53 protein-coding genes and 2 pseudogenes (2 of these 55 running past the window's edge) are annotated in these 56276 nt (G+C 68.5%); 34 read left to right on the top strand and 21 right to left on the bottom strand.

Features of this window, described 5'->3' with window-relative positions; all coding sequences use genetic code 11:
- Positions 1-532: the 5' portion of an MFS transporter gene (locus E3U26_RS13830; protein WP_072461826.1), read on the bottom strand. It extends 815 nt beyond the left edge of the window; the window shows 532 of its 1347 coding nt (coding positions 1-532); it begins with the start codon at positions 530-532; its stop codon lies off the left edge, out of view.
- 81 nt (positions 533-613) lie between these two features.
- The gene (locus E3U26_RS13825) at positions 614-1336 is read right to left on the bottom strand and encodes an isochorismatase family protein (protein ID WP_036750528.1); all 723 of its coding nucleotides are present in this window, start codon (positions 1334-1336) and stop codon (positions 614-616) included.
- A gap of 189 nt (positions 1337-1525) precedes the next feature.
- On the opposite strand from E3U26_RS13825, the gene E3U26_RS13820 reads away from it, so the two are divergent.
- Positions 1526-2422, top strand: a complete 897-nt coding sequence (locus E3U26_RS13820) for a LysR family transcriptional regulator (protein ID WP_036750525.1) — start codon at positions 1526-1528, stop codon at positions 2420-2422.
- 254 nt (positions 2423-2676) lie between these two features.
- On the opposite strand, the pseudogene E3U26_RS13815 reads toward E3U26_RS13820, so the two are convergent.
- From E3U26_RS13815 to E3U26_RS13780, 8 genes and pseudogenes are all read right to left on the bottom strand, one after another.
- Positions 2677-3273 (bottom strand): annotated as a pseudogene (locus E3U26_RS13815) (siderophore-interacting protein); the annotation flags it as partial.
- A 253-nt stretch (positions 3274-3526) separates the two neighbouring features.
- A complete protein-coding gene (locus E3U26_RS13810; RefSeq protein WP_036750518.1) occupies positions 3527-5227 on the bottom strand; it encodes an ABC transporter ATP-binding protein in 1701 nt (566 codons plus the stop codon).
- 20 nt (positions 5228-5247) lie between these two features.
- Entirely contained in the window at positions 5248-6015 is a 768-nt protein-coding gene (locus tag E3U26_RS13805) for an ABC transporter ATP-binding protein (RefSeq protein ID WP_499106208.1), read from the bottom strand.
- Positions 6012-7982 carry an iron ABC transporter permease gene (gene fhuB / locus E3U26_RS13800; protein ID WP_499106207.1) on the bottom strand — a complete coding sequence of 657 codons (1971 nt, stop codon included), beginning with the start codon at positions 7980-7982 and terminating at the stop codon, positions 6012-6014. Before fhuB ends, E3U26_RS13805 begins: the two co-directional genes overlap by 4 nt.
- Entirely contained in the window at positions 7979-8863 is an 885-nt protein-coding gene (locus tag E3U26_RS13795; protein ID WP_140848107.1) for an ABC transporter substrate-binding protein, read from the bottom strand. Before E3U26_RS13795 ends, fhuB begins: the two co-directional genes overlap by 4 nt.
- Entirely contained in the window at positions 8857-10998 is a 2142-nt protein-coding gene (locus E3U26_RS13790) for a TonB-dependent receptor (protein WP_499106206.1), read from the bottom strand. Before E3U26_RS13790 ends, E3U26_RS13795 begins: the two co-directional genes overlap by 7 nt.
- 84 nt (positions 10999-11082) lie before the next feature.
- Complete coding sequence (locus E3U26_RS13785) at positions 11083-11976, bottom strand: helix-turn-helix domain-containing protein (protein ID WP_072461820.1); 894 nt, start codon at positions 11974-11976, stop codon at positions 11083-11085.
- Between the two features lie 212 nt (positions 11977-12188).
- On the bottom strand, positions 12189-13337 hold the full coding sequence (locus E3U26_RS13780; RefSeq protein WP_499106205.1) for an RNA polymerase factor sigma-54: 1149 nt from the start codon (positions 13335-13337) through the stop codon (positions 12189-12191).
- A 135-nt stretch (positions 13338-13472) separates the two neighbouring features.
- Here E3U26_RS13780 and E3U26_RS13775 point away from each other — a divergent pair, with 135 nt between their 5' ends.
- From E3U26_RS13775 to E3U26_RS13740, 8 genes are all read left to right on the top strand, one after another.
- The gene (locus E3U26_RS13775) at positions 13473-14486 is read left to right on the top strand and encodes an ATP-NAD kinase family protein (RefSeq protein WP_072461819.1); all 1014 of its coding nucleotides are present in this window, start codon (positions 13473-13475) and stop codon (positions 14484-14486) included.
- 18 nt (positions 14487-14504) lie between these two features.
- The gene (locus E3U26_RS13770; RefSeq protein WP_499106204.1) at positions 14505-15485 is read left to right on the top strand and encodes a thiamine pyrophosphate-dependent dehydrogenase E1 component subunit alpha; all 981 of its coding nucleotides are present in this window, start codon (positions 14505-14507) and stop codon (positions 15483-15485) included.
- A gap of 14 nt (positions 15486-15499) precedes the next feature.
- Positions 15500-16507, top strand: a complete 1008-nt coding sequence (locus tag E3U26_RS13765; protein WP_114537387.1) for an alpha-ketoacid dehydrogenase subunit beta — start codon at positions 15500-15502, stop codon at positions 16505-16507.
- Position 16508: 1 nt separating this feature from the next.
- On the top strand, positions 16509-17612 hold the full coding sequence (locus tag E3U26_RS13760; RefSeq protein ID WP_499106203.1) for an acetoin dehydrogenase dihydrolipoyllysine-residue acetyltransferase subunit: 1104 nt from the start codon (positions 16509-16511) through the stop codon (positions 17610-17612).
- 51 nt (positions 17613-17663) lie between these two features.
- A complete protein-coding gene (locus tag E3U26_RS13755) occupies positions 17664-18452 on the top strand; it encodes an SDR family NAD(P)-dependent oxidoreductase (protein WP_072461817.1) in 789 nt (262 codons plus the stop codon).
- On the top strand, positions 18449-18778 hold the full coding sequence (locus E3U26_RS13750; RefSeq protein WP_243784231.1) for a carboxymuconolactone decarboxylase family protein: 330 nt from the start codon (positions 18449-18451) through the stop codon (positions 18776-18778). The genes E3U26_RS13755 and E3U26_RS13750 overlap by 4 nt, the downstream gene beginning before the upstream one ends.
- Before the next feature lie 9 nt (positions 18779-18787).
- Positions 18788-19861: a 2,3-butanediol dehydrogenase gene (locus E3U26_RS13745; protein ID WP_036750484.1), complete on the top strand. Its 1074-nt coding sequence runs from the start codon at positions 18788-18790 to the stop codon at positions 19859-19861.
- 78 nt (positions 19862-19939) lie between these two features.
- Entirely contained in the window at positions 19940-21796 is a 1857-nt protein-coding gene (locus E3U26_RS13740) for a sigma-54-dependent Fis family transcriptional regulator (protein WP_499106202.1), read from the top strand.
- 40 nt (positions 21797-21836) lie between these two features.
- Here E3U26_RS13740 and E3U26_RS13735 read toward each other — a convergent pair whose 3' ends face one another.
- A complete protein-coding gene (locus E3U26_RS13735; RefSeq protein WP_072461815.1) occupies positions 21837-22283 on the bottom strand; it encodes an SRPBCC family protein in 447 nt (148 codons plus the stop codon).
- A 62-nt stretch (positions 22284-22345) separates the two neighbouring features.
- Here E3U26_RS13735 and E3U26_RS13730 point away from each other — a divergent pair, with 62 nt between their 5' ends.
- Positions 22346-22705: an ArsR/SmtB family transcription factor gene (locus E3U26_RS13730; RefSeq protein ID WP_499106201.1), complete on the top strand. Its 360-nt coding sequence runs from the start codon at positions 22346-22348 to the stop codon at positions 22703-22705.
- Positions 22706-22715: 10 nt separating this feature from the next.
- Here the strand turns inward: E3U26_RS13730 and E3U26_RS13725 are convergent, their stop codons facing one another.
- Positions 22716-23900: a replication initiation protein gene (locus tag E3U26_RS13725; RefSeq protein WP_499106200.1), complete on the bottom strand. Its 1185-nt coding sequence runs from the start codon at positions 23898-23900 to the stop codon at positions 22716-22718.
- Between the two features lie 516 nt (positions 23901-24416).
- Between E3U26_RS13725 and E3U26_RS13720 the strand changes: the two genes are divergently transcribed.
- Together E3U26_RS13720 and E3U26_RS13715 are read left to right on the top strand one after the other, a co-directional pair.
- Complete coding sequence (locus E3U26_RS13720) at positions 24417-25826, top strand: AAA family ATPase (protein ID WP_036750470.1); 1410 nt, start codon at positions 24417-24419, stop codon at positions 25824-25826.
- Entirely contained in the window at positions 25819-26931 is a 1113-nt protein-coding gene (locus E3U26_RS13715; RefSeq protein ID WP_072461812.1) for a ParB/RepB/Spo0J family partition protein, read from the top strand. Before E3U26_RS13720 ends, E3U26_RS13715 begins: the two co-directional genes overlap by 8 nt.
- Positions 26932-27886: 955 nt before the next feature.
- Here E3U26_RS13715 and E3U26_RS13710 read toward each other — a convergent pair.
- Together E3U26_RS13710 and soxC are read right to left on the bottom strand one after the other, a co-directional pair.
- Entirely contained in the window at positions 27887-28552 is a 666-nt protein-coding gene (locus E3U26_RS13710; protein WP_499106199.1) for a c-type cytochrome, read from the bottom strand.
- The gene (gene soxC, locus E3U26_RS13705) at positions 28545-29792 is read right to left on the bottom strand and encodes a sulfite dehydrogenase (RefSeq protein ID WP_499106369.1); all 1248 of its coding nucleotides are present in this window, start codon (positions 29790-29792) and stop codon (positions 28545-28547) included. Before soxC ends, E3U26_RS13710 begins: the two co-directional genes overlap by 8 nt.
- A gap of 472 nt (positions 29793-30264) precedes the next feature.
- Between soxC and E3U26_RS13700 the strand changes: the two genes are divergently transcribed.
- The 4 genes from E3U26_RS13700 (at position 30265) to E3U26_RS13685 (ending at position 33997) form a co-directional block, all read left to right on the top strand.
- Positions 30265-31278 (top strand): hypothetical protein, encoded by a 1014-nt coding sequence (locus E3U26_RS13700; protein WP_499106198.1) that lies wholly within the window; start codon positions 30265-30267, stop codon positions 31276-31278.
- A 31-nt stretch (positions 31279-31309) separates the two neighbouring features.
- Complete coding sequence (locus E3U26_RS13695) at positions 31310-33295, top strand: MACPF domain-containing protein (RefSeq protein WP_499106197.1); 1986 nt, start codon at positions 31310-31312, stop codon at positions 33293-33295.
- A 57-nt stretch (positions 33296-33352) separates the two neighbouring features.
- Positions 33353-33676, top strand: a complete 324-nt coding sequence (locus E3U26_RS13690) for a hypothetical protein (protein WP_036750461.1) — start codon at positions 33353-33355, stop codon at positions 33674-33676.
- 96 nt (positions 33677-33772) lie between these two features.
- Positions 33773-33997 carry a hypothetical protein gene (locus tag E3U26_RS13685; protein WP_276241937.1) on the top strand — a complete coding sequence of 75 codons (225 nt, stop codon included), beginning with the start codon at positions 33773-33775 and terminating at the stop codon, positions 33995-33997.
- Positions 33998-34097: 100 nt separating this feature from the next.
- On the opposite strand, the gene E3U26_RS13680 is transcribed toward E3U26_RS13685, so the two are convergent.
- Complete coding sequence (locus tag E3U26_RS13680; RefSeq protein ID WP_243700284.1) at positions 34098-34793, bottom strand: GntR family transcriptional regulator; 696 nt, start codon at positions 34791-34793, stop codon at positions 34098-34100.
- A 272-nt stretch (positions 34794-35065) separates the two neighbouring features.
- On the opposite strand from E3U26_RS13680, the gene E3U26_RS13675 reads away from it, so the two are divergent.
- The 18 genes from E3U26_RS13675 to napH all read left to right on the top strand — a co-directional run bounded on the left by E3U26_RS13675 (position 35066) and on the right by napH (position 51146).
- Positions 35066-36454 carry an NAD(P)H-dependent oxidoreductase gene (locus E3U26_RS13675; protein WP_499106195.1) on the top strand — a complete coding sequence of 463 codons (1389 nt, stop codon included), beginning with the start codon at positions 35066-35068 and terminating at the stop codon, positions 36452-36454.
- Positions 36455-36489: 35 nt separating this feature from the next.
- Positions 36490-37503: a TRAP transporter substrate-binding protein gene (locus E3U26_RS13670; RefSeq protein WP_499106194.1), complete on the top strand. Its 1014-nt coding sequence runs from the start codon at positions 36490-36492 to the stop codon at positions 37501-37503.
- Between the two features lie 17 nt (positions 37504-37520).
- Positions 37521-38189, top strand: coding sequence for a cyclase family protein (locus E3U26_RS13665; RefSeq protein ID WP_036750452.1), 669 nt, complete (start codon positions 37521-37523; stop codon positions 38187-38189).
- Complete coding sequence (locus E3U26_RS13660; RefSeq protein ID WP_499106193.1) at positions 38189-38716, top strand: TRAP transporter small permease; 528 nt, start codon at positions 38189-38191, stop codon at positions 38714-38716. The genes E3U26_RS13665 and E3U26_RS13660 overlap by 1 nt, the downstream gene beginning before the upstream one ends.
- Positions 38713-39990: a TRAP transporter large permease subunit gene (locus tag E3U26_RS13655; RefSeq protein ID WP_036750449.1), complete on the top strand. Its 1278-nt coding sequence runs from the start codon at positions 38713-38715 to the stop codon at positions 39988-39990. Before E3U26_RS13660 ends, E3U26_RS13655 begins: the two co-directional genes overlap by 4 nt.
- 18 nt (positions 39991-40008) lie before the next feature.
- On the top strand, positions 40009-41265 hold the full coding sequence (otnK, locus tag E3U26_RS13650) for a four-carbon acid sugar kinase family protein (RefSeq protein WP_499106192.1): 1257 nt from the start codon (positions 40009-40011) through the stop codon (positions 41263-41265).
- Between the two features lie 26 nt (positions 41266-41291).
- Positions 41292-41903 (top strand): 3-oxo-tetronate 4-phosphate decarboxylase, encoded by a 612-nt coding sequence (gene otnC / locus E3U26_RS13645; RefSeq protein WP_499106191.1) that lies wholly within the window; start codon positions 41292-41294, stop codon positions 41901-41903.
- Between the two features lie 76 nt (positions 41904-41979).
- Positions 41980-42828, top strand: a complete 849-nt coding sequence (locus E3U26_RS13640; protein WP_083539068.1) for a LysR family transcriptional regulator — start codon at positions 41980-41982, stop codon at positions 42826-42828.
- A 252-nt stretch (positions 42829-43080) separates the two neighbouring features.
- Positions 43081-43905, top strand: coding sequence for a methylamine utilization protein MauF (gene mauF, locus E3U26_RS13635; protein ID WP_499106189.1), 825 nt, complete (start codon positions 43081-43083; stop codon positions 43903-43905).
- 75 nt (positions 43906-43980) lie between these two features.
- A complete protein-coding gene (gene mauB / locus E3U26_RS13630; RefSeq protein ID WP_036750437.1) occupies positions 43981-45261 on the top strand; it encodes a methylamine dehydrogenase (amicyanin) large subunit in 1281 nt (426 codons plus the stop codon).
- Between the two features lies 1 nt (position 45262).
- Positions 45263-45823, top strand: coding sequence for a DoxX family protein (locus E3U26_RS13625; RefSeq protein WP_499106367.1), 561 nt, complete (start codon positions 45263-45265; stop codon positions 45821-45823).
- 1 nt (position 45824) lies between these two features.
- Entirely contained in the window at positions 45825-46418 is a 594-nt protein-coding gene (gene mauD, locus E3U26_RS13620) for a thioredoxin domain-containing protein (protein ID WP_499106188.1), read from the top strand.
- A gap of 44 nt (positions 46419-46462) precedes the next feature.
- Positions 46463-47029, top strand: a complete 567-nt coding sequence (gene mauA, locus E3U26_RS13615; protein ID WP_036750427.1) for a methylamine dehydrogenase (amicyanin) small subunit — start codon at positions 46463-46465, stop codon at positions 47027-47029.
- A gap of 53 nt (positions 47030-47082) precedes the next feature.
- On the top strand, positions 47083-47481 hold the full coding sequence (locus tag E3U26_RS13610) for an amicyanin (protein ID WP_036750422.1): 399 nt from the start codon (positions 47083-47085) through the stop codon (positions 47479-47481).
- Positions 47482-47489: 8 nt separating this feature from the next.
- A complete protein-coding gene (gene mauJ / locus E3U26_RS13605; RefSeq protein WP_499106187.1) occupies positions 47490-48368 on the top strand; it encodes a methylamine utilization protein MauJ in 879 nt (292 codons plus the stop codon).
- 4 nt (positions 48369-48372) lie between these two features.
- Complete coding sequence (locus E3U26_RS13600; protein ID WP_276241930.1) at positions 48373-49581, top strand: cytochrome-c peroxidase; 1209 nt, start codon at positions 48373-48375, stop codon at positions 49579-49581.
- A gap of 30 nt (positions 49582-49611) precedes the next feature.
- On the top strand, positions 49612-50274 hold the full coding sequence (napG, locus tag E3U26_RS13595; RefSeq protein ID WP_036760456.1) for a ferredoxin-type protein NapG: 663 nt from the start codon (positions 49612-49614) through the stop codon (positions 50272-50274).
- The gene (napH, locus tag E3U26_RS13590) at positions 50271-51146 is read left to right on the top strand and encodes a quinol dehydrogenase ferredoxin subunit NapH (RefSeq protein ID WP_072461799.1); all 876 of its coding nucleotides are present in this window, start codon (positions 50271-50273) and stop codon (positions 51144-51146) included. The genes napG and napH overlap by 4 nt, the downstream gene beginning before the upstream one ends.
- Before the next feature lie 179 nt (positions 51147-51325).
- Here napH and E3U26_RS13585 read toward each other — a convergent pair.
- The 6 genes and pseudogenes from E3U26_RS13585 to rbbA form a co-directional block, all read right to left on the bottom strand.
- Positions 51326-51427 (bottom strand): annotated as a pseudogene (locus E3U26_RS13585) (aldehyde dehydrogenase family protein); the annotation flags it as partial.
- A gap of 85 nt (positions 51428-51512) precedes the next feature.
- Entirely contained in the window at positions 51513-52088 is a 576-nt protein-coding gene (locus E3U26_RS13580) for a biotin transporter BioY (protein WP_214274928.1), read from the bottom strand.
- Positions 52089-52091: 3 nt separating this feature from the next.
- Positions 52092-52709 carry an energy-coupling factor transporter transmembrane component T family protein gene (locus tag E3U26_RS13575; protein ID WP_072461797.1) on the bottom strand — a complete coding sequence of 206 codons (618 nt, stop codon included), beginning with the start codon at positions 52707-52709 and terminating at the stop codon, positions 52092-52094.
- A complete protein-coding gene (locus E3U26_RS13570) occupies positions 52684-53424 on the bottom strand; it encodes an energy-coupling factor ABC transporter ATP-binding protein (protein ID WP_499106186.1) in 741 nt (246 codons plus the stop codon). The genes E3U26_RS13575 and E3U26_RS13570 overlap by 26 nt, the downstream gene beginning before the upstream one ends.
- Positions 53425-53739: 315 nt before the next feature.
- Positions 53740-54852: an ABC transporter permease gene (locus tag E3U26_RS13565; RefSeq protein WP_072461795.1), complete on the bottom strand. Its 1113-nt coding sequence runs from the start codon at positions 54850-54852 to the stop codon at positions 53740-53742.
- Positions 54849-56276 carry the 3' portion of an ATP-binding cassette domain-containing protein gene (rbbA, locus tag E3U26_RS13560; protein ID WP_499106185.1) on the bottom strand. It continues 1302 nt past the right edge of the window, so only the last 1428 of its 2730 coding nucleotides appear in the window; its start codon lies beyond the right edge, outside the window; it ends in the stop codon at positions 54849-54851. Before rbbA ends, E3U26_RS13565 begins: the two co-directional genes overlap by 4 nt.

Below are 56276 nucleotides of genomic sequence, written 5' to 3'. Positions count from 1 at the left end.
TTGCCGTCAGCAGATAGGAACACATCGCCGCCAGCGCGAACGAGGCGAAGGTCGAGGCGGGCATGTAGCTGGAATAGCGCGACCGCTGATGCGCCGGCGCATGTTCGATGACATAGGTGACGGCCCCGGCATATTCGCCGCCGGCGGAAAACCCCTGCACGCAGCGGGCCACCGTCAGCAGGATCGGCGCCCAGATGCCGATCGCCTGATAGCTGGGCAGCAGGCCGATGGCGACGGTCGCGATCGACATCAGCAGCACCGTCAGGGCCAGGACGCGCTTGCGGCCCACCCGATCGCCCATCATGCCGAAATAGGCCCCGCCGATGGGGCGAAGCGCAAAGGAAATCGCGAAGATGGCGAAGGTCTGCAACAGCCCGACCAGGTCGTCGCCTTCGGGAAAGAAGGTCACGGCCAGGATCGGGGCCATGAAGCCGTAGATGGCGAAGTCAAACCATTCGATCACCGTGCCCGCGACCGCGGCGGTCGTCACCTTTCTCAGGGTGGCGGGATCGGATTCGGCAGTTTGTGTCATGCGAAGCTCCCTTTGGAATTCATGTGTGGTTCTTGGCGACCGGAATGAAAACGGCGCCCGTTTCCGGGCGCCGCGTGGGGATTATTCGGCGGCGATCTTTTGCGCCGCAAGCCCGTCGATATAGGCCACGCATTCGTCCACCGTGTGGACGTCGCCGAACTTCGCGTCGATGTCGAACAGGTTCCAGGCCACGGCGCCCGGCACGCGGTCGCCGATGCATTCCTTGACCGCGATGGTGCGGAAGCCGTCGGCGATGCCGTCGCAGATGGTCTGGCGCACGCAGGCGCAGGCGGTCACGCCGGTGACAAGGATGGTGTCCACGTTGTTGGCCCGCAGGATGCCCGCCAGTTCCGTGCCGTGGAAGGACGAGGCGCGCTTTTTCAGCAGCGTGTATTCGCCCTCGACCGGGGCGATGCGGCTGTCGATGGCCCAAAGCTCCGGCTTGGCCAGGTCGACGACATCGACCGGGATCTTGTTGTGCCACAGCCCCATGTCGGTGAAATCGGCATTGCGGTCGGTGATCTCATAGGCGGTGGTGACATGGACCACGGGCAGGCCGGCGGCGCGGAAGGCCTTCAGCAGCTTCTGCATGCCGGGGATGATCTCGCCGTCCATCTTCTCCTGGTCGCAGGTGAAGGGGTTGCCCGGACGGGTCCAGGCATTCGCCAGATCGACGCTGACCAGCGCCGGACGCTTGCCAAAGCCCACGCGGCGCTGGAAGCCGCGCTCCTGATACAGTTTCGTGGCCGTGTCGAACGCCTCTTGCAGCAGACGGTCCAGTTCCTTGGTGTCGACTTCGCTCATGATCGGTCTTTCCTTGTGCCATTGATGCAAGGCCGCCTTCGCGGGCCCTGGTTTACGAGCCGCCCCAGCCCCCGCAGGACTGGTGATCCGTCGCTCTGATGGCCATAATCCGGCCATGCTTGACGCAAGGGAAATGGCGTGTCAGCATTTATTCATGCGCCGTTTGCATCAATCTGGGAAGGTGGCCGCTTGCACGATCTCCAGGGCATCGAGAGTGTCCATTCCTTCATCACCCTGGCCGAGGAACTGAACTTCCGCCGCACGGCCGAGCGGCTGAACCTGGACCAGTCCGCGCTGAGCCGCCGGATCCAGAAGCTTGAATCGGTGCTGGGCTTTCGCCTGCTGGAGCGCACCACCCGAGAGGTCAGGCTGACCCAGGCCGGCCGCAGCTTCTATGAAGACAACGCCCATCTTCTGCAGCGCTACGAATCCTCGGTCCAGCTGGCCCGGCGCATCGCCGCGGGCAAGCTGGGCGCGCTGACCGTCGGCTACATGGCCTTTGCTGCGACCGAGCTGATGCCCCTGGCCGTCGCCGGGTTCCAGCGCCGCCATCCCCATATCGACCTGAGGATCCGCTATATCCGGACCCAGGGGCAAAAGATCGCCCTGGCCAATGACGAGATCGACCTGGGCTACATGATCGGGCCCTTCGATCATTCCGACTACCAGACGGTCCAGCTTTCCCTGGACCCGCTTTATGTGGTGACGCCCCGCGGCCATGCGCTGTTGCGGCTGCCGGCCGTCACCCCGGCCGACCTGGCCGGGCAAGAGATGATCCTGGGCGACACGCATGAATGGGACGAATATCGCTGGCGGCTGAACAACCTGTTCAGCGCCGAGGGCATCTCGCTGAACGTGACGCTGGAGGCGTCCAACACATTGGCCCTGATCGGCCTGGTCGCGGCCGGGCTGGGCGTGACGATCTATCCCGAAAGCCTGATCGGCTTTCTGGGCTCCAACGTCGAGGTGCGGCAGATCATGCACCCGCTTTTCCGCAACCGCACCGTGCTTGCCTGGAAACGCTCGAACCGCTCCAGGCAGGTGCGGGACTTCGTCGAGGTGGCGCAGGCCGCCGCCGCGCGATAGGCCGCGCCGGCCCGCCCCGCGGGGCCTTTCGCCGCGCCGGTCAGGCGGTGCGCGACCAATAGGCGCTGGTCGAGACGGTGGCGGGCAGGCGGCCGAAGGCCTCGCGCAGCGCCGCCCGGATGGCCAGCGCATCGGCCTTTTCGCCGCCGAACAGGATCTCGGCTTGCGGGGTCGGCGGCATAGGCCCGCGCGGCCGAGCGGGTCAGCGTGTCGCGCAGGCCGGGATCGCGGCGGTTGCGGACCAGCCAGACCAGCTCCACCCCCGCGGGCGCGGCGATGGGCTGGATGTCCTGCGCGTCCTCGATCTCGATCAGGGCAAGCCCGCGGCTGTCGGGCGCCGCCTGTTCCAGGATGCGGGCGATGACCGGCAGGGCGGTCTCGACGCCGCCCAGGCAAAGGTGCCGGCCCTGCGGCAGCCAGCCGCCGCCCGGCCCGGTCAGCCCCACCGCCGCGCCGGGCCGGACCTCCTGCGCCCAGGCGCAGGTCGGGCCGTTGCCGTGCAGGAAGACGTCGACGTCCAGCCAGCCGGCGCCGGGGTCGATGGCGCGGATGGTATAGACCGGCATGTGCAGATGCGCGCCGCCGGGCCAGCCGGTGCGCCCGTTCGCCAGCAGGCGGGGCCAGACCGGGTTCTCGGGATCCCTGGGCTGCAACAGCCGCAGATGCAGCCCGGTCTGGTTGAGATAGGCCAGGTCCTCGGCCTCGATGCGCAGGCGGATGAAGCGCGGCGCGATCCGCCGGGCGCTGCGCACGCGCCCCAGGCGGAAATTCGGCGGCAGGCGGCCCGCCAGGTCGCCCCCCGCCTCCCAGCGCAGGTTCGCCGACAGGCCCTCGCGCACCGTGTCCAGCATATGCGCCAGCGTGTCGCGCAGGTTCTGCAGGCCGGGTTCCAGCGCCGCCTCCAGCCGGACCGCGGCCTCGTTGCCGGCCCAGCGAAGCTCGATCCCGCCGGCCCCCAGGTCTGCCGTCAGCACATGGTCGGGGGTGACATGGACCTTGCAGAACTCGGACAGGGTGCGGGCGAAATCCTCGATCGCGTCCCAACGGACGCAAGACAGGCGACCCAGGGCGACGACATTGCGGGTCATGGCCTCCTCCTTCTTCTCAGCTGGCCAGCCGGGCGTAAAGCCCGCCCTGCGAGATCAGCCCGTGGTGGTCGCCTGCCTCGCGCAGCTGGCCGTCCTCCATCACCACGATGCGGTCGGCGTTGCGGATGGTGCCCAGCCGATGCGCGATGACCAGCGTGGTGCGCCCGGCCGACAGCGCCTCCAGCGCCGCCTGGATCTCGCGCTCGGTCTCGCGGTCCAGGGCCGAGGTCGCCTCGTCCAGGATCAGGATCGGCGGGTTCTTCAGGAAGGCGCGGGCGATGGCGACGCGCTGCTTCTGCCCGCCCGACAGCATGACGCCGCGTTCGCCGACCAGCGTGTCCAGCCCCTCGGGCAGGCCGGCGATCAGCGGGCCCAGCTGGGCCTTGGCGGCGGCGGCCATGATCTCGTCGTCGCTGGCGCCCAGCCGGCCATAGGCGATGTTCTCGCGCAGGGTGGTGCCGAACAGGAACACGTCCTGGCTGACGATGCCGATCTGGCCGCGCAGGCTGTCCAGCGTCATCGCGTCCAGGGGCAGCCCGTCGATGCTGATCCGCCCCCCGTCGGGTTCATAGAAACGCGGCACCAGCGCCAGCAGCGTCGTCTTGCCCGCGCCCGAGGGGCCGACGAAGGCCACCGTCTCGCCCGCCTTCACCTCCAGCGAGATGCCGCGCAGCACCGGGCGGGTGCTGTCATAGCCGAAGGAGACGTCTTCGAAGACGACGTTCCCCTTCAGCACGGGCGCGGGGATCGCATCCGGCGCGTCGGCGATCTCGGCCTCGGTCTCCAGCAGCTCCAGGTAGCGGCGAAAGCCGGCGATGCCGCGCGGATAGGTCTCGATCACCGCGGCGATCTTTTCCAGCGGGCGGAAGAAGACGCCGACCAGCAGCAGGAAGCCCACGAAACCGCCGGTCGTCAGGCTGCCCTGCAGCACGAAGCCCGCGCCCGCGACCATGACCACCACCTGCACGAAGCGCAGGCCCATGTAGTGGATGGCGCTGGACAGCGCCATGATCCGATAGGCGTCCAGCTTGGTCGCGCGATAGGCGCGGTTGTCCTTTTCGAACAGCCGCTCCTCATGCGCCTCGTTGGCAAAGGCCTGCACGACGCGGATGCCGCCGATCGCCTCTTCCAGCCGGACGTTGAAATTGCCGACGCGGGCATAGATCTGGCGCCAGGTGTTGGTCATCCGCGTGCCATAGACCACGACCAGCCAGACGGTCAGCGGCACGATCCCCGCCGTCACCAGCGCCAGCGTGGGATGCAGCATGACCATCAGCACCAGGGCGCCGACAAAGGTCATCACCGCGATGAACAGGTCTTCGGGGCCGTGATGGGCGACCTCGCCGATCTCTTCCAGGTCGCGGGTGACGCGGGCGACCAGCTTGCCGGTGCGGGCGCGGTCGTACCAGCGCCAGGACAGGCGCGTCAGGTGGCTGAATGCGCGGGCGCGCATCTCGGTCTCGATCTCGATCCCCAGCATGTGGCCCCAATAGATCACGATGCCCATCAACATGGTGTTGAAGGCATAGACGGCCAGCAGGCCGATGGCGGCGGCGATGGTCAGCGACCAGTCGCCCATCGGCAGCAGGTGGTCGATGAACAGCGTGATCGCCAGCGGGAAGGACAGCTCCAGAAGCCCCGAGACCACGGCCGAGCCGAAATCCAGCCAGAACAGCCGGCGGTGCGGTTTGTAATAGGCCAGAAACTTGCGCAGCATTCCGTCTTCCTTTCCGGGTCTCAGCGCGGCAGCGCAAAGGCATGGCCTTCATGCGCGGCGACATGCATCGGCAGGCCATAGATACTCAGCAGCGCCTCGGGTGTCATCAGGGCGCCGATGGGACCGTCCAGCAGCAGCCGGCCCGCCCCCAGCGCGACCACATGGTCGCAATAGCGCGCGGCCATGTTCAGGTCGTGCAGCACGACGATGGCCGAAAACCCCTCGTCGCGGCACATGCCATGGACCAGGTCCAGCACCTCGACCTGGTGGGCCACGTCCAGGGCCGAGATCGGCTCGTCCAGCAGCAAGGTGCGCGCGCCCTGCGCCAGCATCATCGCGATCCAGCTGCGCTGGCGCTCGCCCCCCGACAGGGTATCGACCAGGCGGTGGCGCAGGTGGCCGACGCTGCAGCGCCGGATCGCGGCATCGACGGCGGCGTGGTCCTCGGCGCGAAAGCGGCCCAGCCCGCCGCGCCAGGGAAAGCGGCCAAGCGCCACCAGCTCCTCGACCAGCATCCCCTCGGCGGGGGGCGTGACCTGCGGCAGATAGGCCAGGTCGCGGGCCAGCTCGCGCGGCGCCCAATCCGCCAGGTCGCGCCCGGCATAGGCGATGCGCCCGGCCGAGGGCCGGTTCTGCCCCGAGATCAGCTTCAGCAGCGTCGACTTGCCCGAGCCGTTGCGCCCGATCAGCGCCGTGACCATGCCGGGGCGGATCGTCAGGTCCAGCCTTTCGATCAGCCGGCGGCCCGGCACGTCATAGGTGACGCCCGACAGGGTGAACAGCGTCATGCGGATGTCCTTTTCATCAGCAGGATGAACAGCCAGGGCGTGCCGATCAGCGTGGCGAACAGGCCCAGCGGCAGGTCGTAGGGATAGCTTGCCGTGCGCGCGCCGAAGGCCGCCAGCAGCATCAGCACCGCGCCCAAAAGCCAGCTGCCGGTGCAGAAGGGCACGGCGCGGGCCAGGCCCATGGCGCGGGCCAGGTGCGGCGCCATCAGCCCGACGAAGCTGACCGGGCCGACCAGCATGGTCGCCGCCCCGGTGGCCAGCCCCGCCAGCAGGATCAGCCCCAGCCGCACCCGCGCCAGCGGCAGGCCCAGCGCGCGGCCGACCTCGGTGCCCAGCGGCAGGATTTCCAGCACGCGGGCCGAGGCCACCAGCACGGCCAGCAACGCCAGCGCCAGCCCGGCCAGCGCGGCGGCGCCCAGGGCCAAGACCTGCGAGGCGCTGCCCGCCAGCCAGCCCAGGATCACCCAGGCCCGCCGGTCGTCCGAGGCCATGATCGCCCCCAGCACGGCCGAGGCCAGCGCCCCGATGGCCAGCCCCGCCAGCAGCAGCCGCGCCGGCGCCAGGTCGGCGCGCATGGCGAATCCCGCCAGCCCGGCCAGCGCCAGCGCGCCCCCGGCCGAGGTTCCCAGCGCCAGCATCAGCGGCCCCGCGCCGTCCACGGCCATGACCGTGACCGCATAGCCCAGCGAGGCGCCGCCGGTCACGCCCAGCACCTCGGGCGCGGCCATCGGGTTCGCGGTCAGCCGCTGCAGGATCGCCCCCGCCCCGGCCAGCAGCGCCCCGGCCGAGGCCGCGGCAAGGATCGCGGTGGCGCGCAGCGGCAGGAAGGTCTCGCGCAGTTCCGGGGCGATGAAGCCCCAGCCCTCCGGCCCGCGCCCGCCGAACAGGGTCAGCAGGCCCAGCGCCAGGCAGGCCGCGGCCAGCCCCGCCAGCAGCCGTGCGGGCCGCGGGGCGCGGTGGCCGCGGCGGTCGCCCGCCTCGGTCTGCTGGGGCACCTGCGCCTTCATCCGCGGCAGCAGCCAGATCAGCAGCGGCCCGCCGATCAGCCCGGTCAGCGCCCCGGTGGGCAGGCTGGGGCCGCCCGCCGCCGCCAGCGCCAGCAACAGCCCGTCGGCCAGCGACAGCACCAGCGCCCCCGCCAGCGGCGCCAGCATCAGCCGCTGCAGCAGCGTCCGCGCGCCCAGGCTGCGCACGATGGCGGGGGCGGCCAGGCCGACGAAGCCCACCAGCCCGACCTGGGCCGAGACCATGGCCGACAGCGCGACCGCCAGCAGCAGGGTGGCAAAGCGCAGCGGCGCCAGCCGCAGGCCCAGCCCATGCGCGCCCTCGGGGCCCAGCGACATCACCATCAGCGGCCGGGCCAGCGCCGCGGCGGCGGCCAGCGCCGGCACCAGCGCCAGCGCCATGTTCCGGCTGCCCGACCAGTCCACCTGCGCCAGCGCCCCGCCGTTCCACATCACCAGCGACAGCAGGTAATGCCCCTGCGCCAGCGTCATCGCCGTCGCCAAGGCCGAGGCCATCAGCCCCACCAGCATCCCCGCGATCGTCACCGTCACCGGGGCGAACCCCCGCCGCGAGCCCAGCGCCATGACCAGGAAGGTCGCGGCCCCCGCCCCCGCCAGCGCCACCGGCAGGTTGCCCCCGGCCAGCCAGCCGGGCGCATGGATCGTGGCCGCGACGATGGCCAGCTGCGCGCCCGAGGCGGTGCCCAGCGTCGTCGGATCGGCCAGCGGGTTGCGCAGCACCGCCTGCATCAGCGCCCCCGCCAACCCCAGCGCCGCGCCGGCCAGCAGCGCCAGCACCCCGCGCGGCATCAGCCCATAGGCCAGCAGGATCTGCCCGACCGACATCCCGTCGATCCGCCAGGGCAAGGCCGGCCATTCGGCCAGCGGCAGGGCCGACAGCGCGGCAATCGTCCAAAGCGCCAGCGCCGCCACCGCGCCCCCGACAAGGATCATGCGATTCATCCCCGGCCCTCCAGCGCGGCGACAAGCTCGTGGCCGAAGCGCAGGGCCGAGGGGATGCCGGCAAAGGGCCGCAGTTCCGGCAGGCGATGCACCCGCCCCGCCCTGACCGGCGGCAGGCTGTTCCACAGCGCCGCCGAGCGCAGCGCGCGTTCGACCTGGACCGGTATCGCACCGGCCACCACCAGCCGGGCCTCGGGATATTCGGCCAGCCGCTCCAGCGGGATGGGCGCGGCAAAGGCAAAGCGGGTGCCCCCGGCCCAGGCATTGCGCATCCCCATCGCCTCCAGCGCGCCGCCGAACAGGCTGTCGGTGCCGAAGATGCGGATATGGCGGGAATCGCCCAGCTCGAACAGCAGGCAGGCGCGCCCGGCATGGGGCGCCGCGCGGCCGGCCAGCATGGCGAACTCGGCCGCGGCGGCGGCCTGGACCCGCGTCCCGGCAGCGGCGTCGCCCAGCCGCCCGGCCAGGTCCCCCAGCAGCGCCATCACCTTGGGAAAGGCCGGCTCGCCGGGGACGTAAAGCGCGCGGGTAAAGACCGGCGCGATGCGCGCCAGCCGCGGCTCGATGGCGCTGTAATAGCTCGAGGACAGGATCAGGTCGGGCGCGACAAGGCTCAGCGCCTCGAGATTGGGCGCCCCGCGCAGGCCCAGGTCCACGGTCGCGCGCGGCGGCTGCGCCACCGCGGCGTCGCGAAAGGCAATCAGCTCCGCCAGGGCGACGGGCGCATGGCCCAGCGCCATCGCCGTCTCGGCCATGGCCCAGTCCACCGCCGCCAGCCGCATCCCCTGCGCCGCGAAAGCCGGCAGCGCCCCGCCGGCCGCCGCACAGGCGGCAGCCAGAAGGGCGCGTCGCGTCAATCCCTTGCCGGACAGTGTCACCATTTACGCGTCAAGCTTGCCTGCACGGTTCGTCCGTCGCCATAATAGCTGGAGTTCAGCCCGACGGCCGAAATATAGGTCTCGTCCGTCACGTTGTTGATGTTCAGCCGGCCGACGATGCCGTTTTCCCATTCGTAGCTTGCGCCCAGGTCCACCAGCGTCACCGCCTCGAGCCGCTGCGTATTCGCGTCCGAGGACCAGCGAGAGCCGATATGGCGGATACCGCCGCCCAGTTGCAATCCCTGCATCGCGCCGGACTGGAATTCGTGCGACAGCCACAGGCTGGCGGCGTGGCGCGGGGTGTTCGCCAGCTCGTTGCCATCGTTGTCGCCCGAAATCTCGGTCGAGGCATAGGTGTAGGCGCCCTTCAGCGACCAGCCCTCGGCCAGTTCGGCCACGCCCTCCAGTTCCAGCCCGCGGATGCGCGCCTCGCCGATCTGGCGGGTGCCGGTGATCGGCCGCCCGCCGATCTCCTCGGTGACGGTGGTGTTGCGGTCGGTCTCGCGCAGGTCGTAAAGCGCCGCGGTGAACAGCCCGTCGAAGGCGGTGGGTTCGTATTTGGCGCCAAGTTCGACCTGCTTGCCATGGGTCGGCTTCAGCGGGTTGTTGTCGATGTCGAAGCCGGGCTGCGGCAGATACGAGGTCGAATAGGCGGCATAGACCGAAACGCCGTTGTCCCAAAGATAGCCCAGTCCCAGATGGCCGGTCAGCTGCTGGTCGTCGCGGGCATAGTCGGTGGTGCCGTAATTCGTCGCGCTCTGGCCGCTTTGCCGGGTCCATTCATGGCGCAGCCCGGCGGTCGCGCGCCAGTTGCCATATTCGATCTCGTCCAGCGCATAGATGCCGATCTGCCGCGCATCGACGGATTTGTTCGCCGTATACCAGGGCGCCTCCACGGTGACGCTGCCATAGGACGGCGCGGCATAGTCGATGGGGGAAACGGTGGAAAAGCCGGTATAGGCGCGCTCCTTCAGCTTCTGCGCATCGACGCCGAAGGTCAGGTCATGCGTCATCGCGCCCGAGGTGACGCGGCCCGCCAGCCGCAGGTCGGTGGCGATGGTGCGGAAGCTTTCCCGCTGGTTGATGACGCCGCGTCCGACCAGGGTGCCGCCGACCAGCGGGTTCAGGTAGATGCCGTCGTAATCCCAGTCGAAATCGGTATAGCGGAAGGTGTTGTTCAGCCGCCAGCCATTGCCGAAATCATGCGTCAGGCCAAAGCCGAGCGTGGCCATCTTGCGGTCGCTGAAATTGACCGAATCGTCGCCGAAATAGAACTCGCGCAGATCCTTGGCATCGACCAGGCCGACCAGTTCGTTCGGCACGCCCGTGGGCGAGATCGGCGCGTCGTCGTGATAGCTGGCCATCAGTTCCAGCTCGGTCGCCTCGCTCAGCGCAAAGCTGGCCGACAGGCCCAGATAGGCGCGCTTGTTGTCGATTTCCTCGACATCGGTCTTGTCATTGCCGCCCTTGGCGGTGATGCGATAGGCGAAGCGGTCGTCGACCACCCGGTTCGCATCGCCGAAAGCCGAGGCCGAGCCCTTGCTGTCCAGGCTGAACCCCAGCTCGGTGAAATCGCCATCGGCCTGGGCGCGCTTTTGCACCATGTTGACCAGGCCCGCCGGCGTGCCGGCCCCATAAAGCACCGAGGCCGGGCCACGCAGCACCTCGACCCGCTCCAGCCCGTAAAGCTCGAACGCCGGGGCGCTGGTCGGGAACTGGGTCGAGCGCATCAGCCGCAACCCGTCCAGGAACTTGTCGTTCTCCAGGTTGAAGCCGCGCAGGAACAGGCTGTCGAAACGCGGATCGCCGCCGTAGTTCTCGGTCACGACGCCGGCGGAATAGCTCAGCGCCTCGGCCAGGTTCGTCGCGCCCTGCTCTTCGATCTGGGCGCGGGGCACGACCGAGACCGAGGATTGCGTCTCGAGGATCGGCCGGCCGGTCTTGGTCGTGGCCGATGAATGCGCGACCGTGCCCTCCAGGGGCGCGCTGGGGTTTTCGAACCCCTCGATCGTGACGGTATCCAGCACGATCGCCCCCATGAAGGTCTGGCGGGGATCCTGCTGGTCCTGGGCAAAGGCGCTGGTCGCCGCGACGGCAAGGACGCTGACGCCGAGAAGGAGCGGTTGGGCTTTGTTCATCTTGACCTGTTCTGTCCGCGAAAGTTTCCGAGCTATTAACTCGGGTATTTCCCGGCTGTCTTGAACGAGACCGCTGCGATTTGTTCAGGAATCCTGCAATCCGGCGCGGCGCCAGACCGAAGGCGGCATGCCGTGGACGGCGCGGAAGGCGCGCGACAGATGCGCCTGGTCGGCGAACCCGGTCGCATAGGCGATGTCGGCCAGCGACAGGGCCGGGTCGCGCATCATGTCGCAGGCCGCCTTCAGCCGCAGGCCGGCCTGCCAGCGTTGCGGCGTCTCGTTGCGCGATTGCTTGAAGGCGTGGAAGAACCGGCTTTCCGAAAGCCCGGCGATCCTGGCCATCTCGGCCACGGTGACATGCCGGTTCAGGTTCTGGTGCAGGTGGCGCTCCAGGGCGGCCAGCCGGCGCGCGGAAAGCCCGCCGCTGGCCGGGGCGGATGGCCGGGCCTCGGCATCGGTGGCGAAGATCTCGCCCAGCGTGGCCGAAAGCAGCGCGTCGATCAGCATGTCGCCCCGGCGCGGGGCGCGGACCTCGTCGGCGGCCAGCTGGCCCAGATGGGTCAGGCTGTCGCCCTGCCCGATCAGCCGCGGCATCGACAGGTCCGGCCGGATGTTCGAGGCCGCCAGCCGCTGCTGCAAGGCGCCGCCTTCCAGGTGGAAGTCGAGATGCATCTTTTCATGCCCGGCCTCGATGCGGCTCCACAGCGGGACGCCGGCCGGGACATACAGCGCCTGGATGCCGCGATGCTCGGCCTGGTCCGCGCCGGTGCGCAGCGCCAGCGGCGGCGGCGCCTCGCCCAGGAAGATCACGATGCGCGGGTCCGGCGCGATGTAGAACCCGCCGCCGCCCGCCTCGCCCCGGACCGACCAGACATCCGCGATCGCGCCGCAAAAGCGGCGGAAGGACAGTGGCGCCAGGGTTCGCAGCCCGTGGATGCGGGTCTCCATCCGGGGGCGAAACTCTCTGTGGGGCGACATCTTCTCCTGCCTGGATGCGTTGCTGGAAATTGCGGGCGCGGCCACGGGTCCGGCGCGGTGAATTGTTGATTGAAAAAGTCTGAATTGCAAGGCGCCTTGCCGGGCCAACGCTGCGGCACGGGCGGGCCTGCCCCGATCCGACAGATTTCCCTCGCCCGGACAGGGCCTTGCGGCATCGGCACGATGCCGCCGCCGGGAAGCGCGGCCGCCCGCTAGGGACGCGGCTTGCCCAGGATGGCGCGGTATTTGCCGACGGTGCGGCGCGCCAGCGGCATGCCGCGCCGCGCCAGCGCCGCGGCCAGCCTTGCATCCGAAAGCGGCTCGGCCCTGGGCCAGTTCTCGATCAGCGCCGCCAGGAGGCGCAGGACGCTTTCGCGGTCCACGCCCGGCAGGCGCGGGCTGACCGGCGCGGGCAGCAGATCGCGCAAGGGCACGGTCCCGCGCGGCGCCCGGATCGCCACCCCGGCAACCGCGCGGCTGACGGTGCTTTTGTCCAGCCCCAGCCTTTCGGCAAGCGCGGTCATCGTCAGCGGCCGCAGCCGTCCCCGGCCCAGCAGCCATGGCCCCTGCACCTCGGCCAGGACCAGGCCGATGCGCCACAGCGTGCCCGCCCGGCCCTCGACCGCCGCGACCAGCGCCTGCGCGGCGCCGCGATCCGCCCCATCACCCGCCCCGTCACCCGCCCCATCGCGCAGCGCCAGCCCGGTCGGCGCGATCCAGCGCAGCTCGCCCGCGGGCGTCAGCTCCAGCTCGGGCGGCGCCGGCGCCAGGTCGTCGGACAGCGGACAGGGGGCCAGCCGGCGCAGATCCTCCAGCATCCCCGCCGCGTCCTCCAGGTCGCAGCCGCAATGCGCGGCGATGGCGGCAAGATCCGCAGCCGCCGCCAGGTCCAGCCGGTCCAGCAGCGTCGCGATCATCGGGTCGAAGCGGCCGCGGGCCTCAAGCCCCAGCCGCAGATGCTCGGCAAGCGAGCGGGCAAAGACGCCGGGCGGGTCGAGCCCCTGCAGCCGCGGCAACAGCGCCTCGATCGCCTCGGCGCTGCAGGACAGCCAGCCCGCGATCTCGGGCAGGGGGTCGGCGATCCAGCCGCGCTCGTCAAGGCAATGCACCAGGGCGCGGGCGATGCGCGCCTCGTCCGGGCGCAGGCGCATCAGCCCGACCTGATCCAGCAGCGCCTGCCGCACCGAGACGACCGCCGCAGGCTCGGCCGCCGCCGAAAGGGCAAGGAAGGGGTTGGCCGCCGCCTCATGGCGCAGGCGCCGGCGCAGCCTGGCGCCGTCCATGCGCAGCACCTCCAGCGACAGCCGCATCTGCTGGCTCAGCGACAGGCCCCTGATCTGGCGCTGCTCCTGCCGTTGCACGGCCCCCGCCCCCCTGCTTGCGTCCTGCGACAGGTGTTGCAGCCCCTGCAACACCTGCACCCCCAAAAACCCCGGCAATTCCCGTTCCCGAACCTGGCACCGCCGTTGCTTGCATGATGGTCGGGAGGAAGGGACATGGTCAAGGTCGGCATCATCGCCAATCCGATTTCGGCCCGCGACATTCGCAGGGTGATTTCGCATGCGGGCAACCTGCCCATCAACGACCGCGCCAATATCGTGCTGCGCATGATGGCGGGGCTGGCGGCGGCCGGGGTGCAGGAGGTGGTGGTGATGCCGGAAAACGGCGGCATCCGCTTTCACCTGGAACGCAGCATCCGGCGCGAGGCGCGGCTGGGCCACGCCAATTTCCCGCAGCTGCGCTACCTGGACATGCCCGTCACCGCCACGCCCGAGGACAGCGCCCGCGCCGCCCGGATGATGGCGGCCGAAGGCGTCGCGGCCATCGTGGTGCTGGGCGGCGACGGCACCAACCGCGTCGTCGTGGGCGCCTGCGGCAAGGTGCCGGTGGCCGGCGTCTCGACCGGGACCAACAACGCCTTCCCGGAACTGCGCGAGCCGACGATCACCGGCCTGGCCGTCGGGCTGGCCGCGACCGGACAGGTGCCCCCGGACGTGGCGCTGCGCCCGAACAAATGGCTGGAGGTCACGCTGAACCACCGGCGCGAGATCGCGCTGGTGGACGTCGCCGTGGTCGAGGACCGTTTCGTCGGCGCCCGCGCCATCTGGAAGACCGCGGGCTTTCGCGACCTCTTCGTGACCTTCGGCCTGCCGCAGGCCATCGGCATGTCCGCCATCGCCGGGCTCTGCGACCCGGTGGACCGCGCCGCACCCGAGGGCCGCCATATCCGCCTGTCGCCCGACGCGCCGCGCCAGCTGCTTGCCCCCATCGCGCCCGGCCTGATCGACCGGCTGGGCATCGCTGGGGTCGCGCGCATGGCGCCGGGCCAGGCGCATGTGCCCTCGATCCCCGCCGGTTCGCTGGCCTTCGACGGCGAACGCGAGCTGACCTTCACCGAAAGCGACCAGGTCTCGGTGCGGCTGGTGCCCGACGCCTTCCGCACCATCGACGTGCCCGCCTGCATGGCCCATGCGGCCGCGGCCGGGCTGTTCATCCGCAACCCAGACTGAACCATAAGGGAGGAGTTCATGTCCAATCCGTTTCCGCTGCCCAAGGAACGGCTGCTCGACGCCTATCGCAAGATGCGCACCATCCGCGATTTCGAAGAGCGGCTGCATGTCGATTTCGCCCGCGGCGAGATCCCCGGTTTCGTCCACCTCTATGCCGGCGAAGAGGCGACGGCGGTGGGCATCATGATGCATCTGCACAACCGCGACCGCATCGCCTCGACCCATCGCGGCCACGGCCATTGCATCGCCAAGGGCGTCGACGTCAAGGCTATGATGGCCGAGATCTATGGCAAGGCCACCGGCTGCTGCGCCGGCAAGGGCGGCTCGATGCATATCGCCGACCTGTCGCTGGGGATGATGGGCGCGAACGGCATCCTGGGCGCCGGCGCGCCCCTGGTCTGCGGCGCGGCGCTGGCGGCGCAGAAGCTGGGCCATGACGGCGTCGGCATCACCTTCTTCGGCGACGGCGCCTCGAACCAGGGCACGGTGCTGGAAAGCATGAACCTGGCCGCGATCTGGAACCTGCCGGTGATCTTCGTGGTGGAAAACAACGGCTATGCCGAATCGACCTCGGTCGATTACGCCACCGCCTCGGACAGCTACGTCGACCGGGCGACGGGCTTCGGCATGCCGGGGATCACCGTCGACGGCCTCGACTTCTTCGCCGTCCACGAAGCCGCGGGCGAGGTCATCCGCCGCGCCCGCGAAGGCGCCGGCCCGACGCTGCTGGAATGCAAGAACGTGCGCTTCTTCGGCCATTTCGAAGGCGACGCCCAGACCTACAAGGCGCCGGGCGAGAACGAATACAACCGCGCCCACAACGACTGCCTGACGCTGTTTCGCCAGAAGGTGACGGAAGCCGGGGTGATCTCGGACGCCGAGCTGGACGCCATCGACGCCGAGGTGGCGGCGCTGATCGACGAGGCCGTGGCCGAGGCCATCGCCGCGCCGCTGCCCGAGGCCGCGAAACTGACCGCCGACGTCTATGTGAGCTATTGAGGGAGGGACGGAACATGGCACGCATCATCAGCATGAAGGACGCGGTGAACGAGGCGCTGGATCAGGAGATGACCCGCGACCCCACCGTGATCATGATGGGCGAGGACATCGTCGGCGGCGCCGGCGCGCAGGGCGAGGACGACGCCTGGGGCGGCGTCCTGGGCGTCTCCAAGGGGCTTTACGCCAAGCATCCGAACCAGATGATCGACACGCCGCTGTCGGAAAGCGCCTATGTCGGCGCCGCCATCGGCGCGGCGACGGCGGGACTGCGGCCGGTGGCGGAACTGATGTTCGTCGATTTCATCGGCGTCTGCCTGGACCAGGTCTTCAACCAGGCGGCGAAGTTCCGCTACATGTTCGGCGGCAAGGCGGAAACGCCGGTGGTGATCCGGGCCATGTGCGGCGCCGGTTTCCGCGCCGCCGCCCAGCACAGCCAGATGCTGACGCCGCTGTTCACGCATATCCCCGGCCTCAAGGTCGTCTGCCCCTCGAACGCCTATGACTGCAAGGGGCTGCTGATCCAGGCGATCCGGGACAACGACCCGGTGATCTTCCTCGAACACAAGAACCTCTACGCCAGCACGGCGGATGTGCCCGAGGAACCCTATGCCATCCCCTTCGGCGAGGCGAACATCGTCCGCGAGGGCGGCGACGCCACCATCGTCACCTATGGCCAGATGGTCGGCCGCTCGCTGGAGGCCGCCGAGCTGCTGAAGAAGGACGGCGTGGAGGTCGAGGTGATCGACCTGCGCACGCTGTCGCCCATCGACATGGACACGGTGCTGGAAAGCGTCGAGGCGACCGGCCGTCTGGTCTGCGTGGACGAGGCGAACCCGCGCTGCTCGATCGCCGCCGACATCGCCGCCACCGTGGCGCAGGACGCCTTCGACGCGCTCAAGGCCGCCGTGCAGATGGTGACGCCGCCGCATGCGCCGGTGCCCTTCTCGCCCTCGCTCGAGGACAGCTACGTGCCCTCGGCCGAGCGCATCGCCGCGGCCGTCCGCAAGACGATGGAGAACTGACATGGCGGATATCACCCCGATCCTGATGCCGAAATGGGGCCTGTCGATGAAAGAGGGCAAGCTGGCCGCCTGGCATGTGGCCGAGGGCGCCGAGATCAGCCCCGGCGACGAGATCATGGATGTCGAGACCGACAAGATCGCCAATGTGGTCGAGGCCGCCGACGGCGGTCTCCTGCGCCGCCGCGTCGGCGTCGAGGGCGAGACCTATCCGGTGCGCGCGCTGCTGGCGGTGATGGCGCCGCCCTCGGTCCCCGAGGATCAGATCGACGCCTATGTCGCCGCCTACCAGACCCCCTCGGCCGGCGGCGACGAGGGCGAGGAAGGCCCCGGCTACCAGTTCGCCGACCTGCCCATGGGCCGCATCCGCTATGCCGAGCGGCCGGGCGAGGGCGTGCCCCTGATCCTGATCCACGGCTTCGGCGGCGACCTGGACAACTGGCTCTTCAACATCGACGCGCTGGCGGAAACCGCGCCCGTCTATGCCCTGGACCTGCCCGGCCACGGCCAGTCGGTGAAATCGGCGCGACCGGCGGGGCTCGACCTGATGGTGTCGACCGTCATCGCCTTCATGGACCACCTGGGCATCGGCCGGGCGCATCTGGCCGGCCATTCCATGGGCGGGCTGGTCGCCGGCACGCTGGCGGCCCGGCATCCCGACCGCGCGGCCTCGGTCACGCTGATCTGTCCGGCCGGCCTGGGCGCCGAGATCAACGCCGGTTACATCGACGGCTTCGTCCAGGCGACCGGGCGTCGCGATCTCAAGCCGGTGCTGGCGCATCTGTTCAACGACCAGTCCCTGGTCAGCCGCGCCATGGTCGAGGACCTGCTGAAATACAAGCGCCTGGACGGCGTGCCGGACTTCCTGGCCGAGCTGTCGGGGACCCTGTTCCGCCAGGGCCGCCAGGCCGAGCAGGTCGCCGGGGCGCTGGCCGCCTCGGGCGTGGCCGCGCAGGTGATCTGGGGCGAGGCCGATGCCGTCATCCCCGCCGCCCATGCCGCCGCGCTGCCCGGCGCCCAGGTCAGCGTGATCCCCGATGCGGGCCACATGGTCCAGATGGAGCAATCGGCCGAGGTGAACCGCCTGATCCGCGACTTCATCGCCTGAACCGGCGGCCGCCCCGCATCCGGGGCGGCCCTTTGCAATGGGAGGAAAGACATGAGCAATTCCGTCGAGGGCCGCAGCATCATCGTCACCGGCTCGGGGCGCGGCATCGGCCGCTCGATCGCCGAGGGGCTGGCGCAGGCCGGCGCCCGCGTGGTGATCGCCGACATCGCCGCCGATACCGCCCAGGCCACCGCCGCCGAGATCCGCGCCGCGGGCGGGCAGGCCATCGGCCTTGCCGTCGATGTGACCGACCGCGCCAGCACGCGCGAGCTGATCGCCCGCACCGTCGCCGAACATGGCCGGCTGGACGCCATGTTCAACAATGCCGGCATCGCGCAGGTCAAGCCGTTCAACGACATCACCGAAGCGGACTGGCACCGCGTCATGGACGTGAACGCCATGGGCGTGCTGATCGGCATCCAGGAGGCGGCACGGCAGTTCATCGCCCAGGGCGGCGGCGGCAAGATCGTCAACACCGCCTCGATCGCCGGCAAGCAGGGCTACGAGCCGCTGGCGCATTACTCGGCCAGCAAGTTCGCCGTGGTGGCGCTGACCCAGGCCGCCGCCCGCGCCTTCGGCAAGCACGGCATCTGCGTCAACGCCATCTGCCCCGGCGTGGTCGCCACCGACATGTGGAAGCTGATCGACAAGGGCTTCAAGGACGAGGGGCTGACCAGCCGCGACAACGAGGCATTCGAGGGCTTTTCCGCCGACATCCTGCTGGGCCGCCCCTCGCGCCCCGAGGATCTGGCGGGCGTCTCGATCTTCCTCGCCTCGGCCGGGTCGGACTACATGACCGGGCAAAGCCTGGTCGTCGACGGCGGCATGGTGCTGCTATGAGCGCGAAACAGAAACTGGCCGAGATGAACGCCCGCGCCGCCACGCTCTACAAGGCCGACGGCAAGACCATGTCCGCATTCCGCGGCCTGATGGCCGCCGCGAACCGCGAGGGCAAGCTCGGCCCGGCGATGAAGGAGATGATCGCCCTTGCCGTCGCCATCGGGCGCGGCTGCGAGGATTGCATCATCTTCCACACCGCCGAGGCCAAGTCCCATGGCGCCAGCCGCGACGAGTTCGTCGAGGTTCTGGCCATCGCCATCGAGATGTCCGGCGGGCCGGGCACGGTCTATGCCGCCAAGGCGCTGGCCGCCTATGACGAATTGTGAGGCATCCCCATGAAAGCATTGCGTTTCCACGCCGCCAAGGATCTGCGGATCGAGGATATTCCCGAACCGCCCCGGCCCGGCCCCGGCCAGGTGCTGATCCGAAACCGCTATGTCGGCATCTGCGGCACCGACCTGCATGAATATGCCTCGGGCCCGATCTTCATCCCGACCGAGCCGCATCCCTATTCCGGCGCCCATGGCCCGCAGGTGCTGGGCCACGAGTTCGGCGGCGAGGTCGTGGCGGTGGGCGAGGGCGTGACCAAGGTCGCGCCCGGCGACCGGGTGGCGGTGCAGCCGCTGATCATGCCGCGCGGCGGCGAATATTTCGCCGACCGCGGCTGGCACAACCTTTCGGGCAGCCTGGCGCTGGTCGGGCTGTCCTGGGTCTCGGGCGGCATGGCCGAGATGGCGCTGCTCAACGACTACAATGTCGAGAAGATCCCCGACGGCATGACCGACGAAGAGGCCGCGCTGGTCGAGCCGACCGCCGTCTGCGTCTATGCCTGCGACCGCGGCCGGATCACGGCGGGGAACTCGGTGCTGGTCACGGGCGCCGGCCCCATCGGCATCCTGGCGCTTCTGACCGCGCGGGCCTTCGGCGCGACGCGGCTGTTCGTGTCGGACGTGAACGACACGCGGCTGGCGCTCGCCGCCGAGGTGGTGCCCGGCGTCGTCGCCATCAACCCGGCGCGCGAGGATGTGGGCGAGCGGGTGCGCGCCGGCACGCAGGACGGCATCGGCTGCGACGTGGCGCTGGAATGCGTCGGCAACGACCGCGCGCTGCAATCCTGCCTCGACGCGGTGCGCAAGCAGGGGGTGATCGTGCAGACCGGGCTGCATCCCGGCAAGGGCAGCGTGGATTTCTTCCAGCTGACCTTCAAGGATGCCGAGATCCGCGGCTCGTGGTGCTATCCGACCCATGGCTGGCCGCGCACCATCGAGCTGATCGCCTCGGGCGCCATCCCGGCCAAGCGGGTTGTGACCCGGCGCATCGCGCTGGACCAGGCCGTGGCCCAGGGGTTCGAGGCGCTCCTGGACCCCGCCGGCACCCAGCTGAAGATCCTGATCGACCTGTCGCGCTGAGTCCTGCCGCCTCGACAAAGTTTTCCACCCGGCGCGGCCAAGCCGTGCTATCGTCGCGCCGGGCTTTGGGAGGAGCCGATGGGAGGTATGCAGGACACGGGGACGCATGTCCTTGAAATCTTTCGCGCGGCCGAAGGGCAATCCTCGCGCCGCGACGCGGATGTTCTGGCGTCCTGGCGGCGCTGCGTGAACGAACACCGGCTTGACCCGACCCGGCACCTGGGACCGCGCATCGTCACCCAGGGCGAGTTGCGCCAGCACCGCCAGGAATCCGAGGAACTGCTGCGCACGGCCCGGCACGGGATGGAGGATCTGTATCGCCGGGTCAACTCGATGGGCTATGTGCTGCTGCTGGCCAATGCGCGCGGCGTGACCGTGGACGCCATCGGCGACGCGCAGCTGGACCGCGAATTGCGCCATGCCGGGCTGATCACCGGCTCGGAATGGCACGAGCGCGACGTCGGCACCAACGGCGTCGGCGCCTGCCTGGCCTCGGGCCGGGCGATCACCGTGCATCGCAGCGATCATTTCGACGTGACGCTGACGCCGCTGTCCTGCACGGCGGTCCCGATCCACGACACCCAGGGCAACCTGATGGGCGTGCTGGACCTGTCGCACCTGCACGCGCCGCAGGACAAGATCAGCCAGGCGCTGACGCTGGAGGTGATGAAATCCTGCGCCCGCCGCATCGAGATGGCGAACCTGGTCTGCAACCACCGCTCGGACTGGATCCTGCGGCTGCATCCCTCGCCCGAATTCCTGGACGTGGACCCGATGGCGGCGGTGGCGGTCGGCGCGGACGGCCGCATCACCGGCATGACCCATAACGCGCATGAGCTGGTGAACCGCGATCTGATCGGCCGCCCCTTCAGCGAGGTCTTCGCCCATGAATTCGAGGATCTGCCGGTGCTGTCCGCGGCCCTGGCCCCGGTCGAGGGCGTGCTGGAGATGCAGTCGGGCGGCATCCTCTTCGCCCGCGCCGTGCCGCCCACCGCGCCGCCGCGCAGCCCCGCCGGCGCGGCCGCCCTGCCCGCGCCGCTGCTTGCCATTCACGGCGGCGACCCCGCCATGCAGCGCCTGGCCGAGCGCGCCGCCAAGGTGGTGGACCGCAAGATCAGCGTGATCCTGCGCGGCGAGACCGGGACCGGCAAGGAATTCATCGCCCGCGCGATGCACCAGTCCTCGCGCCGGCGCGGCCCCTTCGTGGCCATCAACTGCGCCGCCCTGCCCGAGGCGCTGATCGAATCCGAACTGTTCGGCTATGTCCCGAACGCCTTCACCGGCGCCCATGCGCGCGGCAAGAAGGGCCTGATCCACCAGGCGAACGGCGGCACGCTTTTCCTGGACGAGATCGGCGACATGTCCCTGCCCCTGCAGGGCCGGCTGCTGCGCGTGCTGGCCGAGCACGAGGTGCTGCCCGTCGGCGGAACCCGCGTCGAGCCGGTCGACATCCGCGTCATCTCGGCCTCGCATCGCGACCTGGCGGCGCAGGTGGCCGAGGGCAGCTTCCGCCAGGATCTCTTCTATCGCCTGAACGGGCTGGTGCTGGACGTGCCCCCGGTGCGCGCCCGCGCCGACCTGGAATGGCTGATCGACCGCATCGCCGCCGCGACCGAGGAAAGGATCGGCTTCACGCCCCCCGCCAGGCAGCGGCTGCTGGCCCATGACTGGCCGGGCAACGTGCGGGAAATCATCAACGTCTGCGAACTCTGCGCAGCCCTGTGCGAGGGCCGCCCGGTCCAGCCGGACGACCTGCCCGCCCATATCGCCGCCGCCGCGGGGCAGCCGGACCGGCAATCGGAACATGAGCTGCTGGAATGCCTCAGGCAATGCCGCGGCAACCTGTCGGCGGCGGCGCGGCTGGCCGGGGTCGATCGCTCGACCTTCTACCGCAGGCTGCACCGCGCCGGCCTGATGGACCGCCGGCAAGGCTAGGCGGCGACGGCGGTGGCGGCGGAAAGACCCGCCACCCGGCCTATTTGTAGAAGCCTTCGCGCAGGGTGATGCCGTGTTCCAGCCAGGCCTTCATCGCGCAAAGCATCCCGGTCCAGCCCTCGCAATTGCCCAGGCAGCCCTTCAGCCCGGCCTCGGTCTCGGGCCAGCCGTATTCGCTGATCCGCACCAGCGTGCGCCCGTCCTCCAGCGGGTGAAAGGTCATGGTCACGGTGGTCCAGACGCGCGGCTCGCCCTCGGCCTCCCATTGCAGGACGATGCGCTCGTCGGGCACCACCTCCTGCACCAGCACCGGAAAGGCGCCGGGGAAATCGTGGAAGTCCCAGCTTACCTCGGCCCCGGCCTCCAGCCGCCCTTTGGCGCCGCCGGTGGTGAAGAATTTCGACAGGCTGTCGGGGTTCACCACGGCCTCGAACACCTCGCCGACCGGCTTGGCGATCCGGCCGCTGACGGTGAATTTCAGTTCCATGCGACGATCCTCCTTGTTCTGCCCTCCTTGCCCTGCATCCCATAATGTTATAGAAACATAACATGTCAACCGAAGATCAGGACGACGCGCTGTTCAAGGCGCTGGGGCACCGGGTGCGGCGGCAATTGCTCGACCGGCTCAAGGCGGGCCCCCAGACCACCGGCGGGCTGTGCGAGGCGCTGCCGCAACTGGACCGCTGCACGGTCATGCAGCACCTGCGGGTGCTGGAGGCGGCCGGGCTGGTCGTGGTCGAGCGCCGCGGCCGCGAAAGGTGGAACCACCTCGACGCGCTGCCGATCCAGGCGCTGCAGGACCGCTGGATCGGCCCCTATGCCGCCCATGCCGCCGCCATGCTGGCCGGGCTGAAACGGGCGGCGGAAGACGGGCAGCCGCAGGATCGTGACAAGGCGCTGCCGGACTAGGCGCGCGCCCTCAGGCCTCTTCCAGCCCGTCCAGCAGGCCGGGGGACATCTCTTCCCAGAAGGCGGCGATGCGGATGGCGTTCAGCGGCGACATCCAGCCGTGCTTTTCGAAATCCTCGCGCATGCGCGCATCGGACAGCTGCGCCAGGAACAGCCGCTTGTCGGCGTCGCGCTGGGTGGGCGTGCGGGCCTTGACCGCGTCCAGGATGCGGCGCAGCCGCTCGGCCCGCGGGTTGGGGGCCGCATCCCCTGCCCGCTCGGCCGCCGCGCCGAAATTCCCCTCCAGCGCCGCGGTCAGGTAGCCGAGCTTGCTTTTGACGTTCTTGCGCGTCTCGACATAATCCAGCTTTTCCAGCACCTGCTCTTCGCCATGCGCCGAAAGCCATTGCCGCGCCAGCCGGTCGCTGACCCCCAGGCCGCGCAGCCGGGCATAGACCGCGCCGTGCCGCATCCCCTCGCCGTCGTCCATGTCCAGGATCGCCAGCTGCGGGTTTTCCTTGATGCGAAAGCGGATCTCCGTCACCACCCTGCCCTGCTTGCGCGTCTCGGGCGTGACCAGGATGTTGCTGGTGCGGTTCACCTCGTCCACGGCGGGCTTGATGACCTTGGCGTTCAGGTGCTTGAAGGTCTCGTAATAGGCCGAGCCCTCGACCCCCATCAGCCGCCGGAACAGGTCCAAGGGCCACCAGCCGGTCGAGCCGGTCCTGACGAAGCGATAGCAGTTCTCGTAAAGCGCCAGCGCGTGCCCGCTGGTGAAGCGGCGCTGGATGTTCAGGTTGATCAGCGCAAAGACCTTGGGGTCGTGCAGCTTTTCCGCCAGGGCCGGGGAATAGGCGTATTCGCAGATCCCGCCCTTCAGCTTGGCATAGCTCAAGAGGCTGCTGACCCCCCATTCCTGCTGGCCCTTTTCGTCCAGCATGTCCCATTCGGCAACCGTCTCGGCCAGGCCGCGCAGCGACTGCTTCAGCGTGTCCATGTCGTTGCTGTTGTAGCCGATCATCAGGCACAGCGTGCGCGCGTCGATCTGGTGGCGCGCGCGGCTGATCAGCGTGTCATAGGCATTGAGCAGCAGCACGTTCGACAGCTTGCGCTGCAGCAGCGTCAGCTTGCCCGAGACATGGATCGCCGCCACATGCTTCTTGACCGCCCCCCGGCGCAGCGCGCCCGAAAGCTGGTCGCGAGGAATATCCCCCATCGCCCTGCCCTTCTTGTCGTTGCACCGATTATGCCCGATCAGGTACCTCGCGACAACCGCCATCCGGGTTCCCATGATCCGGGAAATCCCGTCCCGCAGATGGGTGCCTTTGCCGCGCCCGGCCCGGAAAGGCACCCGTTTACGGGGCGCAGGAGTCACGCTCCGGGGCGAAAAAGGGCCGAAAACCGCACCTTCGGGCCGATCCCGCAGGCGGAAACCCCCATTCCCGCGAATCGGTGCCCCACCCCCCGGAATCGGGCACCCTTCGTCCCGCAAACAGGTGCCTATGAACCTGTAAACGGGTGCCGGAACGGGTCTATCCTCATGAAATTGCGTCGGTTTCTTTCCCCTAAAGATTCTAAAGACCTGAAAGGAATCCAAACTTTACGCTGCTGCTTTTCCTGATTTTGGGGGAATTTCGCTGCGAAACCTCGCAGAACGATTCACTTGCGCGGAAGGATGTGTAATAGTTTCGCCAAAACATCCAACGAAGCAGCACATCGCAGAGGTAGCGGCATGTCTTCAGGCAAAGACCCCCTTCCCCCCTATTTCAACATCAGCCCGGCCAGGGCGGCCGAGCGTCTGTCGGAGCCTATCGACACCGCCCGATTCGCGAAAGCCGCCGCCTTCGCCGCCAAGGGCCGCCAGGATCTGGCCGAGCGCGGCTATGCCCCCGACGGTCGCAAGCGCCTGCGCCGCTTTTCCACCTGGGAGGTCTGCCGCTACCTGATCCCGGTGGCCCCGGCGCATTTCCGCCGCGTGCTGCTCAAGAACCCTGACCTGCCGCAGGGCCAGGGCGAGGGCAATTCGAAATGGTTCAGCCTCGACGACGTGCTGCGCCTGCGCGACCATTTCGCGACCGAGGGCGCGGCCGGCCGGGAATACCGCCCCTGGCGCCCCGAGGGCCTGCCGGCCAAGACCATCGCCGTGGCCAATTTCAAGGGCGGCGTCGGCAAGACCTCGACCGCCGCGCATCTGGCCATGTCGGCGGCGCTCGACGGCTACAAGGTGCTGGTGATCGACCTGGACAGCCAGGGCAGCATGACCTCGATCATGGGCGGCAAGGTGGCCGACGAATGGTCCACCGCCTTCCCCCTGCTGGCCAAGGACTACGCCCTGGCGCTCCAGGACGAGAACCGGGTGCGCGAGGCGGCGGGCCAAAGCCCCCTGCCCTTCGACGAGACCCTGACCGAGGCGCTGACCCTGTCGGCCCCGGACCTGATCCAGAAGACGCATTGGCCCAACATCGACCTGCTCGGCGCCCAGCTGAACCTCTACTGGGCCGAGTTCCAGGTGCCGGTGTGGCGCATGGGCCTGCGCGGCTGGCCGCTGTGGGATGCGCTTGGCAATGCGCTGGCCAACGACGGCATCCTGGACAGCTATGACATCATCATCCTCGATACCCCGCCGGCGCTTGGCTACCTGACCATCAACGCGCTGGCGGCGGCCGACATCCTGCTGGTGCCGCTGGGCGCCTCGTTCCTGGAATTCGATTCGACCGGGCGCTTCTTCGACATGCTCTATTCGACCTTCGCCAGCGTCGAGGAAGGCGAGAACGCCGCCCGCCGCCGCGACGGCCTGCCCGAGATGCGTTTCGAATGGGACGCGGTGCGGGCCATCATCACCCGCTTCGACGCGGCGCAGCAGACCGACCTCGCGAACGTCATCCAGGCCTATTTCGGCGATTTCATGACCACCTATCGCCAGGAGCTGACCGCCATGGTCGGCCAGGCCGGCGAACAGGTGAACGGCATCTACGAGGCCGATTACCGCGAGTTCAACCGCGAGACCTATGTCCGCGGCCGCGAGACATTCGACCGCACCTGGGCCGAGGTGAAGGAGTTGATCCTGGGCACCTGGTGGCGCGATCTTCAGATGCAGAAGGCCGAAGAGGCCGCACAGGCGAAGGAGCAGGCGCATGGCTAAGCGCAGAAGGCTGGAAACCCCCAGCAGCGCCGATCTGGACCGGATCGAGGCGCAGTTTCGCAGCGAAACCTTCGAGCGTCCCGCCCTGGGCCGCGGCATCGCCCCCCCCATCGCCCAGGTCGCCGCCGACAGCGCCGCCCTGTCCAGCGCCGAAAGCGTGGAGGGCCGCGCCGCCCGCGCCAGGGCCGATGCCGATGCCGCGCGGCTGCATGACGCGCAAGAGCGGGGGTTGCTGATCGTCGAGCTGCCGATCGAGCAGATCGACGAGGGCGCGATGATCCGCGACCGCATGGTGATGAGCGAAGAGGACATGCAGGAACTGCGCCTGTCCATCGCCGCGCATGGGCTGCGTCTGCCGATCGAGGTCTTCGAGATCGACAGGCCCGAAGGGCAGGGGCCGCGCTACGGGCTGCTGTCGGGCTATCGCCGGCTGCATGCGGTGCGGGCGCTTCACGAGCTGACCCAGGCCGAGAAGCATGCCACGATCCGCGCCCTGATCCGCCCCCGCACCGAGACCGACGAGGCCTTCGTCGCCATGGTCGAGGAGAACGAGGTCCGCGAGGAACTGAGCCATTTCGAACGCGGCCGCATCGCCGTGATCGCCGCGAACCAGGGCGCCTTCGCCAATACCGAGGATGCGGTGAACAAGCTCTTCGCCACCGGGTCCAAGGCCAAGCGCTCCAAGGTGCGCTCGTTCGCGCTGATCTTCGAGGAACTGGGCGACATGCTGCGCTTTCCCGAGGCGCTGACCGAAAGGCGCGGCCTGCGCCTGGCGACTGCCTTGCGCAACGGTGCCGAAGCCCGGCTGCGGCAGTCCCTGTCCGTGCGCATTCCAGGCGACGCCGACGAGGAATGGGCCCTGATCGAGCCGGTTCTGCAATCGCTGGAGAGCAATCGCAGCGAGCTGGGCCGGGCCGGGCGCCCGCGTTCCAACGCCCCGCGGCAAGGCTGGAGCGACGCCATGACCTGGCGGACCCAGGGCGGCGTCGAAATCCGCTGGGGCAGGGACGGCAAGGCGCATATCCTGAGGCTGGAGGGCGACCAGCTGGACGACGACCTGATGGAGCGCCTGGTCCGCGAGATCCAGGCGCTGCTGGACGGGTAGCGGTTTCGCAGCGAAACCCCGAGGATGAGCCCAAATGTCGGGACCGTCAGGGCGCGATGACGGCCCGACCTTATTGCCAAACCCGGCCGATAGAGGTAGCAATTAGGGAAGGCCGGTCCTGGCGGTAGCTCGACTCCAAGCGGCCCGGTTGCGGGCGGATGGGCCGGCGAGTTCCAGGCTGTCCAAGGCGGTATCCGGCTTGGCGCGGCAGGTGCCCTGGAGCAGGGCAGGGGGCATCGCTTGGCGGGAAATGGGTGGGATGGCCCCCTCTGCTGTTATCCGCAAAATCTCGATCATATGCGGATCATTCTGATAACTGGCTGATTTCATTGTGGCCGAGATGGGCGCGCGCTGGTTGCCTGAGTGCCTCCAGACGGCCCGGAAACGCGCAATGGCGGGTGCCTTTGGGTCGCGGAAAGGGCAGGGGGCGTGGGGCGGCAGATCGGGGGCGGAGAAGTCTTGATGGCGCCGATGCGGGATGGGCCTGCGGAAGCTGGTCGGGCGGAACCGGCGAGCCGGCGATCCCCGGCCTATCGTCCTAGCCGCGGCGTGGAGTTCGATGAATGGCTGCGGGTTGAGTAACCGGAAGGCTGCACTTTCTGCCCGAACATTGGACCGTCGGGACGGTCGGCAATCCCCGGCCTTGGCGCTGTGCCTGCCGCGTGGAGTTCGGCGAATGGCTGCGGGCAGCGTGACCCGAAAGGCAGCGCTTCCTTCCCGGATATTGGATCGCCGGCACGTCCGGCAATCCTGGCCCTGTCGCCGTGCCTGTCGCATGGGGTGCGGGGGATGGCTGCGGGCAGAATGATCGGAAGGCTGTACTTCCGCCCGGACATTGGACCGCCGGGACGGCCGAGGCCGTGGACAAGCCGAGGCCGCGGGGTTGCGCGACGCGGCCTATCGGTGGCGAGCCCGGCGGGTGCCATGGGCGCATCGCGATGCGCCCATGGCCGCGTCAGAGCCGCTCGGGCCGCGGGTCGGCCGTGAAGCCCTCGGCATTGGGCATGCGCACCTGCGGCAGGGTTTCGCGGTCCAGCACCGCTGTTTCGTCCAGGATCCCGGCGCGGCCGAGGATATAGGCGCTGATCGCATAGACCTGGTCCGGCGTCAGCGAGCCCGGCGCATCCATCGGCATCGCCCGGTGGATGTAGTCGTAGAGCGTGCTGGCATGGGCCAGGTAGCTCTCGACCGTCTTGAGGGGCTTGTCGCCGGCCAGCGTGTCGCGGCCGCCGATCAGCGCCGGCCCGCCGGTCTCGGGGATGCCCTCCAGGTTCTCGCCGTGGCAGGCCACGCAACGCTCGTCGTAAAGCGCCTTGCCCTCGGCATAGCTGCCCCGGCCGTCGGGAAGGCCCTGGCCGTCGGGCGTCGCATCGATGTCGATCGCGGCGATCTCTTCCGCCGTCGCGGGCCGGCCGATGCCGAAATCCGCCTCGAGCCCCGGCGTCCCGGCTGCCTCGTCCGCGACCACGGGCGAGGGCGGCGTGGGCTCGCCGCTGTCGGGCAGTTCGGCCGGAAGCGGCGCGACGCTGCGGGGCGCGGCGGCGTCCTGCGCCAGGCCGGCCAGCGGAAACAGCGCCATGGCCAGCGCAAGGGCGCTGCCGAGCGGGGATTGCCTAGGCATGGACATTGGACACCTCGCCATTCTGCGCAATGCGCCAGCTTTGGATCGCGTTCAGGTGATAGACCGACCTGGTGCCCCGCGCCTGGACCAGCTCGGCCAGGGTCGGCTGGCGATAGCCGGTCTCGTCGGTGCAGCGGCTTTGCAGCACCGTCTCGGCCCCGTCCCAGGCCCAGGGCAGGCGGAAGCGGGTGTGGCACTTGTCCAGCACCGGTTCCTGCAGGGCGGCCTTGGCCCAGGTCTTGCCGCCGTCGGCCGAGACCTCGACCTCGGCGATCCGGCCGCGGCCCGACCAGGCCAGGCCGGTGATCTCGTAAAAGCCCGGACGCGGCAGCTGCATCGCGCCCGAGGGAAAGGTGATGACCGATTTCGCATCCATGGTCAGGGTGAACTGCCGGGCGGTGCCGTCGGGCAGCAGGTCGGTGTATTTCAGCGTCTCCTCGCGCGTCATGAAGGGCTTGTCGCCGACCTCGAGCCGGCGCAGCCACTTGATCTGGGTGTTGCCCTCGTAGCCGGGCAGCAGCAGGCGCAGCGGATAGCCCTGCTCGGGGCGCAGCGCCTCGCCGTTCTGCGCATAGGCCAGGATGGCGTCGTCCATCGCCTTGTCGATGGGGATCGAGCGGGTCATGACCGCCGCATCGGCGCCCTCGGCCAGGATCCAGGCGGCGCCGTCCTGCACGCCCGCCTCGGCCAGCACGGTCGAAAGCCGCACCCCGGTCCATTCCGAGGTCGAGGTCAGCCCATGCGTGCCCTGCACGGTCCTGAGCGTGGGCTTTTCCCATTCCGTCAGCCCGTTGCCAGAACATTCGATGAACGTGATCCGGCTGGCCGAGGGCATCCGCTTCAGGTCGTCCATGGTCAGGCGCAGCGGCTTGTCCACCATGCCGTGCAGGATCAGGGCGTGGCGCTGGGGGTCGATAGTGGGGATGCCGCCGTGGTGGCGTTCGAAATGCAGGCCCGAGGGGGTGATGATCCCCTGGCCCGAGGCCAGCGGGGTCATCGACCAGCTGGAATCCAGGCTGGCGGTCGGATAGCGCCAGCGGATCTCGTTCTCGAATTGCGACCGCGAGCCATAGCCGCCGTCGTCCAGAATCACCCGGCCCTGTTCCCTGGTCGGGTCGGGCTGCACCGGATATTCGATGGCGCCGGGCGGGGCTTCGGCGCGGGCGGGACGGGCGACCAGCGCGCCGCCCAGAAGCGCGCCGCCCAGCAGCATCCCGCGCCGGCTGAGGCCGGGAAACATCCCCTGCCGGCAAGCGCAATCCTCGGTCGGCCGGGGATGCAGGATGCGGTTCTCGAGGGCCACGAGCGCCTGGGCCATGCGCCTTTCGGCCGGGCCATAGCGTTCGGATGAGAATGGCAGATCTGGCATTGCGTTTCCTCCCTGTGGTTTCGCATTCGCTGGATTGATGCCGTGGCGCCGCGTCCTGGTCGCGGCGCCGGGTCCGATGATAGCATCAAATCGCCCGCCACGCGTTCTTTGGCGGCGGCTCGCCTTGTGATTGCAAAGGGGTGCCGGGCTTCGCCGATAATTCGGTCTTGCGCCGGGTTATTTGCAAAAACCACGAATGCAGCAGGAAGGGGTTTGCATTATCGGAAAGGTCATCCGGGCTGGCCTAATAATATACCCGCCCGGACGATTATGACTTTGGGGGAAATCCAAAACGTGTTATGCATGCAGGATATTGGTTAAACATTACGTGCGGAGTGGGATGATGGCATCAACCAACATCCAGGGACGTTCTGTTGATTCCGTATCCAGCGAGAATGCGACGATCAGCCTTGGCGGCGGTCAAGACGGCTCGCAAGGCTTCTTTCTTCTGGATCATAATCTTGGAACGGTAAAGGCTGTTTTGTTCCTGGTCAGGGACCAGCCGTTCAAATTGCAGATCAATTCCTCGGGGCCGCGTGGTTTCATGGCTTGGCTGGAAATGGCCGACAATGAAGGCCAGGGCACCGAAATCACCAGCAGGATCGTCAATATCGCGCATAATTTCGATCCTTCCAGGCTGGACGTCGCCGGGAATGTCCTTTTGGATCGCTGGAACGACAGCGATCGGGCGCTGGTCCCGGTTTCCAGGGACAAGGTCCGTTTCAATGATCGCGTCAGTCCCGATTTGCGCAAGATCCTGACCTTGAAAATAGCGCCGCTGACGGATTTCGAGGCCGGGGGCATCCGGTGGAGTTTCGACCGGCCCCGCTGCGACGCGCAGCGCTTTGGCGAGCTTGCCGCGCTGATGGCGACCTATGCGCCGGGAAAGATCCTGGAGGATTTTGCGCCCGAGAAACTGCCCGACATCCTGGCGGCGCTTCGCGAGCTGAAAAGCACCGACGACATCGGCTCGGTGCCGGCCACGTTCACCAGTTCCGGCCGGGCGGTCGAGCAGATCTCACAGCGGGAGGTGGATGAAACCTCGGATCTGTTCGGGGTTTCGTCCGATTTCTCGCAACCGGGACGGCCGCAGGCGGCGCCGCCTGCTGGAAACGGGTCCGGCCCGCCGTCGCCGGAGCCTGCGCTTGCCATCACCCCCGCCCCGGCCGGAACCGGGCTTGATCCCGGTTTTGGCTATCTTGCCCATGGTCCGGCCCTGCCGGGAACCGCCATGCCCATACCGATCAAGCCTTTGAAGTATTTGAACGCCTTTGCTGAAAAGCTCGATCTGAAGATCGTGACATTGGGATCGGCGGAAGCCCTGGCAGAGGCGCGCAGGAAATTCGCATCGGGTTAGGGTGATTACGAACCATTAGCCGAGGTGTTTCATGATTAGCTTCATCCTCAGATCACGCGACGGAACGTCGCGAACGGATGCCGCTGCCGACAAGGCAAGCCTTGCGGATTTGCGCAAGCTTTTCGTCTCGACCGACGAAATGGACGAGTTCGACCAATTTCGCACCGGCCAAAGCGCCGATGCCCTGACGCTGGTGCCGCAGGACCGCGAGGCCGCGACGCCCATCGCCGACAATATGGTGGTCGAGATCGTTCCCATTCGCCGGCAGATCAAGTTCAAGGATCGCAAGGGCAAGGAACACAAGGTCTATGTCCGCGCCGATGAAACCCTGGCGCAATTCAGGACGCAGAATGCCGCGCTGGTCGATAAGGACGATGTTTTCCGAATCTCCGGGACGGATGTGGACAAGGCGGCCGAGGCCACGGCCTATCTGCGGCGCGTTGACGAGCTTTCCGTCAAGCGCGAGGCCGAGCCGGCGGTTCCCAAGAAGTTCAAGCTTCTTTACCTGGAGGACGGCGAAAAGCCACGCCAGGTCGATTGGCCCGATGGCGGCGAGAACAAGACGCTTGGCCAATTGCGCGATTTCCTGAAAGGCTGCGACGGCATTCCCGCGGGCCGCCCGTTCCTTGATTCCTCCGGCAAGCCGATTGCCGAGGATATGGAGCCCTACGAGATCGTCGGGCGGCTGGGAAAGCCCGATGAAAAGCTGGGGCTGCTGCGGTTTCGATTCGAAAGCCCGCGCAAGCGCGGCGCCGCTACGCCTGCAGGCAGCTCCTCGGGGTCGGCCCCGCCAAAGCCGAAAAGCGAAACCGGCGGCGGCGCCCAGCCGGGGCTGATCCAGACCGAGGACATGCTGCAACAAGTCCTGGGCCGGCCCACCGCCCCGACCGGCGCGCCGCAGGACGTTTTCGACAATATGGATGGCGGCGAGCGGCAAACCATCCTGAATGCCCTGCGCCATCTTCACGGCCTGCGTTTCGTGCCGATGCCGGATGGCAGTTTCGACCTGGACCGGCCGCCGCGCCCGGCCCTGGACGACGAGGAGGCGGCGGTTTTCCTGACTGTCGCGCGGCCGATCCGCTCGACCCGGTTTTCGGCTTCGGCGACGCAAAGCCGGACGCTGGACGCCATTGCCTCTTCGCTGTCCTGGAATGCCGGTGGCGATTTCGGCGTCGAGGGCAAGGCCGCGAGCCTTTCGATCAAGAGCGATTATTCCGAAACCAAGACGAGCGATCACAAGGAAGCCAGCGCGGCGCTGCATATGCGGATCGAATATCTGGTGGCCAGGGCCGAGATCGTGATCGATCCGCGCAATGCGATCCTGTGCAAGCCGCTTTATGACGAGGTGAACGCATTGGCCAACGCCATGCCGGAAACGCCCGAGGAAAGGGCAGGGGCGCTTGCCGCCATCCTGGACAGCTATGGGACGCATTTTCCGCTGCGCACGATCATCGGCGGCAAGCTTATCTATCGCCAGGACCGCGAGGCGAAAGCGGGCGAGGACGTGCAGACCCTGGTGCGCGCCTTTTCCACCGAGGTGCAGGGTTCCTACAAGGCGGTGACGGCCAGCGCCCATGGCGGTTTCAAATCGGAAACCTCGTCGAAATCGGTTTCGGAGGAAGCCTTTCAGAATATCGAAGTCACCAGCGCCGGCGGCAATCCGGCCCTGGCGCTTGACCCCTATGGATGGGCGACGACGCTGAGCCATGCGGGATGGTGGAGCGTCATTTCTTTTGCCGATGTGGTGCCGCTGCTTTTCCTGCTGCCCGAGGCGCTGAAAAAGCCGATCATCGGCATTTTCCTGGAAGGCAAGATCGAGGGAAAGCTGCGCTCGCCGATAAACTGGCAGAAATACCGCACCCAGCTGCTTCACCATATCGCGACGATGGATCCCGATTCGGAAGAGCTGAGGATCGCGGACCCTGCCGCAGCCGGGCATCCCCAGGAAAAGCCGGCGGAAACCAGGAAAGAAGAGCCGGCCGAGGAACAGGGCGACGATCTTACCATCGGCTCGTGACCGGCCGCCATCCCGTTTATTCATATCGACGTGGTTGATTAGGAAGGGAGCAAGATCATGGATATAGAAAAATTCAGCCTGCGGAATGGCGGCGGTTTCGTCGCCAAGCTTCATGTGGTTGCGGCGCCGCCCGATGGCGGCAGCAGCCAGACCTATGAGGAGAACAGCGATATTCCCCTGGGCCAGGAAAAGACCGTGGACCTGGGATCGCTCAAGATCCCCGAGGGCTCGCGGGTGAAGCTCAAGGCTTTCGTCGTCTGGGGCAATGACAACGTGGCCGAGCAGGCTTTCATCTATCGCAAGGGGACGAACAAGACGGCCAGGTATTCCATTACCGGGACGACGCTTGACAACCAGCTTGGCCTGATCGGCGTGCAATGATCATGCGCCGGCGGAAAACGGCGCCGGGCGGCCCGATTTCCGCCGGCGTGCCATCCGTGCGTTTGCACGACTATTCTTATCGTGGAGGATGTGGCAATGCCATGGAGTCATCAAGCCAATCTGGACATGCAGGAAATCAAGCGTCTGACCGACGCCGATGATTCGGAAATGGAGCAGCTCATGGCCAGCATGGGGCAATGGGCGCGGGCCAATCTGAACGGCCGCCATTTCATTCCCTTCGGCCGGTTCCGGGATCACGGCGTTTCATTCGTCGTGGAGAATGGCGAAATCATGAGCGCGCAATATGGCGACACGCTATAGCGGGGTCGTGAATCCCTAGGCGCGTTTCGCATTCGGGCCCTGTCGGGGCTGGGACCGGGCCGCCGGCCATTGCGGCGGGCCGGTCGTTTCGCGTGGCCGTTCAGGTCCGCGAGGCGTCTTCACCGGATTGCGGGTTTTCGCTTTCCAGCACCGAGCGGGTGATGCGCCAGCCGTTCAGGTGATGCGCGCGCAGCACCTCGCGCAACAGCGGCCCCTGGCGCTGCTTGAGCGCGTCCAGGATCTGCTCGTGTTCATAGACGGCGCGGGCCCAGCGTTCGGGAACCCGGTTGCCGGCATAGCGGAACCGGCGGATCCGGCTGCTTTCGCCATGATAGATGCGGGTCAGGTTGGGGTTGCCGGCGCAATCGACGATCTTCTGGTGGATCGTCTGGTTGATGTGGAAATACTGCATCAGCTCGCCCGCGCGGTAATTGGCGACCATGTCCAGGTGCAGCCGTTCGATCTCGGCGATCTGGGCCGGGGTGGCGCGTTCGCAGGCGCGTTCGGCGCCGACGCTTTCCAGGCCGATCAGCACCTCGATCGCCAGCTCGACGTCCTCATGCGAGATCTTGATGACCGTGGCGCCGCGGTTCGGCTCGATCATGACCAGCCCCTCGCTTTCGAGGATCTTGAACGCCTCGCGCAGCGGGGTGCGGGACACGCCGAGCTGTTCGGTCAGCACGCGTTCGTTGATGCGCTGGCCGTGGGGAAGCGCCCCCGAAACGATCAGGTCGCGGATGTGGCTGGCGACGAATGCCGAGCGTTGCCCCCGTGGCCATTCGGTCTGGCTGTCCAAGAGATCCTCCCCATGTTGCATGCAATATAGGGGGAAATCCCGCCGTTGTGAAGATTTCTGTTGACTCCGCACATGGATTGCACGCAAATCAGCCAAGATTGGCGGAGGATACGGCAAATCCAAGGGATTGAGGCGGGTGCGAGGCCCGGCATGCTGCGGTATTGCATGCAATGCTGTGGCTGATCTCGTGCCCCGTGCGCCCGGAATGCAATTCCGGGGGCGGTCCCTGCTTGCCGTCCGGCCTCCGCAAGGCAAACAGGACCAGGCGCGGCATGAACTATCATCTTCACTTTCGGACGGACCGGCAGCCGGTCGAGACCTGCGTGATCGGCACCGGCGGCTTTGGCCGCAGCTTTCTGGCCCAGGGCCTGCGCGTCCCGATGATGAACGTGCGCGCCGGCGTCGATACCAGCGCGCAGCGCGTGGCCGAGGCGATGCGGGCCGTGGGTATCCCGGCCGGGAAGATCCGCATCTGCGCCTCGGCCGAGGAGGCGGGCGCCGCCTGGCAGGCCGGCGACTATATCGCCGCCGAGGACGTAGCGCATCTGCTGGACCTGCCGCTGGAGGTCTTTGTCGAGGCGACCGGCCACCCCGAGGCGGGCGCGCGCCATGCCCGGCTGGCGATCGAGGCGGGCCGCCATGTCGCCCTGGTGTCGAAAGAGGTCGACAGCGTCGTCGGCCCCGGCCTGGCGGCGCTGGCCGAGCGCAAGGGCTGCGTGGTCACGCCGGTGGACGGCGACCAGCCCAGCCTGCTGATCGACCTGATCACATGGGCCGAGACGCTGGGCTTCGAGATCGTCGCGGCCGGCAAGTCGAGCGAATACGATTTCGTCTACGATGCCGCCGCCGGGACGCTGGCCAGCAACGGCCGCACCGTCGAGGCGCCGGAGTTCGGCCGCTGGAGCGAGCTTGGCCTGCGCGACGTGGCCGAGGTGGTGGCCGGCCGCGCCGCCGCCGCCGCGATGCTGCCGCAGCGCGCGGTTCCCGACCTGTGCGAGCTGTCGGTCGTGGCCAACGCCACCGGCTACGGCGTCGATGCGCCGGCACTCCACGCCCCCATCGCCCGGATCACCGAAGTGCCCAGCATCCTGTGCGAGCGGGCGAAGGGCGGGGTGATGGGCGCGACCGGAAAGCTGGACGTGTTCCATTGCCTGCGCGCGCCCGGCGAGGTCAGCTTTGCGGGCGGCGTCTTCGTCATCCTGCGCTGCAACGACGCCGAAACCTGGGACATGCTGAAGGAAAAGGGCCATGTCGTGGCGCGCACCGGCGACGTGGCGATGATCTTCAACCCGCGCCACCTGCTGGGCCTGGAAGCCGCCACCAGCATCCTGGAGGCGGGGCTGATCGGCCGCGGCACCGGCGGGGTCGAGCCCGCGCATCACGTCGACCTGGTGGCTTTCGCCAACCGCGACCTGGTGGCGGGCGAGGTGCTGGCGATGGGCGGCCACCATCATTCCATCGACGGGGTGGATGCGCATCTGATACCCGCATCCGCGCTGAGCGACGAAAGCCCCGCGCCCTTCTATCTGGCTTCGAACCAGCGGCTGCGCCGGCCGGTTGCCGCGGGCAGCTATATCCGCATGGGCGATCTGGACCATCGGACGAATTCCGAGCTGATGGCGCTGCGCGCCATCCAGGACGGCCATTTCCATCGACGCTGAGCGCGTCTGAAAAAGTTCAAGGAGGAGAGAAAGCCATGACCATCACCACCCGCCGCAGCCTGCTGAAAGGCGCGGGCGTCGTCGCCGCCGGCGCCGCCCTGTCGTTTCCCATGCCCTGGACCGCGCGCGCGGCCTCGTCGATGAAGCTGCGCTTCGGCCACCCCCATCCCGACAGCGACAGCTGGCAGGAGGTCGCCCTGTGGATGGCCGAGACCGTCAAGGAAAAGACCGGCGGCGCGATCACCATCGAGGTGTTTGCGAACGGCATCCTGGGCAGCGACCAGACGATGATCAACGCCGTGCGCGGCGGCTCGATCGACATGATGATCACCGGCAATCCCTTTTTCACCGGCCTTGCGCCGCAGCTGAACGTGCTGGACCTGCCCTATCTGTTCAAGGATCGCGATCACGTGGCCGCGGTCCTGGACGGGGAGCTGGGGGACGAGCTGCGCGCGGGGCTGGAAGCCTCGGACCTGAAGGCGCTGGCGACCTGGGAAACCGGCTGGCGGAACGTGACCAACAGCCGCCGCCCCGTCCACCTGCCCGAAGACCTGAAGGGGCTGAAGCTGCGGACCACGCCGAACCAGGCCCATATCCGCGCCTTCGAGCTGCTGGGCGCCGTGCCGACGCCGATGGCCTTTACCGAGCTGTTCACCGCGCTGGAGATGCGTTCCATCGACGGGCAGGAAAACCCGACGACGCTGATCCTGAACTCGAACTTCTACGAGGTGCAGCAGCATATCTCGCTGACCCAGCACGCCTTCACCTCGTCGCCGCTGGTGATGACCAAGGCGACCTTCGACAAGCTTGCGCCCGAGCATCAGGCGGTCCTGCTGGAAACCGCCCGCGAAGGGGCGAGGAAGCAGCGCCAGATGAACGCCGACCGCGAGGCGACCTCGCTGGCCGCGCTGAAGGATCACGGCATGGAGGCGGTCGAGGACATCGACCGCGAGGCGTTCCGCGCCATCGTCGCGGATACCGTCCTGGCCGAGTTCGTCGAGAAGTTCGGCGCCGAACTGCCCGGCCGCATCGCGGCCCTGGCCGCCTGAGCATCCGGGGGAAAGCCATGCGCATCGTAGATCTCAGCATGCCGGTCAGGGAGCATTTCCGCTGGCAACCCCAGATCAGCGTCAAGGGCGACAAGTCGGCTGGGGACCAGTTCAGGGTGACTCGGCTTTCGACCACCTGCCACGGGTTCACGCATGTCGATGCGCAGGCCCATTTCATCGCCGGAGCCCCCACCATCGAGGCCACGCCCCTTGAGCAGGTGGTGGGCCCGGCCCGCGTCTTCGACCTATCCGACGTCGGCCCCGACGAAGAGATCACGCCCGCCCGGCTGGCGGCGGCCGATCCCGGCGGCGCCGAAGGCGACATCCTGCTGCTGGCGACGCAATGGGATCTGAAGCGGGACGCGGGCACCCGCGCCTTCTGGACCGAGGCGCCCTGGCTGAACCGCGCCGCCGCCGAATGGATCGCGGCGCTGCGACCCCGCGCCCTGGCGGTGGATTTCCCGCAGGACTATCCGATCCGGCTGCTGCTGGACGGCATCGCGGTGCCGGACGAGGAGCATGTGACCCATGACGTGCTGCTGCGCCAGGGGGTGACGCTGATCGAATACATCGCGAACACCGCCGCGCTGAGCGCAAGCCGGGTGCTGCTGAGCGCCGCGCCGCTGAAGATCGAGAATGCCGACGGCGCCCCCGCGCGCGCCTATGCGATCGAGGGGCTGCTCTGATGGCATCGGGCAAGGTTTTCGCGGCGCGCCTGTCGCGCCTGGCCGACCTGGGCTTTCGCGCCGTCGATGCGCTGCTGGTCGCCATCTTCGCCGTGCTGATCGTGCTGGTCTTTGCCAATGTGGTGCTGCGCTACCTGTTCGACAGCGGCGTCTCGGCGACCGACGAGCTGTCGCGGATGATCTTCATCTGGATCGCCTTCGTCGGGGCGGTCTGCGTCGCCCGCCGCAACGGGCACCTGGGGGTGGACCTGCTGACCGCAAGCCTTTCGCCGCGCGCGCGCCGGGTCTGCAGGGTGCTGACCGATGTCGTCATCGTGCTGTGCTGCATCGTGCTGTCGGTGGGGGCATGGCAGCAGACCGTGGCCAATCTTGGCAATATCGCGCCGGTTTCCGGCCTGCCCACGGCGCTGAACTATCTTGCGCCCTTCGTGGGCGGCGTCGGCATCGGGCTGGTCGCCTGCGTGGACCTGGTCGCCGCGCTGCTTGGCGCGCCCGAGCCCGACCACGAAGAGGGGCACATCGCATGATCCTGATCGTCTTTGTCGTTTCTCTGCTGGCCGTGCTGGCCATCGGCGTGCCCATCGCCTTCGGCCTCGTCATCAGCGGCGTGGCGATGATGTGGTACCTGGACGCGCTGGACTGGCAGCTCATCGCGTTGCAGATGACCAATGGCGCCGACAGCTTTCCGCTGCTGGCGATCCCCTTCTTCCTCATGGCGGGCGAGGCCATGAACGCGGGCGGCATCTCGCGCCGGCTGGTCGCCTTCGGGCTGACGCTGGTCGGGCATGTGCGGGGCGGCCTGGGCTACGTGACCATCGTCACGGCGCTGCTTCTGGCCAGCCTGTCGGGCTCGGCCATCGCCGATACGGCGGTTCTGGCGGGCATGCTGATCCCGATCATGCGCAAGGCGGGCTACGACATCAACGCATCCTCGGGGCTGATCGCCTCGGGCGGGATCATCGCGCCGGTGCTGCCGCCCTCGATCGGCTATATCGTCTTCGGCGTCGCCGGCAGCGTCTCGATCACCAAGCTGTTCATCGCCGGGATCGCGCCGGGGGTGATGATGGCGCTGGTGCTGGCCGTGACCTGGTGGTTCGTCAGCCGCCGGGACGCCGTCGCCACCATGCCGCGCGCCTCGCTGGGCGAGGTCGCCAAGGCCGCGGGCGATGCCGCGCTGGCCTTCGTGCTGCCGGTCATCATCGTCGTCGGGCTGAAGGCCGGCGTGTTCACGCCGACGGAGGCGGGCGTCGTCGCCTGCGTCTATTCGATCCTCGTCGGGCTGTTCGTCTATCGCGAGCTGAGCCTGCGCCAGCTTTACGGCTGCATGGTGGGCGCGATCCATACCACGGCCGCCGTCATGCTGCTGTGCGCCGCGGCCGCCATCACCGCCTATCTGATCGCCATCGCCAATATCCCAATGCTGCTGGGCGGCTGGCTGGGCGGATTGCAGGACAACCCGCTGCTGCTGATGGCGCTGATCATGCTGATCGTGGTGATCGTCGGCACGGCGCTGGACTTCATCCCGACCATCCTGATCCTGACGCCCGTGCTGCTGCCGATCATCAAGGCGGCCGGCATCGATCCGGTCTATTTCGGGGTGATGCTGATCATGAACTCGGCCATCGGCCTGATCACGCCGCCGGTCGGCACCGTGCTGAACGTCGTCTGCGCCGTGGCGCGCATCAAATATGTCGATGCGGTGCGGGGGGTGATGCCGTTCCTGATCGCGGAAACCGCGCTGCTGGTCCTGCTGATCCTGTTCCCGCAGCTGATTACCGAGCCGCTCGCGTGGTTCTATTGATCCGGCAAGGAGAGAAAGATGCTTCTGGGCGCTATCGCCGATGACCTGACCGGGGCCACCGACCTTGCCCTGACCCTGTCGCGCAACGGGATGAAGACCTTGCAGGTGGTGGGCGTGCCGGCCCCGGACGCCGATTTCGGCAATGCCGATGCGGTGGTCGTGGCGCTGAAGTCGCGGACCATTCCCGCCGCCGAGGCGGTCGCGCAATCGCTTGCCGCCGCGCGGATCCTGGTCGAGCGGGGGGCGGCGCAGCTTTACTTCAAATATTGCTCGACCTTCGATTCCACCGACCGGGGCAATATCGGCCCGGTGATCGACGCGCTGCTGGACCTGCTGGGAGAAAGCCGCAGCGTCGCCTGCCCGGCCTTCCCGGAAAACGCCCGCACCCTTTACAAGGGCCATCTGTTCGTCGGCAACGTGCCGCTGTCGGAAAGCCCGATGAAGGACCACCCGCTGACGCCGATGCGCGACAGCAACCTGGTGCGGGTGCTGGGCCGCCAGACCGCGCGGCCCGTCGGCCTGGTGCCGCTGGAAGCCGTCCACCAGGGCGTGGGGCCGCTGCGCGAAGCCCTGGCCGCGCAGGGGGGAATCGCCGTCGTGGACGCGATCACCGACGAGGATCTGCGGGTGATCGGCGCCGCGCTTGCCGACATGCGGCTGGTGACGGGCGGCTCGGCGCTGGCGCGGGGCTTGCCGCAGAACTTCCGCGCCAGCGGCCGCCTGCCGGCGGTGCAGGCGGAGGCGGCCTTTGCCGCACCCGAGGGCGCCGGGATCTTCCTTGCCGGCTCCTGCTCGGCCGCGACGCGGCGGCAGGTCGCGGATGCCGAGGCGCGCGGCGTGGCCGCGCTGAAGGTCGATCCGCTGGCCATCGTCGAGGGCCGCCAGACCGCCGCGCAGGCGCTGGACTTCATCGCGGCGCATGCCGGCGACGCCTATCCGCCGCTTCTGTATTCCTCGGCCGATCCCGACGAGGTCAGGGCCGCGCAGGAGCGGCTGGGGCAGGGCGAGGCCGGCGAGATCGTCGAGCGCTTCCTGGCCGCGATCGCGCAGGCGCTGCGGCAAAGGGGCTATCGCCGCTTCATCGTGGCGGGGGGCGAGACCTCGGGCGCGGTGGTGCAGGCGCTGGGGGCCACCACCGTCGCCATCGGGCCCGAGATCGATCCCGGCGTGCCCTGGGTGCTGACCCAAGGGCCGGACGCCCTGTGCCTGGCGCTCAAGTCGGGCAATTTCGGCAGCGACGATTTCTTTACCAAGGCTTGGGGGCAAATCCGGTGACGGCGGTGATTTCCGAAGAGACCCGGATGCGGGATTCGATCTGCGCCGTGGGCAAGTCGCTGTTCGACCGCGGGCTGACCGCGGGCTCGACCGGCAATATCAGCGCGCGGCTGGGGGACGGGCGGCTGCTGATGACGCCCACCAACGCCTCGCTTGGCACGCTTGATCCGGCGCGGCTGTCGCTGTTCGATGCCGACGGCACCCATGTCGCAGGCGACAGGCCCACCAAGGAGGCGTTCCTGCACCGCTGCATGTATTGCGAGCGGCTGGGGGCCAATGCGGTCGTGCATCTGCATTCGACCCATGCCGTCGCGGTCAGCATCCTGGCGGATACCGATCCCGAGGACGCGCTGCCGCCGCTGACCGCCTATTACGCCATGCGCGTCGGGCGGCTGCCGCTGGTGCCCTATTACGCGCCGGGGGACGAAGCCCTGGCCCTGGCCGTGAAGCAGGAGGCCCGCCGCGTCCATGCCGTGCTGCTGGCCAATCACGGGCCGGTCGTCGCCGGCCGCTCGCTGCTGGATGCGCAATATGCGATGGAAGAGCTGGAAGAGACGGCCAAGCTGCACCTGATGCTTCACGGCCGCGCCGTCCGCCCGCTGAGCCGGGCCGAGGCCGACCGGCTGGCCGGGGGCTGATTTTGCCTGTTTGCCCCCGCGTCTGCCGGGGGATAGGATCCGCGCCGGCCCGGTGGGGCAGGGATGGGACGGACGGATGGCGGTATCGGGTCTGAATTGGGACGATCTTCGGATCGTCCAGGCGGTGTGCAGGACCGGCTCGTTCTCGCGCGCCGCGCGCAGCCTGCAACTGAACGAAACCACCATCAGCAGGCGGGTGCTGCGGCTGGAGGACGAGCTGGGCACCAGCCTGTTCGACGCCGTGAACGGCGAGCGCCGCCCGACCGCCGCCTGCCGGGCCGTGGTCGGCAATCTCGACATGATGGCCAATGCGGCCGCGGACATCGCGCGGATGCTGGGCACGCGCGACCATGCCAGCCGCAAGCTGCGGCTGACGACGATTTCCGCCATCGCGGAATACCTGCTGGCGCCCCGGCTGGGCGATCTGTTCGCCGCCCTGCCGGACCTGTCGCTGGCGCTGGAGACCTCGGACAGCAACGTGGACATGTCCCGCTGGGAAGCCGACCTGGCGATCCGGCTGGGGCGGCCGCGGCAGGGCGCCTTCCTGATGCGCAAGATCGGCACGCTGAACTTCTGGCTGATCCGGCCCGCGGGCAGCGGCGCAAGCAGGATCGCGGTCTATCCCGAGGCTTTGGCCGGGACGCCGGAGATGCAGGCGCTGCTGGCGCAGGAGGGCCTGGGGCCGGTGCTGCTGGAGACCAGCGACCTGAAGGTGATGCGCCGGCTTCTGGAAGACGGGCTGGCGGTCGGCGTGCTGCCGGATTTCCTGGCCGACGAGATCCCGGCCGAGGCCCCGGTGGTCAGGACGCCGCTGCAGGTTTCGCGCGATGTCTGGCTGCTGTCGCAGCCGCATCTGCGCGACGATCACCACGCAAAACAGCTGTCGGACTGGTGCGTCAGCCTGTTCGCCGCGCGCAGCCCCTGAACCCGCCTCATACGAAGGAATGGCTTTTTCAAGCCCTCGCCGGAGTGGCGGCAAAGGGGTTAAATCGTTTTTTTTCAATGCGATGAATGCCCCGGCACCAAGCCGTGCAGAAATGCAACCGGGGGCTGCAAGAATAGATATTTCAGCCCTGTGACTAATCGCCGCACAGTCCGGCTTGCCGAGAGTCGCCCGGAAGCCGTGAACGCTTCAGCCACATCTCGGGCACCGGAACCATGCGAGAGGAGGCGCAAGGTGGCGAGCTTGGACAATTTTGATATGGCGGCTGGCCGGACCGATGGCGTCGCGGATTGCGTCGCCTTTCCCGGCCGGTTTTCGACCTGGACCCGCGCGCTGATCCTGGCGGCCAGCGCCGCCGGCGGGGGCGCCGCCGCGCTGGCCATGGACGCGGCGCATGTCGCGCCGGTGCTGGGGCTGGCCGCCTTTGCGGGCGGGCTGCTGTCGACCTGGTCGCCCTGCGGCTATTCGTCGATCTCGTTGCTGCGCCCGACGGGCAAGGGGGCGCGGGCGGTGCTGGACTGGCTGCCGACCTTTGCGACCCATGGGCTGGGCTATGCCCTGGGGGCGCTGATCCTGGGCACCCTGCTGGGCGCCATCGGGGGGATCGCGGGCCTTTCCGGCTTCGCCACCAGCTTCGGGCTGGGGCTGCTGGCCGTGATCGGCCTGGCCTATGGCGCGCACCAGCTGGATTTCCTGTGCGTGCCCTATCCGCAGCGCCGGGCGCAAGTGCCCCATGACGCGCGGCAGCGCTTTCCGAAATGGGTCGTGGGCGGGCTTTACGGCCTGTCGCTGGGACTGGACTACCTGACCTATGTCCAGACGCCGCTGCTGTATCTGGTGACGGCCGCCGCCGTCCTGTCGGGCAATGTCGCCGAGGCCGTGGCGCTGATCGCGATCTTCAACCTGGGCCGCTACCTGCCGGTCGCGGTGAACCTGCTGCCGGTCACGGATTACCAGATCCAGTCCTGGCTGGGCCGGAACCAGGAACGCGCCGCCATCGCCGATGGCGCGATCCTGACGGCGGTCGGCGCGGCCTTCGCCATGCTGGCGCTGGCCTGATCCCAATCCCCATTCCTGCACGCTTTTGCCCGCGCGCCGTCGCCACGGTCCGGGCGCCATCCAAGGGAGGAAACGATGGCTTCTGCACGAGAATCGACCCCCAGATACCTGACGCTGATCGGCGCGACGCTGGCCTGTTCGGCGCTGGCCCTGGGCGCGGCCCAGGCCCAGACCGAACCGGCCGAGCCGGAGGCGCCGGCCGAAACCGCCGCCGCCGATGCCGCCGGCCAGACCGAGGGTCAGCGCGGTGCCGCCGAAGCCGCGGCCGCCCTTGCCGCGGGCGAGGCGGACGAGCCGGTGATCCTGGAGGCCCCGGCGCCGGATGCGAGGCGGGTCTATATCCAGGATCCGGCGCATTTCGCCGCCATCACCCAGCAATTCGTCATCGACGGCTCGACCGGGCGGATCCTGGGCATGACCGACGGCGGCTTCCTGCCGCATCCGGTCGCGGCCGAGGACGGCTCGTTCTTCGCCCAGGCCAGCACCGTCTTCGAGCGCATCGCGCGCGGCAAGCGCACCGATTACGTCGAGGTGTTCGACCCCGTCACCTTCCTGCCCATCGCCGACATCGAGCTGCCCGACGCGCCGCGCTTCCTGGTGGGCACCTACCAATGGATGAACGCGCTGACGCCGGACAACAAGAACCTGCTGTTCTACCAGTTCTCGCCCGCGCCGGCGGTCGGCGTGGTCGACCTGGAGGGCAAGACGTTCGACCGCATGCTGGACGTGCCGGACTGCTATCACATCTTCCCGGCATCGCCGACGGTCTTCTACATGAACTGCCGGGACGGCAGCCTGGCCCGCGTGGATTTCGCCGATGGCGAGACCAAGGTGACGAACACCGAGGTTTTCCATACCGAGGACGAGTTGCTGATCAACCATCCCGCCTTCTCGCTGCGCTCGGGCAGGCTGGTCTGGCCGACCTATACGGGCAAGATCTTCCAGGCCGACCTGACCGCCGAAGGCGCCACCTTCCGCGCGCCGATCGAGGCCCTGACCGAGGCGGAGCGCGCCGACGACTGGCGGCCCGGCGGCTGGCAGCAGACCGCCTATCACCGCCAGTCGGACCGCATCTACCTGCTGGTGGACCAGCGCGACGAATGGAAGCACAAGGCCGCCAGCCGCTTCGTCGTGGTGCTGAACGCCGAGACCGGCGAGCGGATCAACAAGATCGAGCTGGGCCACGAGATCGACTCGATCAACGTCAGCCAGGATGCCGAGCCGCTGCTTTACGCGCTGTCGGCGGGCACGCAGACGCTGCACATCTACGACGCGGCGACCGGCGAGGAACTGCGCAGCGTCGACCAGCTTGGTCGCGGCCCGCAGATCATCACCACCCATGACATGGATTCGTGACATGCAGCAGGTCTTGCAGGAACCGCTGATCCATTGGGCGTTGCGGAGCTTCCTGGCGGCGCTGTTCGCCACCGCCGCCCTGTCCAAGCTGACCGGGATGGAAGAGTTCCACGGCGTGGTCCGCAACTTCCGCCTGCTGCCCGACATGGCCAGCCGGGCGGTGGCGATGGTGCTGCCGGTGGCGGAGCTGGCCGTCGCCGCCGGGCTCATGATCCCGGCGCTGGCCGCGCCCGCCGCGCTGGCCGCCGCCGTGCTGCTGGGCGTCTTTGGCCTGGCCATCGCGGTCAACGTGCTGCGCGGGCGCACGCAGATCGACTGCGGTTGCTTTCGCAACGGCATGAAGCAGCGGATCAGCTGGGCCATGGTCGCGCGCAACGCCGTGCTGACGGCGATGGCGCTGGGCGCGGCCGCCCTGCTGCCCGCCGCGCGGCCGGGCGGGACGGCCGACTTGGCGACGGGAATGCTGGCCGGGTCGGTCCTGTTCCTTCTGTATTTCAGCGCCTCGATGCTGGGCGGATTGCCCGCCCGGCACCCCTCAACCGCTTCCGTGAAAGGTCGCTGACATGACGTTCCTGATTGCTTCCAACATCCTTCTGTGGATCGCCTTCCTGGGCGTGACGGTGGTCATGCTGGGCCTGATGCGGCAGGTGGGCCTGCTGCACGAGCGCTCCTCGCCCATGGGCGCGATGATCACCGACCACGGCCCCGACATCGGCGACAAGGCGCCCGAGTTCGACCTGCCCGACTATTTCGGCCGGTCGGTCCATATCGGCGGCGCGTCCGAGCGGGCGACGCTGCTGATGTTCACCGCGCCCACCTGCCCGGTCTGCGACAAGCTGTTCCCGATCATCAAGTCCATCGCCAGGGCCGAGAAGATCGGCGTGGTGATGATCAGCGACGGCGCGCCCGAGGAACACGCCCGCTTCCTCAAGAACCACGAGCTGGGCCAGATCCGCTATGTCGTCTCGGCCGAGATCGGCATGGCCTTCCAGGTCGGCAAGATCCCCTATGGCGTGCTGGTGGACGGCGAGGGCGTGATCCGCGCCAAGGGCCTGACCAACACCCGCGAACACCTGGAAAGCCTGCTGGAGGCGGACAAGACCGGCTTCGCCTCGCTCCAGCAGTTCATGGCCAGCCGCAAGAAGAACGCGGCCTGACCCGGCCGTTTCCACCTTGGTCCCAAGCAGAGGGAGGATAAACGATGCTGGGGAATTTCAGATTTGACGACATGGTCGAGAAACTGTCCCGCCGGGTGGCGGGCCGCACCAGCCGCCGCGGCGCCATCGGCCGCCTGGGCACGGTGCTGGCGGGGGCGGCGCTGGTGCCGCTGCTGCCGGTGGACCGGCGCGGCCGCGTCAGCCGCGCCAATGCCGCCGGCCCCGCGGAAGGCGTCGATCCGCGCGCCAAGTGGCAGCCGCAGGACAACGACATCCAGGCCTGCGACTACTGGCGGCACTGTTCCATCGACGGCAACATCTGCGACTGCTCGGGCGGGTCGCTGACCAACTGCCCGCCGGGCACCAAGCTGGCGACGGCGTCCTGGGTGGCGAGCTGCTACAACCCGACCGACGGGCAAAGCTACCTGATCGCCTATCGCGACTGCTGCGGCTACAACGTCTCGGGCCGCTGCCCCTGCCTGAACACGGAAGGCGAGCTGCCGGTCTATCGCCCGGAATTCGCCAACGACATCATCTGGTGCTTCGGCGCCGAGGATGACGCGATGACCTATCACTGCACGATCTCTCCCATCGTCGGCAAGGCAAGCTGACGATCCCGGCCGGGCGGTCGGCCCGCCCGGTCCCATCCCTTCAGGAGGTTTCCATGATTTCTGCAAAGACGCTTCGGCCGGCCATCGCGGCCATCGCCCTTTTCGCCATCGGCGCGACCGGAGCATGGGCACAGGACAAGATCACCGTCACCAGCGAAAAGCCGGTCGCGGCCGCCGATGTGCCCGCCGATGCCGTCGTCGTCGGCATCGAGAAGATGAAATACCTGACCCCGGAAGTGACCATCAAGGCGGGCGAGACCGTCTATTGGGTCAACGGCGAGGTGATGCCCCACAACGTCGCCTTCAAGAAGGGCATCGTGGGCGAGGACGCGTTCCGCGGCGAGATGATGACCAAGGACCAGGCCTATGCGATCACCTTCAACGAGGCGGGAAGCTACGACTATTTCTGCACGCCCCATCCCTTCATGCGGGGCAAGGTCATCGTCGAATAGGTGCCGCCATGTGGATTCCCTATGACCTGCGCGCCTCGCTGAAGGGCGAAACCGACCGGGAAACGCTGCGCCTGTCGCGGGCCGACGGGCAGCCGCGCCAGTTCCTGGTGGGGTTCTTCCTGCGCAACCCGGTCACGCAGGCCTGGGAACTGGACCTGGCGGCCGAGGACGGCCTGCCGGAACTGCCTGCCGCGCCGGCGGGGGCGAGTTTCAGCATCTGCCCGAACGAGGCCGGCAAGCTGGCCGAGGTGATCTATCGCCTGCCCGCGCGTTCGGCCACCGAGGCGCTGGAGCTTGCCCATGCCGACCTGCAGCCGCGCCTGCTGGCCTGGCTGGCCAGGGTCGGGCGCGGCATGGCCATCGCCGGCTGGCGGGTGGCCGACATGACGCATCGCGCCCGCTGGCGCAGCACGCCCTTTCGGCCAAGCGCGATGAGCCTGGATTTCGCCCTGGCGCCGGTGGACCGCGACCTGGCGCCGGTGGTCGAGCTGTTCCAGCGCGCCAGGAACGCCCCCGACCCCGCCAGCCGGCTGCTGGCCGCCTTTGCCGTGCTGTCGGCGGCGGTCGGCCATCCGGCCATGGCCGGATCGGGCGCCGCCACGCTGAGCATCACCCAGGACATGCTGATCCATTCGGGCGCCATCGTGCTGCCGGACCCGCTGATGGGCATTGCGCTGGCCGATCTGATCGCGCTCTTGCGTCCCGAGCATGACCGGCTGGTCGGCCGCGACGGGGTGCTGCTGCCGGTGCTGGACGACTTGGCCGGGCAGAAGCGGCTGTCGCTGCTGGCGAACCTGGCCGACCTGGTCGCGCATCGCCTGGTCCAGGCCGAGCTTGCCGCGCGGCACCGGGATGCGCCGGCCCCGGCAATGGCGGCGGGGGCCTAGGGCGATGCGGGGGCCGTCGCGGATCCTGCTGCTGCTGTCCTCGGCCTTCATGGTGGTGGCGGGGGGGATGCTGGGCACCGCGGCCGAGCAGGGCGGCGATGCGCAGCGTCATGACCGGCGGCTGGCCGATCTGGGCCGGGCGCTGTTTCACGACCCCGCCCTGTCGCGCGACGGCACGCAATCCTGCGCGACCTGCCACGATCCCGACCACGCCTTTACCGACCCGCGCGAAAGCCTGGCGGGCCGGGCGGTGTCGATCGGCGACGACGGCGCCTCGCATGGCGACCGGAACACGCCGACGCTGTCCTATGCCTTTCTCAGCCCGGATTTCCACCGCGACGCCAAGGGCAATTACAAGGGCGGGCAGTTCTGGGACGGGCGGGCCGACAACCTGCGCGACCAGGCCGGCCAGCCGATGCTGAACCCGGTCGAGATGGCGATGCCCGACCGCGCCACCGTGGTCGAGCGGCTGCGCGGGAATGCCGATTATGCGCAGGGCTTTGCGGCGCTGTTCGGGAAGGGCGCGCTCGACGATGTCGAACGCGCCTTCGACCATGCCGCCGAGGCCCTGGCCGCCTATCAGTCGACCGAGGAGTTCGCGCCCTTCGATTCGCGCTATGACCGCTACCTGCGCGGCGAGGCCGAGCTGACCGCGCAGGAGCAGTTCGGCCATACCGTCTTCATCACCTGGAACTGCCGGCTGTGCCACCAGCTGCGCCAGCAGGGCATCACCGAGCGCGAGACCTTCACCAGCTTCGAATACCACAATATCGGCGTGCCGGTGAACCATGCCGTCCGGGCGATCAACGGGCTGGGGCCCGACCATGTGGACCTGGGGCTGCTGCAGCGGCCGGGCATCGACGATCCGGCGCAGGCGGGCCGCATCAAGGTGCCGACCCTGCGCAACGTGGCCGTGACCGGGCCCTACATGCATAATGGCGTGTTCGAGGACCTGCGCACCGCCATCCTGTTCTATAACAAATACACCAGCCGGCGCCCGGCGTCGCGGATCAACCCCGAGACCGGCCAGGACTGGGGCGATCCCGAGGTGGCCGAGAACCTGTCGCTGGCCGAATTGCAATCGGGGCTGATGCTGGACGACGCGCGCGTCGATGCGCTGGTGGCTTTCCTCGAGACCCTGACCGACCGCCGATACGAGCCGCTTCTGGCCGAACGCAAACGCGCAGAACAGGAGGCCGTCGCAGCCCGGTGACGACCACGCTCCCGAAGGAGGGGGACGCAGATGGCATCCAGCAAACGCAAGATGAATCGTCGCACCGCCCTGGCCGAGGCGGCCCGCATGACCGGAGCGGTCTGCCTGGGCGGGTTTTCCCTGGCGGCGCTGATCCAGTCCACGGCCAAGGCCGATGCGCGCGCCATGCGCCCGCCCGGCGCCCAGCCCGAGGCCGATTTCCTGTCCGCCTGCGTGCGCTGCGGGCTGTGCGTCCAGGCCTGTCCCTATGGCACGCTGTCGCTGGCGGAATGGGGGCAGGAGCCGCCCGTCGGCACGCCCTTTTTCACCCCGCGCGAGGTGCCCTGCTACATGTGCCGCGACGTGCCCTGCGCGCGGGCCTGCCCGACCGGGGCGCTGGACAGCACCATCGCCATCCGCGACGCCGAGATGGGCGTGGCGGTGCTGGTCGGGCACGAGGACTGCCTGAACTACAAGGGCATGAATTGCAGCATCTGCGTCCGCGTCTGCCCGATCCGCGGCGACGCGATCACGCTCGAGCCGGGCGAGGCGAACGGCCGCGCCATCATGATCCCCACCGTCCATTCCGACCATTGCACCGGCTGCGGCACCTGCGAGAAGCATTGCGTGACCGGCCATGCCTCGATCCGGGTGCTGCCGCGCGACCTGGGCCTGGGCGGGCAGGGGCGCAACCGGGCGGGGCGGGCGACATGATCGGCTGGTGGATCTCGGACAGCCGCAGGCTGGGGGTGCAGGCCCATGGCCTGCTGCGGGCGCATAAATGGTGGCTCTTGCGGCGGATCAGCCAGCTGTCGGTGCTGGGGCTGTTCGTGCTGGGGCCGATGGCGGGGATCTGGATCGCGCGCGGCAATTTCGCCGCCAGCGAGATCGGCGGGGTCGTCACGCTGGGCGATCCCTATATCGTGGTGCAATCGCTGTTCGGCGGCAGCGTTCCGGCGCTGCCGGTGGCGGGCGGCGCGCTGATCGTGCTGCTGTTCTACCTGGTGGTCGGCGGCCGGGTCTATTGCGGCTGGGTGTGCCCGGTGAACGTCGTGACCGATGCCGCGCATTGGCTGCGCGAAAAGACCGGCCTGACCCGCGACCGCAAGCTGGACCGGCGCACGCGGCTGGCGATCCTGGGCTCGACCCTGGTCGCATCCGCCCTGACCGGCACCATCGCCTGGGAGTTCGTGAACCCGGTCAGCCTGCTGCAACGCGCCTTCATCAGCGGCATCGGTTTCGGCTGGGCCATCATCCTGGCGGTGTTCCTGCTGGACCTGTTCGTGTCGCGCCGCGCCTGGTGCAGCCACCTGTGCCCGGTCGGCGCCTTCTATGGCCTGGTCGGCAAGGGCGCGGTGGTCCGGGTGTCCGCCGCGAACCGCGATGCCTGCACCGATTGCGGCGCCTGCTTCACCATCTGCCCCGAGCCGCATGTCATCGTCCCCGCGCTGAAGGGCAATGAGAGCCCGGTCATCCTGTCGGGCGATTGCCAGAACTGCGGCGGCTGCATCGACGCCTGCCCGGTGGATGTGTTCCGGGTCTCGACCCGCTGGAACCGATCCGCGGGCCGCGGCGGGCAAGCCTAGCAGGCTAAAGTCCTTGCGACAGGACAGCGCGGGCGGGGAACCGGGAAATCCGCCTAAAATTTGCCGAAAACACCCCATTTTCGGGCCGATATCAGCTGGATCGAGAACGATTTCCGCTGCGTCGCCCTCTCAAAATCCTTTTTCAGCAGCCTGCTAGAGGGCCGAGGTTGAGGGATTTGATCCAGATATTCCTCGAGCCCGTATTTCGCGCCTTCGCGCCCCAGCCCCGAGGCCTGCACCCCGCCGAAAGGCGCGACCTCGTTCGAGATGGCGCCCGAGTTGCGAGAACAGCAATCGGCGCGGGATTTTCATCCTTTCGCAGCAGGGCCGTGTCCCTTTCCCGCGCCCTGACCGGGCAGGGGCGGGCTACAAGCGCAGGTCGCCGGTGCCGGCCGCCTGGCGGTGCCAGGCCAGCGTCTGCGGCCGCAGACGTGCCAGCGCCTGCACCAGCATGCCGGTGATCGCCGCCTTCAGCAAATCGCCGGGGATGAAGACCGCGACCAGGGTGAAGGCCTCGAGCAGGCTTTTCCTTGCCACGATGGCAAGCCCCGTCGCGCCGAAGACGTAAAGGACCACGATCCCGCCGAAGACCGCACCCAGCCCGGCCGCCAGCCCGGCCGAGCGCAGCCGCACATGCTCGACGAAAAGCCCGGTGGCGAAGGCCGCGACCGGAAAGCCGAGCGCGAAGCCCGCCGTCGGCGCGACGAAGGCGCCAAGCCCGCCGCGGCCGCCCGCCAGCAGCGGCAGGCCAAGCGCCACCAGCAGCAGGAACAGCCCCGCCGCCGCGGCGCCCCGCCGCGCGCCAAGCACCGCGCCGGCCAGCATGACGCCCAGCGTCTGCGCCGTGATCGGCACGCCGAAGCCAAGGGTGATCTGCGGCACCAGCCCCAGCGCCGCGATCATCGCGGCGAAAAGGGCGATCTGGGCGATATTGCGTTCCATGGTCTACTCCTGTCCATGCGGTCCAAGGGGGCCGCCTCGCGCGCGCAAAGCTTCGCCGACATGATCGGCGTCGTCCAGTGCCTGCAGGGTCAGCGGCAGGATCAGCCGCCAGCCGGGGCGGCGGCGGGACCGTGCGCGCCATGCCTCGGCCAGGGTCTCGGCGCGGGCGACCAGGACCGGGGTGAAGCGGATGACCAGCGGGATGGCGATCTCCAGCAGCTGCGTGGGCAGGCCCAGCCGGCGCAGCGGCGCGGTCAGGCGGCGGATCAGGTCGACCAGATCCTCGAGCCCCGTGGTCATCGTCACCAGGTTGGCCAGCGCCACCAGCGTGACCATGCGCAGGGTGACGAGCAGGCCCATGCGCATGTCGCCGGCGATCGCGTGCCAGGCCAGCAGGACGGCGACGAAGGGCAGCACCACCCGCAGGCTGCGCAGCCCCGCGCGCAGGAAGACCGGCCCCGGCGCGGCGTAAAGCGCCAGCACCGCACCCAGCGCCGCCGCAAGGATGGCGATGTCGCCGACCAGGAACAGCGCGGTCGAGACTAGGCACAGCCCGCCCAGCTTCAGCCCCGCCGGCCAGCGATGGGCGCGGGTCTCAACCGGCGAGGTCAGCGATATCATCAAGCTCTCCCAGCCGGATCATCTCGGCGGTGAAATCGGGCAGCAGCGCAGCCGGCGCGCCCTGCGCCACGATGCGGCCGCGGTCCAGCCAGAACAGCTCGTCGCAGGTTTCGAGGTCGGAGGGCTCGTGCGAGATGTGCAGCAGCCGCGTCCCTGCCCGGTGCAGATAGCGGGCCAACTGCCGCCGGGTCGGGATGTCGAGCCCGGCATAGGGTTCGTCCAGGATCAGCAGCTGCGGCCGCATGGCCAGGACCGCCATCATGCAGACCAGGTGCTTCTGGCCCTGCGACAGGGCCGAGATCGGCGCGTCCTTCCAATGCGGCTTGTCGAAGGAGCGCAGCACCGCCTCGACCCGCGCGGCGGCCTGCGCCTTGTCCAGCCCCTGCTGGCGCAGGCCGAAGGCGATTTCCTCGGCGACGCGGGGGAAGATGATCTGGTGCTCGGGGTTCTGGAACAGGATGCCCACGGTTTCCAGCGCCGCGCGGCGGTCGCGGAACACGTCGTGGCCGCCGATGCGGACCTGGCCGCTGGTCGGCGCGATCAGCCCGGCCAGCAGCCGCGCCAGGGTGCTTTTGCCAGAGCCGTTCCGGCCCACCACGCCGATGCGCCGGGCCGAGGATTGCAGCGTGATGCCGGCCAGCACCGGGCGTCCGGCGACCTCATAGCCCAGGTCGTCGAGCCGGATGGTGAATGGGGCCGTCTCGCAGCCGTGCAAGCGCAGTCTCCTTTTCTGGCCGCCTTCCCCGGCGGGGGTGCAGGCGGGTGCAAGCCCGATGGCCCCGCTTGTGCCGGTCTTTGCCGCGAAAGCAATAGGCCAGCGCGGCAGGGCGGAGCAATGGCCCTGCTTGCCGCCCTGCACGGGCCTCGGCCAAGGATTTTCGGCGGCCGGGCAGGGCGCCAGGGCGGGAATCCGCCAGAAAAGCATTTAAACGAATCGGCCCGTATGTTAATTGATTAATCAGTCAAGTTGTGGTGGTTTGACGTGGTATCGACTGCCGGGCCTTCGGGTCCGGCTTCTCTCGGTCCGGGGTCAGGCCAGGAAGCGGCGGAACTGGCGCAGCGCCAGCCAGAACAGCACCGCGCCGATCAGCGCCAGCGCCAGGAGCTGCGGCCAGACCACACCCAGCCCCGCGCCCCGGAACAGCACCCCCTGCGACAGGATCACGAAATGCGTGTTCGGCGCCAGCGACATCAGCGCCTGGATGACGTCGGGCATGCTTTCGCGCGGGGTCATGCCGCCCGAAAGCACCTGCAGCGGGAACAGCACCAGCATCAGGAGCAAGCCGAATTGCGGCATCGACCCCGCCACGGTGGCCAGGAAGATGCCCATCGAGGTGGTCGCGAACAGCATCAAGGCCGCCGCCGCGATGAACAGCGGCACCGATCCCGCCACCGGCACCTGCAGGGCCATCTGCACCACCACGGTGATCGCGAAGCCCGAGGCCAGCAGCACGACCAGCCCCATGGTCCAGATCTTGGACAGCATGATCTCGGCCGCCGTCACCGGCATGACCAGCAGGTGCTCGACCGTGCCATGTTCCTTTTCGCGGATCAGCGCGGCGCCGGTCAGGATGATGGACAGCATGGTCACGGCGTCGATCACGCTGTTGATGGCCCCGAACCAGCCGGCGTCCAGCGCCGGGTTGTAGCGCGCCCGCAGCGCCAGCTCGACCGGCAGGGCGGTGTCCTCGCGGTGGCCGGCAAGGAATTCCGACACCTCGGCGCCGACGATCTGCTGGACATAGCCGCTGCCGGTGAACGCCTGGCTCATCCGGGTGGCGTCCACGTTCAGCTGGATCGCCGGGTGGCGGCCGGCCAGCAGGTCGCGCTGGAAATCGGGCGGGATGTCCAGCGCGAAAGTGTCCAGCCCCTCGTCCATGCGGCGGTCCATCTCGGTCGTGGTGATCAGCCGCGGCGTGCCGAAATAGGGCGGGGTGAAGGCGCCGACGATGCGCTCGGACAGCGCCGAGCGGTCCTCGTCCACCACGGCGATGGCGGCGTTGGACAGGCTTTCGGGCATCGCCTTGGATTCGGTATAGATCGACAGCGAGAAGGCATAGACGATCAGGAGCAGCATGGCCGGGTCGCGCCACAGCCCGCGCAACTCCTTGATGCCCAGGTGCCAGACGTTGCGCAGCTTCATTTCGCCTGTTTCCTCAGCAGCAGGGCACTGAGCCCCAGGATCAGCGGCCCCGCCGCCGCCAGCGCGGCGAAGGCCATGCCCAGATCGTCGAAGCCCAGCCCCTTCGAGAACGCCCCGCGCGAGGCGATGATGAAATGCGTGGTCGGATAGACCTCGCCGATGGCGCGGCCCACGCCTTGCAGCGAGGAAACCGGGTCCAGGAGCCCGGAATATTGCGCGCCGGGGATCATGGTCAGCAGCACGGTGGCGAACAGCGCCGCCACCTGGCTGCGCATGAAGGACGAGATCAAGAGCCCCATGGCCGTGGTGGCGGCGACGTAAAGCAGCGCGGCCAGCGAAAAGGCCGCCAGGCTGCCGGTGAAGGGCACGCGGAAGGCGAAGACCGCGAAAGCTGTCATCAGCGCGAAGTTCAGCATCGCCAGCGCCACATAGGGCAATTGCTTGCCGATCAGGAACTCCAGCCGGGTGACGGGGGTGACGTAGAAATTGATGATCGAGCCCAGTTCCTTTTCGCGCACCACGCTGAGCGTGGTCAGCACCGCCGGGATCAGCAGCAGAAGCAGCGGGATCACCGCCGGCACCATGGCGACGATGCTTTTCACGTCGGGATTGTAGCGAAAGCGCGTCACCAGATCGAAGGCGCCCTGCACCGCCTGATCGCCCTGGGCCTCGCGCGTCTTGCGCATGATCCAGTCGGCATGCATGCCCTGGACATAGCCCTGCACGGTTTCGGCCCGCGTCGGGTTGGCGCCGTCGATCCAGGCGCCGACCTGCACCGCGCCGCCGCGTGCCACGTCGCGGGCAAAGCCGGGCGGGATCTCGATGGCCAGGGCAAGGTTGCCGGTGCGCATGCGGGCGTCCATGTCCTCGTAGCCCGCAAGCGGCTCGGTTTCGGTGAAATAGCGCGAGCCGGCGATGTCCAGCACGTAATCGCGCGAGGTGGCGGTCTGGTCGCGGTCCAGCACGGCAAAGCTGAGATCCTCGACATCCATGTTGATGCCGTAGCCGATGACGAACATCAGGATCAGGCTGCCCAGCAGCGCCAGGGTCAGCCGGATCGGATCGCGCCGGAGTTGCAGCGATTCCAGCCGGGAATAGCTGAGCATCCGCCGCAGGCTGAACCAGCCGCCGGCCGGCGCCGGGGCCTGGGGCGCATCGGCAAGCGGCTCGGGGGCGGGCTCGTCGCCGATCGCCTCTTGCAGATAGGCGACGAAGGCGTCGTCCAGGGTCGCGGCGCCCTTGGATCGCTTGATCGCCTCGGCCGTGTCGCTGACCAGCACCCGGCCGGCATGCATCAGCGAGATGCGGTCGCACCACTCGGCCTCGTTCATGAAATGGGTCGAGACGAAGATCGTCACCCCGTCATGGCGCGAAAGCTCGCCCAGCATCCGCCAGAAGGCGTCCCGCGCCACCGGATCGACGCC

Source organism: Paracoccus ferrooxidans, from assembly GCF_029909815.1.
Taxonomy (GTDB): domain Bacteria; phylum Pseudomonadota; class Alphaproteobacteria; order Rhodobacterales; family Rhodobacteraceae; genus Paracoccus; species Paracoccus versutus.
This window is presented reverse-complemented; position numbering and strand designations above follow the sequence as displayed.

Coding starts and splice junctions, on each gene's coding strand:
- E3U26_RS13825 (WP_036750528.1), bottom strand. CDS start 1,336: ATGAGCGAAGTCGACACCAAGGAACTGGACCGTCTGCTGCAAGAGGCG.
- E3U26_RS13810 (WP_036750518.1), bottom strand. CDS start 5,227: ATGCTGCGCAAGTTTCTGGCCTATTACAAACCGCACCGCCGGCTGTTC.
- E3U26_RS13805 (WP_499106208.1), bottom strand. CDS start 6,015: ATGACGCTGTTCACCCTGTCGGGCGTCACCTATGACGTGCCGGGCCGC.
- fhuB (WP_499106207.1), bottom strand. CDS start 7,982: ATGAATCGCATGATCCTTGTCGGGGGCGCGGTGGCGGCGCTGGCGCTT.
- E3U26_RS13795 (WP_140848107.1), bottom strand. CDS start 8,863: ATGGTGACACTGTCCGGCAAGGGATTGACGCGACGCGCCCTTCTGGCT.
- E3U26_RS13790 (WP_499106206.1), bottom strand. CDS start 10,998: ATGAACAAAGCCCAACCGCTCCTTCTCGGCGTCAGCGTCCTTGCCGTC.
- E3U26_RS13785 (WP_072461820.1), bottom strand. CDS start 11,976: ATGTCGCCCCACAGAGAGTTTCGCCCCCGGATGGAGACCCGCATCCAC.
- E3U26_RS13775 (WP_072461819.1), top strand. CDS start 13,473: ATGGTCAAGGTCGGCATCATCGCCAATCCGATTTCGGCCCGCGACATT.
- E3U26_RS13770 (WP_499106204.1), top strand. CDS start 14,505: ATGTCCAATCCGTTTCCGCTGCCCAAGGAACGGCTGCTCGACGCCTAT.
- E3U26_RS13765 (WP_114537387.1), top strand. CDS start 15,500: ATGGCACGCATCATCAGCATGAAGGACGCGGTGAACGAGGCGCTGGAT.
- E3U26_RS13760 (WP_499106203.1), top strand. CDS start 16,509: ATGGCGGATATCACCCCGATCCTGATGCCGAAATGGGGCCTGTCGATG.
- E3U26_RS13755 (WP_072461817.1), top strand. CDS start 17,664: ATGAGCAATTCCGTCGAGGGCCGCAGCATCATCGTCACCGGCTCGGGG.
- E3U26_RS13750 (WP_243784231.1), top strand. CDS start 18,449: ATGAGCGCGAAACAGAAACTGGCCGAGATGAACGCCCGCGCCGCCACG.
- E3U26_RS13745 (WP_036750484.1), top strand. CDS start 18,788: ATGAAAGCATTGCGTTTCCACGCCGCCAAGGATCTGCGGATCGAGGAT.
- E3U26_RS13740 (WP_499106202.1), top strand. CDS start 19,940: ATGGGAGGTATGCAGGACACGGGGACGCATGTCCTTGAAATCTTTCGC.
- E3U26_RS13735 (WP_072461815.1), bottom strand. CDS start 22,283: ATGGAACTGAAATTCACCGTCAGCGGCCGGATCGCCAAGCCGGTCGGC.
- E3U26_RS13730 (WP_499106201.1), top strand. CDS start 22,346: ATGTCAACCGAAGATCAGGACGACGCGCTGTTCAAGGCGCTGGGGCAC.
- E3U26_RS13725 (WP_499106200.1), bottom strand. CDS start 23,900: ATGGGGGATATTCCTCGCGACCAGCTTTCGGGCGCGCTGCGCCGGGGG.
- E3U26_RS13720 (WP_036750470.1), top strand. CDS start 24,417: ATGTCTTCAGGCAAAGACCCCCTTCCCCCCTATTTCAACATCAGCCCG.
- E3U26_RS13715 (WP_072461812.1), top strand. CDS start 25,819: ATGGCTAAGCGCAGAAGGCTGGAAACCCCCAGCAGCGCCGATCTGGAC.
- E3U26_RS13710 (WP_499106199.1), bottom strand. CDS start 28,552: ATGCCTAGGCAATCCCCGCTCGGCAGCGCCCTTGCGCTGGCCATGGCG.
- soxC (WP_499106369.1), bottom strand. CDS start 29,792: ATGTTTCCCGGCCTCAGCCGGCGCGGGATGCTGCTGGGCGGCGCGCTT.
- E3U26_RS13700 (WP_499106198.1), top strand. CDS start 30,265: ATGGCATCAACCAACATCCAGGGACGTTCTGTTGATTCCGTATCCAGC.
- E3U26_RS13695 (WP_499106197.1), top strand. CDS start 31,310: ATGATTAGCTTCATCCTCAGATCACGCGACGGAACGTCGCGAACGGAT.
- E3U26_RS13690 (WP_036750461.1), top strand. CDS start 33,353: ATGGATATAGAAAAATTCAGCCTGCGGAATGGCGGCGGTTTCGTCGCC.
- E3U26_RS13685 (WP_276241937.1), top strand. CDS start 33,773: ATGCCATGGAGTCATCAAGCCAATCTGGACATGCAGGAAATCAAGCGT.
- E3U26_RS13675 (WP_499106195.1), top strand. CDS start 35,066: ATGAACTATCATCTTCACTTTCGGACGGACCGGCAGCCGGTCGAGACC.
- E3U26_RS13670 (WP_499106194.1), top strand. CDS start 36,490: ATGACCATCACCACCCGCCGCAGCCTGCTGAAAGGCGCGGGCGTCGTC.
- E3U26_RS13665 (WP_036750452.1), top strand. CDS start 37,521: ATGCGCATCGTAGATCTCAGCATGCCGGTCAGGGAGCATTTCCGCTGG.
- E3U26_RS13660 (WP_499106193.1), top strand. CDS start 38,189: ATGGCATCGGGCAAGGTTTTCGCGGCGCGCCTGTCGCGCCTGGCCGAC.
- E3U26_RS13655 (WP_036750449.1), top strand. CDS start 38,713: ATGATCCTGATCGTCTTTGTCGTTTCTCTGCTGGCCGTGCTGGCCATC.
- otnK (WP_499106192.1), top strand. CDS start 40,009: ATGCTTCTGGGCGCTATCGCCGATGACCTGACCGGGGCCACCGACCTT.
- otnC (WP_499106191.1), top strand. CDS start 41,292: ATGCGGGATTCGATCTGCGCCGTGGGCAAGTCGCTGTTCGACCGCGGG.
- E3U26_RS13640 (WP_083539068.1), top strand. CDS start 41,980: ATGGCGGTATCGGGTCTGAATTGGGACGATCTTCGGATCGTCCAGGCG.
- mauB (WP_036750437.1), top strand. CDS start 43,981: ATGGCTTCTGCACGAGAATCGACCCCCAGATACCTGACGCTGATCGGC.
- E3U26_RS13625 (WP_499106367.1), top strand. CDS start 45,263: ATGCAGCAGGTCTTGCAGGAACCGCTGATCCATTGGGCGTTGCGGAGC.
- mauD (WP_499106188.1), top strand. CDS start 45,825: ATGACGTTCCTGATTGCTTCCAACATCCTTCTGTGGATCGCCTTCCTG.
- mauA (WP_036750427.1), top strand. CDS start 46,463: ATGCTGGGGAATTTCAGATTTGACGACATGGTCGAGAAACTGTCCCGC.
- E3U26_RS13610 (WP_036750422.1), top strand. CDS start 47,083: ATGATTTCTGCAAAGACGCTTCGGCCGGCCATCGCGGCCATCGCCCTT.
- mauJ (WP_499106187.1), top strand. CDS start 47,490: ATGTGGATTCCCTATGACCTGCGCGCCTCGCTGAAGGGCGAAACCGAC.
- E3U26_RS13600 (WP_276241930.1), top strand. CDS start 48,373: ATGCGGGGGCCGTCGCGGATCCTGCTGCTGCTGTCCTCGGCCTTCATG.
- napG (WP_036760456.1), top strand. CDS start 49,612: ATGGCATCCAGCAAACGCAAGATGAATCGTCGCACCGCCCTGGCCGAG.
- napH (WP_072461799.1), top strand. CDS start 50,271: ATGATCGGCTGGTGGATCTCGGACAGCCGCAGGCTGGGGGTGCAGGCC.
- E3U26_RS13580 (WP_214274928.1), bottom strand. CDS start 52,088: ATGGAACGCAATATCGCCCAGATCGCCCTTTTCGCCGCGATGATCGCG.
- E3U26_RS13575 (WP_072461797.1), bottom strand. CDS start 52,709: ATGATATCGCTGACCTCGCCGGTTGAGACCCGCGCCCATCGCTGGCCG.
- E3U26_RS13565 (WP_072461795.1), bottom strand. CDS start 54,852: ATGAAGCTGCGCAACGTCTGGCACCTGGGCATCAAGGAGTTGCGCGGG.